This is a genomic window from Meridianimarinicoccus aquatilis (assembly GCF_004358675.1).
GTDB lineage: Bacteria > Pseudomonadota > Alphaproteobacteria > Rhodobacterales > Rhodobacteraceae > Meridianimarinicoccus > Meridianimarinicoccus aquatilis.
Map to the genome: position 1 here is coordinate 55414 of NZ_SMZO01000001.1, position 57671 is coordinate 113084.

A 57671-nucleotide genomic window follows, 5' to 3' on the forward strand; every position below is an offset into this window, starting at 1 on the left:
CTGCTGCCAATCGCCACTCACCTGACGCCAAACCTGCCAGAAGCCGCCGTGCTGCTTGGCGCGACCGAGGCGACAGATCGCGACATGATGCAAGTACAGGCTGCGGCCCTTACCGCGCTTGGCCCCCCTGCCGTTCTGCTCAAGGGCGGGCATCTGTCAGGCGATGACAGCCCCGATGTTCTGGTGATCGAAGACGATGCCTTTTGGTTTACAGGCCCGCGCCACGCCACCACCAACACCCATGGCACCGGCTGCACCTTGTCTGCCGCCCTTGCGGCCGAGTTGGCCAAAGGCCTGTCCGACACAGACGCCGTTGCCGCCGCCAAGACCTATGTCGCCGGCGCCGTTGCTGCAGCCGACGAACTTTCGGTTGGTCATGGCCACGGCCCGACACACCATTTTCACGCGCTTTGGCGCGACGCCTGACAAAGGATGCCCTTCATGAAACCTTCTGCTCTTGTTCTATCACTCGTGTCGTTGCTGGCTGGCCCTGCCGCCGCGCAGGATGAAATGACCCTCATCCTTGATTGGTTCGTGAACCCCGATCACGCACCGATCATCGTTGCGCAGGAACGTGGCTATTTCGCGGATCAAGGCTTGGAGGTGGCGATCATTCCACCCGCCGATCCCGCCGACCCGCCCAAGATGGTCGCCGCAGGTCGCGCCGATCTTGCCGTGTCTTATCAGCCGCAACTGCATCTTCAGGTGGCCGAAGGGCTTCCGCTGGTACGAGTCGGCACGCTCGTCGCAACGCCGCTGAACTGCCTGCTGGTTCTAGAAGATGGCCCGATCAAAACACTGGCCGACCTGAAAGGGCGCAAAGTGGGCTTCTCGGTCGCCGGGGTTGAAGAGGCGCTTCTTTCCGCTCTCTTGGCTCAGGAAGGGTTGACGATGAACGACATCACGCTGGTAAACGTCAACTGGTCGCTGTCGCCTGCGCTGATGGCAGGGCAGGTTGATGCCGTGCTGGGCGCATTTCGGAACTTTGAGCTGAACCAGATGGACATCGAAAATGTGCCCGGCACCTGCTTCTACCTCGAAGAAAACGGCATCCCGGCCTATGATGAACTGATCTATGTCGCCAACCCCGACACCATGGACGCAGACAAAATCCGGCGGTTTCTGGCGGCCACGGAACTGGCCACACAATACATTGTCAACAACCCGGACGCCGCATGGGAGGTGTTTTCCGGCACAGCCCGTGAACTGCAGGACGAGTTGAACACGCGGGCGTGGGCCGATACTTGGCCGCGCCTTTCGCTGACCCCAGCCGGGCTGGATTCAGGCCGCTATGCCAAGTTCGAAGCATTCCTGCATGAGGCAGGTCTAATCAATAATATCCGCCCGGTCAGTGATCTCGCCATTGATCTTGGCGCCCAATGATCCCCGACTATGGACGCGCCTTTGCCCTCTGGCGCAGCGCGGCGGGCCAAGAATGGGATGCATATGTCGCGCATCCCTTTGTGGATGGGTTGGGTGACGGCACCCTTCCCCGTTCCGCCTTTTTGCACTACCTGGCGCAGGATTATGTGTTCCTGATCCATTTTGCGCGCGCTTGGGCGTTGGCTGTGGTCAAATCTGAGACTCTGGCCGAAATGAATGCAGCCTCAGCGACCGTTCAAGCCCTTTTGGGCGAAGAAATGGCCCTGCACCGCCAAATCTGCGCGCGCGAAGGGATCGATGCGACCGCGCTTGAGGCAATCGTCGAAGCGCCCGAGAACCTGGCCTATACGCGCTATGTGATTGAAGCTGGGCTTGCCGGCGATTTGTGCGACCTTCTGGCAGCACTGGCACCCTGCGTGCTCGGCTATGGCGAGATCGGCGCACGGCTCAAGGTCGCAGGGCCCGCCGCACCTTATTTGGAGTGGGTCGAAACCTATGGCGGCGAAGAGTATCAGGAGCTGTGCCGGGATGTCGGCGCATTGATCGATGGGGCGCTTGACCGGCGGATTGGCACAGATCACGCGGCCTCCCCCCGGTGGGGCCGCTTGTCGGAACGGTTCACGACAGCCGTGCGGCTTGAGGCAGGGTTCTGGCAGATGGGCTGGGCCGCCAAGTGACCTACGGCGCGGCAGAGACCAAGCGCGCACGCGGGTCTGCGCCGGGGCTTACTCTGACCGGTGATGTACGATTTGGCACCGTGCCTTTGCTGGAAGAGGTCACACTTGACTTGGTTCCCGGCGGGTGGACTTGCCTGCTTGGTCCCTCCGGCGCTGGAAAATCGACGTTGTTGCGCCTGATTGCAGGGCTGGACACAGGATCCCAATTCGATGGGTCGATCGCGGCCAGTGACGGCCAAGACGTGGAGGGGCGCGTGGCGTATATGGCGCAGGATGATCTTTTGCTGCCATGGCTCGATCTGCGCGGCAACGTCGCGGTGGGCGCACGGCTGCGCGGCGAGCGCCCTGATCAGGTACGCATCGACCGATTGATCGACCGGTTGGGTTTGGCCCAGCACGCCACCAAACGGCCATCCAAATTGTCAGGCGGACAACGGCAACGCGCCGCGATTGCCCGAACCCTCATGGAAGACAAAGACTACGTTCTGCTCGACGAACCGTTTTCGGCGCTCGACGCACGCAACCGGGCCGACATGCAAGACCTTGCCGCAGCACAACTGGCCGGGCGCACTGTGTTACTTGTAACCCACGACCCTATGGAAGCCGCACGCCTGGGTCACAAAGTATACCTTATGGAAGGCACGCGCCTTCACCTGCTGCCCAAACCGAGTGGCCCGCCACCAATCCGCCCGGCCGATGATCCTGACACATTGGCCTATGGCGCAGCGCTTCTGGCGCGGCTGAGGGCACCGGAATGATGACACGTATCGGAACGGGGGCGGTGGTGACGTGCGTCTTGCTCGGTTTGTGGCAGGCGCTGGTGACATTCGCGGGACTGCCGCCTTTCATCCTGCCCGGCCCCCTGCGTGTGGCCGGCGCGCTGTGGGACAATGCCGCGCTTATCGGCTGGCACGCCGCCGTAACCTTCACCGAGGTGATCGCAGGGCTTATTCTGGGCGCAATTCTCGGCGCGGCGACGGCCCTGCACATGGCGACATCGCCCTTTGCGCGCCATTTCCTGCGCCCGGTGCTGGTTTTGACACAGGCACTGCCGGTGTTTGCGCTCGCGCCTATTCTGACGCTGTGGCTTGGGTATGGGATCGGCTCCAAGATACTGATGGCGGTCCTGATCATCTATTTCCCCGTCGCATCGGCCTTTTATGATGGGCTGATGGGCACACCGCGCGGGTGGCTTGACCTTGCCAAATCGATGCAGGCCACACCGCGTCAGGTGCTGTGGCGCGTGCGTATGCCTGCCGCCCTGCCCTCGCTTGCGTCAGGGTTGCGACTCGCGGCTGTCTATGCGCCCATCGGGGCGATCATTGGGGAATGGGTCGGAGCAAGCCAAGGGCTTGGCTACCTGATGCTTCTTGCAAACGGGCGGGCCAAGATAGACCTGATGTTCGCCGCGCTCGCGGTTCTGGCTGTGCTCACTTTGATTTTGCACCGTGTTGTAGGTGCTGGGTGTGATCGGCTTACAGCGCGGATCACATAAAGGGGAAACCGGGCGCCAAAGCGCCCGGCCCCAACATTCGATCAGTCGCGCCCGTCGCCGCTGTCGGCATCGGCGCCGTCATCCCCGGTACCAAAGTCAGGCGCGCCCTTGGGGCGACCAATCCCATCACCGCTGGCCTCTGGACCAGTCAGGGTCGCTGCCGCAGCAGCGTTACGCACATGCAGGTGCATGTCGGTCTGAGGATACGGGATGGAGATGCCGGCCGCGTCAAATGCTTCTTTTACCTGCCGGGTCAGATCCCAATAGATCGACCAGTAATCCGCGCTACGGGCCCATGGGCGGCAGATGAAGTCGACCGAACTTGCACCAAGAGCGTTGACCCGAATGACCGGTTCTGGATCAGAAAGAACCAAAGGATGGGCATGCACGACCTCTTCAAGGATGCGCTGCGCATCCGCGATGCTGTCTTCATAGCTGATGCCAAACACCAAATCGACGCGCCGCGTGGTGGATGCAGTCACGTTGGTGATCACGTCGCCCCAAACCTTGGAGTTCGGAATCACGATGACTTGGTTGTCCGGGGTGGTGACCGTCGTCGACACGACAGAAACCGATTTGACCGTACCGCCCGTACCAGCGACTGTCACATAGTCGCCTTCGTCAAATGGTCGGTTGAACATGATCATCAGGCCGGCCGCAAGATTGCCAAGTGTGTCTTGGAACGCGAAGGCGACAATGAAGGACAAACCACCGACAAGAGCGAAGACCGGGGTGATGTCGATGCCCAGCATGGACAAAACAATCATCAGACCAAAAGCCATGGTGATCCAGTACACGACCAGCGACAGAAATGCCTGCAACAGCTTGGAGAGGTTGCGCACTTTGCCAAACCCGCGGCGTGCAAAACCGCGCACTGTCTTCGCTACGATCAGCAACCCGAGGAACGCTGCCACGACTGTTCCGACTTGAATACCCAGTTGAATACCGCCGTCCCGCTGTGTGGCCCAGCGAAGGGCTTGCGTGGCCAGGGTTTGAAGGTCGGCGTTTTGCTTTTCTTCGACGATAATGGCCGTACGGTAGGCGCGGAACTGATCGACCGTCGCTTCATCGCCACCCTTTTTTTGGTAGCCATCCACGACCAACGAATACCGCGCAAATCCGCGTTGGCGTTCATCGGACAATTCCTCCACACGCGTACGCAGCGCATCGGGAGCATTGTCACCTGCGTTCAAAACCGCGATCTGCGCATCCGCAACGGCTTGTGTCTGGGTTTGAACAATTCCAAGCCACTCCTGCGCGAGGGCTTCAAGTTGATCCACCGTGAGCGGGATCAAACGCAGTTTCATTTCTTCGATAGACAGCCCTGTGTCTGTCAAAACAGCCGGAAATGTCGGCCCTTCTTCTGCAGCGGGTTCTGCCGCGTCCTGAGCCTGCAGGGGCATTGCAAGGACAAGCCCCAACACCAGCAGCAAAGCAGTTACAATGTTCTTCATGAATGTGCTTCCTTGGTTAGATGCGGTCCATCTTCAGATGCGCTGATACTATTTGGCCAAAAAAAACCCTCGCCCTGTGAGGGGCAAGGGAATTTTTCGAAAGATGCGCCCGAAGGCACGGTTTTACTGCATGTGGTCGAGAAGATGAACCAGATCGGCGACAAATTTGTCTGCCGTATCCTTATGTTCGCCAGCGACTTCTGACGCGGCCTTACGCGCCTCTTCAAGATGTGCCTCAATCGCGGCGCGATGATCAGCGTGCCGTTCATAAGCGCCTTCGGCCAGAACGGTCAGCCCTTCTGGCGTGATCTCGGCAAAGCCGCCAGTGACGGCATACTCTGATTTGCCGTCCGGTCCGGTTACCGTGAGGATACCGGGCCGCAGCGTTGTAAGAACCGGTGCATGGTTGGGCATCGCGGTCATGTCGCCTTCGGCGGCCGGGATCTGCACCGCCGTCGCCGGGTGCGAAGCCAGGCTCCGCTCCGGCGACACGAGGTCGAATTGCATTGTATCGGCCATCAAAGTTCCCCTTAGGCGGCTTCAGCGGCCAGTTTTTCGGCCTTTGCGATCACGTCCTCGATACCGCCAACCATGTAGAAGGCTGCCTCGGGAAGGTGGTCATACTCACCGTTCACCACGGCCTTGAAGGACGCGATGGTGACTTCGATCGGCACCTGAATGCCGTCAGAGCCGGTGAACACTTTCGCAACGTCGAACGGTTGGGACAGGAAGCGCTGGATTTTCCGTGCACGGGAAACGGTCAGCTTATCTTCTTCCGACAATTCGTCCATCCCGAGGATCGCGATGATATCCTGCAGCGACTTGTAGCGCTGAAGAACACCCTGCACTTCACGGGCCACGTCATAGTGTTCCTGACCGATCACGGCCGGGTCAAGCAGACGCGACGAGCTGTCAAGCGGGTCAACCGCAGGATAGATGCCGAGTTCCGAAATCGCACGCGACAGAACAGTTGTCGCATCAAGGTGCGCAAACGACGTCGCAGGCGCAGGGTCGGTCAAGTCATCCGCAGGAACATAGATCGCCTGCACCGACGTGATCGAGCCAGCTTTGGTCGACGTGATACGCTCTTGCAGAGCACCCATGTCGGTCGCCAGCGTTGGCTGATAGCCCACAGCAGAAGGAATACGGCCAAGAAGAGCCGAAACTTCGGAACCCGCCTGCGTGAAGCGGAAGATGTTATCGACGAAGAACAGAACGTCGGTCCCGGATTGGTCGCGGAACTGCTCGGCCAGGGTCAGACCTGTCAAAGCAACACGCGCACGGGCTCCTGGCGGCTCGTTCATCTGGCCGTAGACCAGGGCCACCTGGCTCGACGCCAGATCGTCTGGGTTGATAACGTTGGATTCGATCATTTCGTGGTAAAGGTCGTTCCCTTCACGTGTCCGTTCCCCAACACCTGCGAACACCGAGTAACCCGAGTGCACTTTCGCGATGTTGTTGATCAGTTCCATGATCAGAACCGTCTTGCCCACGCCGGCACCGCCGAACAGGCCAATCTTACCACCCTTGGCGTAAGGTGCCAGCAGATCGATAACCTTGATGCCTGTAACCAGGATCTCAGAGGTTGTTGCCTGAGCTTCGAAAGAAGGGGCCGGCTGGTGGATTGCGCGTGTTTCCGACGCCTCAACCGGGCCTTTTTCGTCGATGGGCTCGCCGATCACGTTCAGAATGCGACCCAGTGTGCCGTCGCCGACAGGGATCGAGATAGGGGCGCCCGTGTCTTCGACTTTCGCGCCACGAACCAATCCTTCGGTCGCGTCCATCGCGATTGTGCGAACCGTATTTTCGCCGAGGTGCTGGGCAACTTCGAGAACCAGTTTCTTACCGTTGTTCTCTGTGTTGAGCGCGTTCAGAATTGCCGGCAGTTCGTCGTCGAACTGCACGTCGACAACGGCGCCGATGACCTGGGCCACTTTGCCTTGTGCGTTAGCCATTGTGGTTTCTCCGGTTTCTTTAGAGCGCCTCGGCGCCCGAGATGATTTCGATAAGCTCGTTGGTGATGACAGCCTGACGCGAGCGGTTATACTCGATTGTCAGATCTTCGATCATGTCACCGGCGTTACGGGTTGCGTTGTCCATTGCGGACATCCGCGCACCTTGCTCAGATGCTGCGTTCTCCAACAGGGCTGCAAAGATCTGAACGGCGACGCCCCGTGGCAGAAGATCGGCAAGGATGCCTTCTTCGCTCGGTTCGTAGTCGGACAGTTTTCCGCTTTCTGTGGTCTCAGCATCAAAAGTAGCCGGGATGATCTGCTGTGCCGTCGGCACCTGCGATATCACGGATTCGAAGCGCGAGAAGAAGATCGTGCATACGTCGAATTCCCCGCCATCGAAGCGTGCAAGTACGTCGCGCGCAATGTCCTGCGCGTTGACGTAACCGACCCGCTTGATGTCGGAAAGGTCGACGTGGCCGACCGAATACTGGCCGAAATCACGACGCAGTTGTTCGCGACCCTTCTTGCCGACAGTCAAAATCTTAACTGTCTTGCCCTTGCCAACAAGCTCCGCTGCCTGAAGTTTGGCCAGCTTCACGATCGACGAGTTGAAGCCGCCACACAAACCGCGTTCCGCAGTAATGACAACAAGAAGATGCGTATCTTCCGACCCTGTCCCGCGAAGCAGCGCAGGTGCGCTGGGGCTATTCCCGACGGATGCCGCAAGTGTCGACATGACATCGGTGAACTTCTCGGTATAGGGGCGCGCCATTTCGGCTGCCTCTTCGGCGCGGCGGAGCTTTGCCGCCGCGACCATCTGCATAGCCTTCGTGATCTTGCGAGTGCTTTTGACACTCGCGATCCGATTTTTGAGATCCTTGAGATTTGGCATTCAGCGTTCCCCCGGCCCCGCTTACGCGAAGCTCTCGGCGAACTCTGAAATAGCAGCCTTCACACGATCCGCGTTATCACCCTTGATTTTGGGATCTTCGTTCGTGAGCCAATCCAGGAGATCTTTGTTGTTGCTGCGCAGATGCGCCAGCAGGCCCGCTTCGAAGCGACCAACATCCTTGACAGCAACTTTGTCAAGGAAACCGGTTGTACCGGCAAAGATCACGCAGACGATTTCTGCGTTGGTCAACGGCGAATACTGGTTCTGCTTCATCAGTTCGGTCAGACGCGCACCGCGGTTCAAAAGCCGCTGCGTCGACGCATCAAGGTCAGACCCGAACTGCGCAAATGCTGCCATCTCACGATACTGGGCAAGTTCCAGTTTGACCGGACCCGCGACAGATTTCATCGCGTTCGTCTGAGCGGAGGAGCCCACGCGCGAAACCGACAGACCGGTGTTCACCGCAGGACGGATGCCCTGGTAGAACAGTTCGGTTTCAAGGAAGATCTGACCGTCGGTGATCGAAATCACGTTGGTTGGAATAAACGCCGAAACGTCGCCGCCTTGGGTTTCGATGATCGGCAGAGCCGTCAGCGAGCCGTTGCCATGATCGTCGCCCAGCTTTGCCGAACGCTCCAGCAGGCGGGAGTGAAGGTAGAAAACGTCACCGGGGTAGGCTTCACGGCCGGGTGGGCGACGCAGAAGCAGGGACATTTGGCGATACGCCACAGCCTGCTTGGAAAGGTCATCATACACGATCAACGCGTGACGGCCATTATCGCGGAAGAATTCGGCCATAGCCGTCGCAGCGTAAGGCGCCAAGAACTGCATGGGCGCAGGGTCGGAAGCCGTTGCAGCAACAACGATCGTGTAGTCAATCGCACCGGTTTCTTCGAGCTTCTTCACCAACTGCGCAACAGTTGACCGCTTCTGGCCGATCGCGACGTAGATGCAGTAGAGCTTCTTGCTTTCGTCGTCGCCAGCCGCCTCGTTATAGGACTTCTGGTTCAGAATGGTGTCGAGCGCGACAGCCGTTTTACCGGTCTGGCGGTCACCAATGATCAACTCGCGCTGACCACGGCCAATCGGGATCATCGCGTCCACGGACTTGAGGCCAGTCGCCATCGGCTCGTGAACCGATTTACGCGGGATGATGCCCGGCGCCTTCACGTCCGCCACGCGGCGTTCGCTGGTGTCCAATGGGCCCTTGCCGTCGATTGGGTTACCCAGACCGTCCAGAACGCGGCCGAGCAGACCGTTGCCTGCTGGTACGTCCACGATCGAGTTGGTCCGCTTTACGACATCGCCTTCTTTGATGTCTTGGTCCGAACCGAAGATCACGACACCGACGTTGTCGGTTTCGAGGTTCAGAGCCATCCCGCGGATACCACCGGGGAATTCGACCATTTCACCGGCCTGAACATTGTCGAGGCCATAAACCCGTGCGATCCCGTCACCGACGCTCAGCACGCGGCCGACTTCGGCGACTTCTGCTTCTTGTCCGAAGTTCTTGATCTGCTCCTTGAGGATAGCAGAGATTTCGGCTGCCTGGATTCCCATGTTATCCGACCTCTTTCATTGCATGCTGGAGGTTCGCAAGCTTGGCGGCGACCGACAGGTCGATCATCCGCGAGCCCACTTTAACGACAAGACCACCGATGAGGCTTTCATCGACGATCGTTTTAATTTTTACATCTTTACCGATGTTTGCTTTCAGCGTGTCGGCAAGTTTCTGAGTCTGCTCTTCGGTCAGCGCCGTTGCGGCGGAGACTTCGGCAGTGACGATGCCCTTTTCATCGGCAATCATGTCGCGCAAGACGCGGACAAGTTGCGGCAGAACGAAAAGGCGACGCTTGGACGCCATCAGAGCAAGCGTGTTGGTCATCAGAGTCGACAACCCCATGCCGCCGGAAAGCGCGGTCATGGCATCCTGCTGCACCTGGCGGGAATAGAGCGGCGAATGAACCATCGCGGCGAATTCCGTGCTTTCGTGCAAAGCAGCATCTAGCGTGTCGACATCGGATTCGAGCACGTCGACCTGATTGTCGGACTGGGCCAATTCAAACATGGCCTTGGCATAGCGCGCAGCTATGCCTGTGGAGATCGAAGCTGGTTCGGACACGTCCACCCTTTCGATGTCTTGGCCCAAACCTGAACATACAGGCCGGGCGAGGTCTGCGGCCCGCATGTTCACGATGCCGTCAAAATCAGCGTGGGTGTAGCAAAGCCCATCTACGCAGGCAACCGCTCAACTGCCGCACAATGGCTTACGATAGCCAATGAATAGGGGTTTTTCGCCGGGTGCGACCCTATGCGCAACACCGGACGAACAATTTATCTCAGTCCAAAGCTGCCGGACGATGATTCCCTGCCACGCAGGGGCCCTCTTCGGGCGCAGCAAAACTGACGCTAGCAGGCCGCCTCATGCCATCAAGAACGCGCAACGGGTCCGGCATCCCGTCTCGCACAGGGGTCCCGCTGGCCTGGGCGCTTTCCTTGACCGCTTCAACAATCAACACCCCGCCCGCGTATGTATTTGACAGTCGATGGCCGACGCTTTCGCAAAACGGACCGCTCTTGAGCCAGAATTTTCGATGCGATGGTGGCTGAAAGAGCGCGACCTCATGACCTTCTGCGCGAAATCCGTGCCGCTTCAGCTGGGCCTCTAATTGTCCAAGACTGTAAGGGCGACCATAGCCAAAGGGCGTCTGGTCACTTCGCGCCCACAGACCGGCCCGATTGGGGACAATCAACAACACGCGACCGCCTGGGCCAAGAACACGGCTCGCTTCGTCGAGCAAAGCCGACGGATTTTCCGAGGTCTCAAGTCCGTGCATGATGACAAGCCGATCAACGAGCCCCGTTGGAAGCGGCCAGACGGCGTCTTCGCAAAGAACAGATACGTTTTCCATACCGACGGGCCAGGCCATAACCCCTTGCGGTGCCGGCATAAGGCCAATCACGCGGCGCGCAGACACCAAAAAAGGCCGCAACAGCGGGACCGCAAAGCCAAAGCCCACAACCGTATGGCCTTTGGTATTCGGCCAACGGGTGACGACACGATCTCGGATCACCCGTTGCGCCGCACGCCCAAGCCGCGTGCGGTAATAGAAAGTTTTCAGGTCCTGAACGTCGAGATGCATTGCGAAGCCCTTGCTTGCCGACGTAGCGTCGAACGACAGTACCCAAAGCGGAGCGAAATACCATGCCCCTCACTCTGGTCACCGTTGCCTGTCTTTCAGACAACTATGCCTTTATAGTCCACGATCAAACCAGCGGCGCAACCGCCGTTGTTGATGTGCCAGAGGTCGCCCCGATCAAATCCGCGCTGGATGCGCGCGGCTGGACGTTGAGTGACATATTGTTGACACACCACCACCACGACCACGTCGGTGGAGTTGCGGAACTCAAGCGCCTGACGGGCGCCCGTGTGTGGGGCGCAGCTCAAGATGCAAGCCGCCTGCCCCCCCTGGACCGAGCTGTGACACCCGGTCATGAAGAAAGTTTTGGCGGCGAAAGCGTGCAAATCATCAACGTTCCCGGGCACACCATTGGGCATATTGCCTATTTTATGAGCGCATCCAAAATTCTGTTTTCCGGTGACAGCCTTATGGCAATGGGATGCGGGCGCTTGTTCGAGGGCACACCAGAACAGATGTGGCAAACCCTCAAAACTTTGTCCGCACTACCGGATGAAACTGTTGTTTGTTCGGGTCATGAATACACGAAATCCAATGCGGCCTTTGCTCTTAGCCTTGGCCATGAAAACGACGCGCTCAAGGCGCGCGCCATTGAAATCAATGCCGCGCGGTCAAAAGGGCTTGCCACTGTTCCGTCTGAACTTGGCCTTGAGAAAGCCACAAATCCATTTCTGCAAGCTTCAGAACCCGCGCTCAAGGCCGCGCTTGGGTTGCCAAATGCAAGCGACGCAGATGTGTTTGCAAAGGTCAGAGCCCTAAAAGATGCTTTTTGATTAAATTTTAAGCACTCCTTGCGACGCCTGCGCAGAAGAGCAATTCGACCACCAATCAAAGCCCAATGCCGACACGGTGAGGAAAAAAGACTTGAAGACTGCGCAGGAAAACCAAACTTTAAGATCATGAGCCCACGGTTGTGACGTGCATCGTCACCGCCCCGTCTGAAAGGAGCACGCCTCGTGCCGTCATTTTCGAACACGCTTGAACAAGCAATTCATGCGGCTCTGGCCTTGGCGAATTCCCGCCGCCATGAATTGGCCACGCTTGAACACCTCTTGCTCGCCTTGGCAGACGAGCCGAACGCTGCGAAGGTAATGCAAGCCTGCGGTGTGGACCTGCAAACGTTGAAAACCACACTGGTGGAATTCATCGACGAAGAACTCTCGACACTGGAAACAGATGTTGAGGGGTCCGAAGCCGTTCCAACGGCTGCGTTCCAGCGAGTTATCCAGCGCGCTGCAATTCACGTCCAGTCATCGGGCCGTACAGAAGTCACAGGCGCAAATGTGTTGGTGGCTATTTTCGCTGAACGCGAAAGCAACGCGGCGTTCTTTCTGCAAGAGCAGGAAATGACCCGCTACGACGCCGTGAATTTCATTGCCCATGGTGTCGCAAAAGACCCAAGCTTTGGTGAAAGCCGTCCGGTAAAGGGCGCGACCGACTACGAAGAGGAAACAACGCAGACGGCTGAGCCCGAAGCCAAGGAATCCGCTCTTGGAAAGTACTGCGTGGATCTGAACGCCAAGTCCGTAAAGGGGGAAGTTGATCCCTTGATCGGTCGCGAGTCTGAAGTGGAACGGTGCATTCAGGTATTGTGTCGTCGCCGCAAGAACAATCCGCTATTGGTTGGGGATCCCGGTGTCGGGAAAACTGCGATAGCCGAAGGGTTAGCGCGTAAAATCGTACAGGGTGAAACGCCCGAAGTGTTGGCCGGGGCCACGATCTATTCCCTCGACCTTGGTGCATTGCTTGCTGGAACGCGATATCGCGGCGATTTCGAAGAGCGTTTGAAAGCTGTGGTATCCGAGTTGGAAGAACACCCGGATGCGATCTTGTTCATCGACGAAATTCACACCGTTATCGGTGCAGGAGCGACGTCCGGTGGTGCAATGGACGCGTCGAACTTGCTCAAGCCCGCACTGCAGGGCGGGAAACTTCGGTGCATGGGATCGACCACGTACAAAGAATTTCGTCAGCATTTCGAAAAGGACCGCGCCCTGAGTCGCAGGTTCCAAAAGATCGATGTGTCCGAGCCTTCGGTCGACGACACTGTGAAAATCCTGAAGGGCCTCAAGCCCTATTTCGAAACGCATCATGATATACGCTACACCTCAGAGGCGATCAAAACGGCAGTTGAATTGTCGGCGCGGTACATCAACGACCGTAAACTTCCCGATAAAGCGATTGATGTGATCGACGAAGCAGGGGCGGCCCAGCACCTTCTGTCGGAGAGCCGTCGTCGTAAAACCATTGGTGCGAAAGAGATCGAAGCGGTTATTGCCAAAATCGCCCGAATTCCAGCCAAGAACGTATCGAAGGACGATGCTGAAATCCTGCGCGACCTTGAGAACACCCTTAAACGTGTTGTGTTTGGTCAGGATGACGCCATCGTCGCGCTCTCATCAGCAATCAAATTGTCCCGCGCTGGCTTGCGTGATGCCGGCAAGCCGATCGGCAACTACCTTTTCGCTGGGCCGACAGGCGTTGGCAAAACCGAGGTAGCCAAACAGTTGTCCGACTCCCTTGGTGTTGAACTGCTTCGGTTCGACATGTCTGAGTACATGGAGAAGCACGCGGTTTCACGGCTGATCGGTGCTCCTCCGGGGTATGTGGGCTTTGATCAGGGCGGAATGCTGACGGACGGAATTGACCAGCATCCGCACTGCGTTCTGCTACTCGATGAAATCGAGAAAGCGCACCCGGATGTGTACAACATCCTGCTGCAAGTAATGGATCACGGCAAACTAACCGATCACAATGGTCGTCAGGTCGATTTTTCCAACGTCATTCTGATCATGACTTCGAATGCGGGCGCAGCCGAGCAAGCCAAGGCTGCAATCGGATTCGGTCGTGATCGGCGCGAAGGAGAAGACACTGCTGCAATCGAGCGGATATTCACACCAGAATTCCGGAATCGCCTTGATGCTGTGATCAGCTTCCGTCCGCTGCCACAGGAAGTCATCATGCAGGTGGTCGAGAAGTTTGTTCTACAACTGGAAGCGCAGCTGATGGATCGCAACGTGTCGATCGAGCTTTCGCCAGAAGCCGCCGAATGGCTAGGCGTCAAAGGATATGACGACAAAATGGGGGCTCGCCCACTTGGCCGCGTGATCCAAGAGTACATCAAAAAGCCATTGGCTGAAGAGTTGCTTTTCGGGAACCTTGCGAAGGGTGGCATCGTCCGCGTGGAAGTACGCGATGGAGAGATTCATCTTCAGACACTGCCACCGGAAAAGGCGCGCCTGTCCAGCAAGAAACCGCCCTTGCTGACAGCGGACTAGTCGACTTTCTGGCCTGACCAAAACAATAAAACCCGCAACAGCTTTGTTCTGTTGCGGGTTTTCTCATACAAATTCGCTGCGACCAAGCACCTTTGCTTTTGAAGCAGGTGACTAATCCTGCCCTAAGTCGCGCGACCCGGCACCGAAGGGCTGCCCTCTCCATAGCTGAAAACAAGGCGCGCTGAGTGTGCAATTTGCCCTAACCCGTCTGATACCGACGAACGGCCTTAAAGTTACAAAACCCCAATCTCAGCCAATGCCGTTTCCAGCGAGGGTGGCAACGTATCTTCCGACGAACGCCCCGCTCGTAGATCAGGTGGCGCATCCTCAGGGCGCAAATATCGCCATCCCTGGAAGGGCTTTCGGGGACTGGGAGCGGTGCGAACCGCTTCCGGGTCAAGAACGATCCCGCATCGTTTGATCCCGTCCTCCCCCATGACCGCATCAAGACGCAGTATTGTCTGACGAGCCAGAATCACCCCCTTGAATACCCAGTACAAGGAACCGCCATTCAGCAGTTCGGCGTCCCGCTTTGGCCACATTCGGGTAACGTGCCGAGGCACGCCCAGACCGTTCTGCGCCGCGCGTTGTGCCTGCCAGGCCAAAAGGTCCTCGACCTTTTCCGCGCCAACGCAAAGCTTTACCAGATTTATGTGGTCAGACATTTGTGCACCCCTTCATCTGGTGGAAAATAGTTGAATTCGGCAGGCTGGCAAGCTACCTTGCAAGGCCTTCCCGCTGAACAAAGAGAGCCGCCATGAGCCGTTTTTCCGCCCCCATCGCCGAAGCCATCTGGGACATGAAATACCGCCTCAAGTCGGCGGAAGGCAACGCCCTTGATGCGTCTGTCGAAGACACCTGGGCGCGGATCGCAAAAGCGCTCGCCGCCGTGGAAAATGACCCCAAAGCTTGGGAGCCTAAATTCCGTGACGCTTTGGACGATTTCAAATTCTTGCCTGCGGGCCGGATCATTGCGGGGGCTGGAACCGGCCGCAGCGTGACACTGTTCAACTGCTTTGTGATGGGAACGATCCCCGACAGCATGGGCGGCATCTTTGAAATGCTGCGCGAGGCCGCACTGACAATGCAGCAAGGCGGCGGCATCGGGTACGACTTTTCGACCATCCGCCCCAAGGGCGCCCCCGTACAGGGCGTTGCGGCCGACGCATCGGGCCCATTGTCTTTCATGGATGTGTGGGATGCGATGTGCCGGACGATCATGTCAGCCGGCTCGCGCCGCGGTGCCATGATGGCAACGATGCGCTGCGATCACCCAGATGTCGAAGCCTTCATCACCGCCAAGTCGGATGGCGCACGTCTTCGGATGTTCAACCTTTCGGTCTTGATCACGGACGACTTCATGGCTGCCGTCAAGGCAGACAAATCTTGGGATCTCGTGTTCGAAGGCGCAACGTACAAGACCGTCCGCGCACGCGATCTTTGGGATGCAATCATGCAATCGACATTTGATTTCGCCGAGCCCGGTGTCATCTTCATCGATCGGATCAACACCGCGAACAACTTGAACTATTGCGAGCAAATCGCGGCGACCAATCCCTGCGGTGAGCAGCCCCTGCCCCCTTACGGGGCGTGCTTGCTAGGATCCATTAACTTGGCAAAACTTGTTGCGGACCCGTTTAGCGACACGGCGTGTGTTGATGAAGCTGCGCTTGATGATCTGGTGCGCACCGCTGTGCGCATGATGGACAACGTGGTGGATGCCAGCCGGTTCCCGCTGGAAGCGCAAGCACAAGAAGCACAGGCAAAGCGGCGGATCGGGCTGGGTGTGACAGGCCTTGCAGACGCTTTGCTGATGGTGGGCCTGCGCTACGGGTCAGAGGAAGCGGCGCGGCAAACGGACCGCTGGTTGCACGCTATCGCCCGCGCCGCCTATCTGGCATCAAGCGATTTGGCAGCCGAAAAGGGCGCCTTTCCCTTGTTTGATGCCGAACCATACTTGGCCAGCGGCACCATGTCACAAATGGATGAGGATGTGCGCGCGGCAATCGCCAAGAACGGCATCCGAAACGCTCTTTTGACGTCCATCGCGCCGACCGGGACAATCAGCCTTTATGCTGGCAACGTGTCATCCGGGATCGAGCCTGTGTTCGCCTATAGTTACACACGCAAGGTTCTTCAAAAAGATGGATCCAAGACAGAAGAAGAAGTGGTCGACTACGCGGTTCAAATGTGGCGCGAGAAATATGGCGATCGCCCGCTGCCAGAGTACTTTGTGAACGCGCAGACGCTGCCACCGCTTGACCATGTGCGCATGCAGGCTGCTGCTCAGAAATGGGTCGACAGTTCGATTTCGAAGACCATCAACTGCCCCGAAGACATCAGCTTTGAAGCCTTCAAGGATGTCTACATGGCGGCATGGGACCAGGGCTGCAAAGGATGTACGACCTATCGCCCGAATGCCGTCACCGGAAGTGTTCTAAGCGTATCTGAGGAGGCCAAGCCAGAGGCCGCCGTTGCAGACGGACTGCAAGTTGAAGGCGACGTCGTCTATATGACAGAACCGCTTGATCGCCCGGCAGAATTGACCGGTGCAACATACAAGCTGAAATGGCCGGATAGCGAGCATGCGATCTACATCACGATAAACGATATAGACGCCAATGGCCGCCGTCAGCCCTTTGAAATTTTCATCAACTCCAAGAACATGGAGCATTTCAGCTGGACCGTCGCCCTTACGCGCATGATATCGGCCGTGTTCCGGAGAGGCGGCGACGTATCTTTCGTGGTCGAAGAACTGAAGGCCGTTTTCGATCCGCGCGGCGGAGCGTGGATTGAGGGACGCTACATTCCATCGATCCTTGCCGCTATTGGCGGTGTGATCGAGCAGCATATGGTCGAGATCGGGTTCATCGGTGGCGAAGGGCTTGGTCTCAAATCGGATCCCAAAGCGCAAGTTGCAGTGGTCGGACAGAAGAGAGGAAAGTCGTGTTCCAGCTGCGGAAGCTTCGAGATGCGTATGGTTGAAGGGTGCATGACCTGTGCCAATTGCGGCTTTTCTAAGTGCGGCTAGGGTCGGGTACTTCGGTTGCTGTTTGAAAGGACAGGCAATTCAGGGCCATTTTGACTGAATTGTCTGCCACTTTTCAGGTCTATTTTTTCCACCGACACCTAAGTCATTGAAGTCATTGCACGTGAAATGCACCGATCTGCAAAGGTCGGCGCATTCTTTTGGGGTGATACAAACCCCGGCCCCCACTTGACGCCATCGAGAAAAATGATGTTTGTCTTTGGCATGAAAACGCATCGCCATATCCGACTCATACGAATTTCTTGATCTGCTTCCCCATTGGAAGCGGCATCGTTCATGCGACCCTCTGATATTCTGTTCCTGTTTTCGCATGCAGCCGTTTCCCGCACTTCAAGTTGGATTTGGATGGCACACCATGAAACGGGCGTTGTTGCATTACCCCGGCCTGAGGCGTGACGTCCCCTTACCCCATTGACGTCATGCCACGCGGACGATCTCGGCGGTGCCGAGGGCGTTGAAGCGGTTCATGAGGGCGATGCGGGGCTCACCTCGATTTCGGCGGTCTGTCGGTCGGGGTCTCGTGCCATGATGCCCTCGCCGAAGGATTTCACGCAGCGCATCTTCGCCTCGATCCGGCTGTGGGCGTGGTATCCGATCCAGCGTTTCCAGAACGCCCGCCCGTAGGATCGCGTCGCACGCAGGGTGTCGTTACGGGCGCGTGCAGCCGGGCAGTCTTCTTTCCGAGGGCGCCCGTTCTTGCGGATTGGGATGATCGGAACGGCGTCGCGTTCGATGATGGCCTTGTGGCAGCGGCGTGTGTCATAGGCGCCGTCCATTGCCCGACAGGCGATGCCTGCATCGCCGAGAGGGAGCGGTGACCGTGCCTATCTGCTCGCCTGCCGGGATCTGGCCGAGCAGGTCGGGCAGCACGGGGCTGTCGCCGTCGCGGCTGGGGTGAATTCCACCGCTCGGATGTCTGATGTGGTCGGGTCCATGGCCAGATGGACCGCTGCCGCTATTGGCGTCGGCCTTGCACCCCGTGCTTGCGAGCCTGCCATTCGCCATCGCCGAGGAACTTGATCCCTGTGCTGTCGACCAGCAGGTTGAGCGGCCGTTCGCGCGGCGATAGGGGATTTGCACGGCAAGCGTCTTTTGCCTGCGGCACAGCGTGGAGAAGTCCGGCACGGGCCAGTCCAGTCCGGCCAGGCGCAGCAGGCTGGCCACCATTCCGGCGGTCTGGCGCGACGGCAACTTGAACAGAACTTTGACCGATAAGCAGAACTGTATGGCCGCATCGGAAAGAATCGGAGGGCGTCCCGGCCGCCCGTCACGCGGCGCGCGCCAAGTCATGTCCTTGTCGACCCAGATCAGCAGCGATCCTCGCTTCCGCAGTGATGCGTTGTAGCTGGACCAGTTCGTGGTGCGGTAGCGGGCGGGTGATGGTTTGCTCATGAGCCGCGCCTAACGACCTGGATTCACAAAGTGAATCCGTTGTGGGCAGACTTTTACAACAACGCCTTGCCGGGCTTGCGATGAGACCGCTCGATGATCCGCGCATGCTCGCAAACCGTTTGCCCTTCGGCGACGATCACCAAGCGTTCCGGGTAGACATGCAGGCTCACCCGGCGGTTCGCAAAGCTGGCAGGCACGCTGTAGCGATTGCGCTCGAAGGTGATCAGGCATGTGGGTGACACAGGCTTACTGTGCTTTATAAAGCCATCAATGTCGGCGGCAGTGCCATCAGCGTAGGCTCTCGGCCTCCCACACGTCAGCGATGGACCCCGGCAAAGCCTTGTGCGGTGTCTCTGCCCAAAGGGCGATACAGCGATCTTCAAGCCATTGGTTTAACTCGCCCAGATCAGTAAAAACCGGCATGACCTGCCACATCCGGTTGCGGGCGTCTTGCACGTTCTTCTCAACCTGCCCCTTCTCCCAACCCGCTGCCGGATTGCAGAACTCAGGCTCAAAAACGTAGTGGCTGGCCATAGCCTTGAAGCGTGCGTTGATGTCGCGCTGTTTGCCTTTGCCGACACGATCCACGGCGGTCTTCGCGTCCATTGTCCTTGAACCAATGGCGTACCTTTCTCGCTATCATAGATGCCGCGTCCGGGGACACCACCAAAGATACGGAACGCATGCCAATGGGCATCGAACAGCATCTCGTGCGTTTGGAGTTGATACGCGCGCACCAAGAATGCCCGACTGTGCGACAGCTAAATATGGGCGACCTGCAGCTTGACCCGCTCGCCGCCGATATTGGCCCAGTCCTCCCTTCAATCGAACTGGAAGGCTTCACCCGGCTGGAACACCAAAGGCACAAAAGTGCCGCGCCCTGTTGTTTGTTCCGCGCGGTGTCGATCCGCCCGCCATGCCCGAGCAAAAGCCGCGACACGTTCATAGGAACCGTCGTATCCCAGCTTCACCAGATCAGCATGCATTTGCTTGACCGTCCGCCGCTCTTTACGCGACTTGCGGGTTTGGATCAGAAGCCATGCAGACAGCCGATCCGCATAGGGATTCAGCTTGCTTGGACGCTTGGGCGTCTTGAACTTCGGCTCTACAGCGCCTTCGCGCAGATACTTCTTAATGGTGCTCCGAGACAGCCCGTCCGCCGTGCAATTTCCCTGATTGGCATCTTGCCACGCAATGCCCCGCGTCTGATAACACTCAAAAATCCCATGTCGATCACTCCAAATCCCCCGGCCGAATCCGTCGGAGCAACGTGTTCGCATGGGTCAATTCTCAGTGACGATTTGGCGGGCATACCGGGTCAGTTCTCAGTGACAATCAACAGCCAGGCTCTCGCGCCATGTTCTGGCGTCGGCATTCTGCGCTCGCGAACGGGTGTTTTTCTACGGAATCGGCGGCAAACGGAAGTTTGCGGCATTTGCGAGCCAAGTGTTCATCAAGGGTCGGAGGCGACATCAAAACAGACGCTGTTCCAGTTTTTTTCTGCAGCGCCCAAGGTTGCGCCGAGCCCAATGCAGCCGAAGCGAAATGGTGTATTTCGCGTTTAGCAGGGTGTGACCCACGAAACGACACTGTAGGTCATCATTCCATTTCAAAAAAACTTGTTTTGTTGCCGCAGAGGATCGGGCAATCTTTTGCCAACGCATAATGTACTATTGCACTGGGCTCTATGGCTTTTTTGAATTTCCTAAGAACAAAGGCCGACAATGAAGGGCCACTGCTCGAGCGGTGTGTGTCGGTTGATCTCGAGGTAAATCCTAAAACTGCCGAGATTTTCGACTTGGCTGCGGTGCGGTTCGGGGACGGGCCTGCGATTGTGTCGGCTAAGGGCAAGATCGAACAGGGGCTCGACCAACTTGAAAAAGCCCTTGCGAAAACACCGCATGTGATCGGCCACAATATCTTGCGCCATGATATCGAGCATCTTCTGGCAGCGCGCCCGCGGCTGGCCGCGAATATGGCTGCGCCCATCGATACGCTATGGCTTAATCCGCTGTCGTTTCCACGTAACCCTTACCACCATCTTGTGAAACACTATCATGACGGGCGCTTGCAAGCGGGGCATGTGAACGATCCCGAGCGTGATGCGCGAATGGTTTTCGAGGTGCTGCAAAATCAGATTGATGCGCTGACCGAACTTGGGACGCAATCGCCTGATACCTTGCTGGCTTATCATTATCTCGCGACCCGCATGGACCGATCTGGAGGTTTCGACGCGGTCTTTAGAAGCGTCCGCAAATCGCCTCAGCCGGATCGCGCCACAGCGCTCTCAGCAATCAACTTGATACTTGCGGGCAAAGCCTGCGGCGTACAAGTGGCGCAGGTTCTTGGGAAACTGTCAGACCCGAGGGTCGGCTGGCCGATGGCCTTTGCGCTTGCATGGATATCTGTTTCAGGCGGCGAGTCTGTCATGCCGCCGTGGGTGCGGGCCAGCTTCCCTGAAGCCGCGCTAATCGTGCGTGAGTTACGTGACACCAATTGTAACGATAGCGCGTGCAACTGGTGCTCCGAGATGAACAGCCCAGTTGGCGCCCTTCGGAAATGGTTCGGTTTTGAAGGCTTTCGCCCTCAACCCGAAGACGCCGACGGAAAGCCGCTGCAGGAGGCCATCGTGGCGCAAGCCATGCTCCACGAGAATGTGCTTGGTATCTTGCCAACGGGCACCGGTAAGTCAGTTTGCTATCAGGTGCCTGCCCTAAGCCTATATGATAAGGTTGGGGCGCTAACGGTTGTGATCTCGCCACTGGTAGCGCTCATGGCCGATCAAGTGCAAGGGATGGAGCGTGCTGGGGTTTCGTCTGCCGTGACCATTAATGGCATGCTCTCAATGCCAGAACGTCAGGATGCTCTCAACCGGGTGCGGATGGGCCAGGCAGCGATCTTGCTGATCTCGCCAGAACAGCTGCGCAGTGTCTCGGTCCGTTCTGTGCTAGCGCAGCGTGAAATAGGTTTCTGGGTGCTGGACGAAGCGCATTGCGTCTCGAAATGGGGGCACGACTTTCGCCCTGATTACCGTTATATTGGTCGCTTCATACGTGAATTTTCTGGTGACGCGAAACCGGCGCCGGTTATGTGTCTCACGGCCACTGCAAAACCCGAGGTCGTGGGTGACATAACGGAGCATTTCCGCAAGCGTCTTGATGTCGAGCTGGGCCTCTTCGACGGCGGCGCTACGCGCACAAACTTGACGTTCTCTGTGCTGGCGACAACCAATGAAAGCAAACTTGGAGATATCTTGACGGTTGTCTCTGAGCACCTGCCCAAGGGTGATAAATCAGGGGCTGTCGTTTATTGTGCGACCCGAAAAAAGACTGAACGTGTCGCAGAATTCCTGAAAAGCCAAAAGCTTGCTGCCGAGCATTTTCACGCCGGGCTGACACCCGACGACAAGCAGAATGTTCAAGAACGATTCCGCGTGGGCGATTTGCGTGTGATTGCGGCGACAAACGCATTCGGCATGGGGATCGACAAGCCCGATATCCGTCTCGTGGTCCATGCGGACATCCCCGGATCGCTGGAAAACTATTTACAGGAGGCGGGCCGGGCCGGGCGCGACCGGGCGCCTGCCGAATGTGTGCTCCTCTATCAATCCGACGATGTCGAGCGGCAGTTTTCACTCACCGCGCGCTCGCGCCTAGAACGCCACGAGATCGCCGCCATTCTCAAGGCGCTGCGCCGAATGGACGAGCATACGCGCAACAGTGGCAAGGTTGTGGCAACGCCCGGCGAGATTGTGCGAGAGGAGAAGGATCGAGAGTTTATCCGTGATAGCGCCAGCGATGATACCCGCGTTAAGACCGCCATTGCATGGCTCGAAGAAGCTGCGTTGGTTTCCCGCGAGGAAAACCGAGTACAGGTGTTTCCGTCTTCTCTTCTGGTGCGTACGCTGGCAGAAGCCGAAGCCCGATTGAATGGGGTCGAGATCACTCAGGCCAGACGCACGCAACTTTTGACCATCGTGCGCCACGTGATAAACAGGCCCGCAGATCAGGGCATTTCGACGGATGAACTTACTGATATCAGTGGGCTTTCACATCGGGCGCTGAGCAAAGCAATGGCGGATTTGGAAACCCTCGGTATTGCGCGAAACGATATCGCAATCACGGTCGCGGTTCATATCGGCTTTGAAAATCAATCAAGCCAGCGCTTGATGCGGGCAATGCGTCTGGAAAAGGCGCTGATTGATCAGATGCGCAAACTGGCACCCGAGGCTGACATCGGCGATCGCAGTCCGCTTGATATGGCGGCAGCAAGCCAGTTTTTGCGCGGTGAGGGGCATGCAGATGCGAGTCCACATGTCCTTGATCGCTTGTTGCGAAGCATCGAGCGAGATGGGCGCGACAGCGACGGCGGGCGCGGCAATATCCGCCTACGCAGATTGTCTAGCAAGACAGTCGAAGTGGTGTTGCAACGCTCATGGCGAGTTGTGGATCAGACGGCATCAGTGCGTTTGATGGCAGCCGAAAGACTTCTGAGTTTTTTGATAAGTAAGGCTCCCGCAGGCATCCGAGGTAAAGATGTTCAGGTGGAGACGACCATTGGCGATCTGCTTGGCGCACTGACAGGGGATGTGTCTCTAAAGGCTTTTGGCGTAAGGGACATGACCAAGCTCATGGAGCGCGCACTTCTTTGGCTACACGAACAGCAAGTATTGACGCTGGGCAAAGGTCTGACAGTGTTCCGCTCTGCCATGACCATCTACCTGAAAGCGGGGCGTACAGTCTTCACCAAAAAAGACTTCCTTCCCCTTGAGGAGCATTACCGCGAGCAGACCGTTCAAACACATGTGATGGCCGCATATGCAGAAAAAGGATTGAATCATATCGATGAGGCAATGCGCCTCTCCGAGGATTACTTTACACTCAATCAAGATAGTTTCTTGCGAAGTTGGATGCCGGGTCGCAACGTGGAGCTTCGTCGCCAGACGACTGGCAAGGCGTGGAAGCAGATTGTTGAAGATTTGCAAAATCCGGTTCAACAAGAGATCGTCGCGGATGACCGCGAAGCGACCAACGTACTTGTTTTGGCAGGGCCTGGTTCGGGCAAGACTCGGGTGCTTGTACATCGTATCGCCTATCTGCTTCGCGTGAAGCGTGAAGACCCATACGGCATACTCGTGCTGACCTATAACCGCCATGCAGCGGCTGAAATCCGCGCCCGGCTGCGCCATCTTGTCGGCGAAGATGCCGCGCGCGTCACCGTCTCTACCTGTCATGCACTTGCAATGCGGTTGGTCGGCGCGAGCTTTGTAGGCGCAGCTACCGAACAGCGAGATTTCGACGGCATCGTGAAGGAAGCCGTGCGCCAGATCAATGGTGAGGGGCTGAGCAAATCCGAGGCTGAAGCACAGCGTGAGACCCTTATTCAGGGCTATCGTTGGATCTTGGTGGACGAGTATCAAGACATTGGTCCCGAGGAATATGCCCTGATTGCCGCTGTGGCCGGGCGTTCTCTGGAAGACCCAGATCAGCGGATCAGCCTTTTTGCCGTGGGCGACGACGACCAGAATATCTATGCGTTTGCCGGGGCCTCGATTTCGTTCATACGCCAGTTTGAGGAGGACTACCGCGCCAAACCCAAGTTCCTGACCGAAAATTACCGCTCGACCCGCTATATCATTGACGCCGCCAATCAGGTTATCGAACCTGCGCGCGGCCGAATGAAGGCCGGACACGACATTACCGTCGATAAGATGCGGAGCCTTCATCCGGGTGGCGGTGTGATGGTGGGCTATGATCCGGTCGGTCAAGGACGGGTGCAGTTCTTGGATATAGCGGGCGATGACGTGGCACAAGCGATGGCAGCAGTGGATGAATTGGTGCGGATCTCGCAGCTCGATCCCGACTTCAGCTGGGCACGTTGCGCGATCATATCGCGGGACTGGCGGCGACTTGATCCGGTCCGCGCCTATGCCGAAAAGCTTGGCCTGCCTGTCGAAATGGCAAACGAAAAGCTCCCGAGCATCTGGCGCCTGCGAGAAATGCAGCATCTTGTTGCAGGCTTGCGCAAGCGCATGTCCGGGATACTTACAATCCAAGAGATTCTTAACGTCCTCAATGAGCAGCCATCAAGCCGTTGGGTTGATCTCATTGCAACAGGGGTTGCGGACCTTGCGCGCGACTTGGGAAAGAAAACCATTCCCGTTCCGGATACCATCGAGTGGCTTGCGGAATGGGCGCAAGAAATTCGCGATGTTCAAAAGGGGTTACTACTGCTGACCGCGCATCGCTCCAAGGGGCTCGAGTTCGACCACGTGTTGATCTTAAACGGTGGCTGGAGAGCGCTCTCGCAGGGCGAAGACGGCGAAGCCCCGCGCCGCCTGTTTTACGTCGCCATGACGCGCGCGCGTCGCAGTCTCGCGGTGGTGACAAGTGGCGCGCATGACTTCGTGTTGGCGGACAGCGAAAGCGAACTGCTGCGCACAGTCGAAACACCGCGACGGATCGATCTTCCTGAACCTGACCAGTATCAGCTCCCTGACCTGACTTCGGTTGATCTGTCTTATGCTGGTCGGCTGCCCGGGACGAGCCCAACACATTCAGCAATCGTCGCGGCGATGGTTGACGACCCAGTGGCGCTTGAACAGAGGGAGGGAAAATGGATTATCTTTGATCGCGACCGCCGCCCGCTTGGCCGTATGGCTGGAAGATGGGCACCTCCCGCGGGAACCGCCCTAGTTTCAGGCAAGGTAGGGGCAATCGTGCGCTGGCGCAAATCCGACAACGATGAGCGTTTCCAGACCTATATTAAGCATGATGAATGGGAGACAGTCCTGCCCGAGTTTGTGTTTCGCTCGCGCGAGCGAAAGTGAAGCGATGAGCAGTAGCAACCTCTTCAATGCTGACTTCGTTACCTCTGTCCGCTAACCGACGATAAAGCCGTAAGCGCTGCTTTGACCCCACCTTCCCGTCGGTTGCCTGATCTGCGAGTCCTTTGCCGAGAGTGGTTTTGCAATGGAGGCGGTTATGGGAGGCTATATAAAGCACCATATTGAGGAGATTTGCCGGATGGAGGTCATGGTTGGCCCTTCGGCAAGCGGCGTTGGTCGGATGGGTTCAAGGGCCGGGTTGTCGCAGAGACCCTTCTGCCGGGGGTTACGGTGACCGAAGTTGCGCGGCGGCACGATTTGCGACCGAACCATCTGTCATCATGGCGGCGGTTGGCGAAGGAGGGCAAGCTGCCGGTGCCTGATCTGGAGGGTGCGGAGTTCGCGACGGTGGTGATCGAACCTCCTGTACCCGAACCCCAAGATGCCACCACGCCACCAATTGAGATCGTATCTGGTGACGGTGTCACTGGCGGCACTGGTTGAGAACGAGCTGAGGAAGGACCCGTTCACCGGCACGGTGTTCGTCTTCCGGGCCAAGCGGGCGGATCAGCTGAAGCTTTTGTACTGGGATGGCACCGGTTTGGTGATGACCTTTAAGCGGCTGGAGGAAACGACCATCACCTGACCTGCGATGCGGGGTAAGCGGTGCGCGGCCCCCACACTTTGGAGCTGACGTCTGATCTGCGATTCAGAGGCTTCTTTGGTTTGTGGGGAGTTTCTCGATGGGAGCTACAAGCGAGTTTCTGGCAAGTGTTCCGCGTCGGGCTGATGGCAAGCGGAATTGGCCGCCTGAGTTGAAGGCACGGATCGTGGCGGAGACGTTGATTGAGGGCGAGACGGTCAACGCGGTCGCGTAGCGATATGAGCTGATCCCCAGCACAGTGTCTGATTGGCGTCGGATGGCGCGACAGGGCAAGCTGGTCCTGCCGAATTTGGATGGCATGGATTTTGTGCCTGTCGAGATTGCGGCACCTGCGCCTTTAGCCCAGCCTTTGTCCGTCACATCTTCTGGAACGCTCGATGTGATCAAAGGCGATGTCATTGTTCGTCTTGATGCGGCAACGCCTGCAACACGGGTCGCCGAGATCGCCCGGGCTTTGGCCCCTTGATCGCGCCGTCCCACAAGGTTCGGATCTTTGTAGCCAGTGATCCGGTCGACGTCCGCAAGGGTCATGACGGGCTGGCCGCTCTGGTGCAGGGTCATTTGCGACATAAGCCCTTTGATGGGTCGGTCTATGTCTTCCTCGCCAAGCGAGCAGATCGGCTGAAGCTGATCTACTGGGACGGCAGCGGGCTGGTGATGGCTTATAAGCGGCTTGAGGATCACAGCTTCAAATGGTCCGCGATCAGGAGCGGGGTGATGCGTCTGGAACCAGCCCAGTTTGAAGCCCTGTTCGCGGGTTTGGATTGGCGGCGCGTGCAGCCCTTGGAGGTCGCGGCACCTTCTGCGGCGGAGTGACTCGCAGGAGCCTTTGCAGGGGTCATTCTGCCCTTGTTTTGTTATGGTATCGGGCATGACCCCACCTGCTGAATTGCCCGACGACATTGCCGAACTGAAGGCAATTATCCGTGCGCAGCAGGATCAGAATGCGCGGCTCGAGACCCTCGTCGCCTCCTTCAAGAAGGCGCTCTTCGGTGCCAAATCCGGGAAGATTGACCCGGCTCAGTATGAACTGGAACTCGCGGATATCGAGGCGGCCATCGCGCAGGTGAAAGCCGAGATTGATGCTGATCCGCGCACTGCGCCCGTGCGACCGCCAAAGCCGCGCCAGACCAACCCGGGGGACACTGCCCAGGCATCTGGAGCGGGTCGAGGTGATCATTGAGCCCGAAGCCTCCTGCGCCTGCGGGGCCGAACGCCATGTCATCGGCGAAGATGTCAGCGAACGGCTGGACATCATCCCCGCGCAGGTCCGGGTGATCGTCACCCGTCGCCCCCAATATGCCTGCCGGTCTTGCAAGAGCGGGATTGCTCAGGCGGCTGCACCCGCCCACATCCTCGCAGGCGGCATGCCAACCGAGGCCACGCTGGCCCATGTGCTCGTCTCAAAATATGCGGATCACCTGCCGCTCTATAGGCAGGCGCAAATCTACAGCCGCCAGGGCCTTGATCTGGATCGCTCCACCTTGGCCGCGTGGGTCGGCAAGTCGGCCTTTGAATTGACCCCGGTCTATGATGCCCTGATGGCCGACCTGAAGCGCGCCACCAAGCTCTTCATGGACGAAACACCCGCGCCGGTTCTGGCCCCAGGGCGCAAAAGCACCAAAACAGGTTACTTTTGGGCCTTAGCCCGTGATGACAGGCCGTGGGGCGGCGATGACCCACCTGGAGTGGCGTTCACTTACGCGCCCGGGCGCTCCAGCCAGCATGCGGACAAGATTTTGAAAGGCTTCAGCGGCACTCTGCAGGTGGACGGCTATGCAGGTTATAACTGATTGCTCAAACGTACCGCGCAGGACGCAAAACTGGCGTATTGCTGGGCCCATGCCCGCCGCAAACTGCATGACGTGACCCAGTCCAGCACGGCCCCGATTGCGCAGGAAGGTCTGGCCCAAATCCAGGCGCTCTATCGCATCGAAAAAGACCTGCGCGGCCTGCCTGCCGACCAACGGCTCGCTGCTCGGCAAGAGCGCTCAAAACTCATCATCGACGCATTCGCGCTTTGGCTTGCCCGACACCGCGCCCACGTCTCAATGAAATCACCAACCTCAGAAGCCCTGAAATACATCGCCAAGTACTGGGATGGGCTGATCCTATTCCTCGACGACGGTCGCATCGAGATGGATTCCAATGCAGTCGAGCGGGCGATCCGTCCAATTGCGCTTAACCGAAAAAATGCACTCTTCGCCGGTCACGATTCTGACGCACAAAACTGGGTGGTCATGGCGTCCCTGATCGAGACCTGCAAACTCAACGGGATCGAACCTCATGGCTATCTGTCCGGCGTCCTGAAAGCCATTGCAGGTGGGCACAAACAGACCGACATCAACGAACTACCGACCTGGAACCACGCCAAACCCGTGTGACCGGCGCACCGCTTACGATACGGGATGGGCTGATGTCGCTCAATCACGCTCAGTTTGAGGCACTGTTTGCCGGACTGGACTGTCGGAAGGTGAAGGCTCTCGCGCCAGGTCCTCCGACCGCGGCAGAGTGAATCAGGCCGTTGATTGGACGGCATCAGATGCCCGGATTTGGGAGATCAGCACCATGAATGCGACGGCCGATCTTCCTGACGATATCGATGCTTTGAAGGCCATCATTCGTGCGCAGCAGGAGCATAATGCTGTTCAGGCGGCTGTGATCGACCGCAAGCAAACCTGCATTCTCCAGCTGGAAAAGCTGGTTGCGGATTACAAGCGCGCCATGTTCGGTGCGCGATCCGACAAGGCCTTTCCAGAACAGTATAAGCTGGCGCTTGAGGATATCGAGGCCGTTCAGGAAGCCGTGCATGCCGAAGTCGAGGCAGATGACCGACAGATCAGCGGCAAACCACGTCCGCACAAGACCAATCGAGGATCGCTGCCGAAACATCTGCCGCGCACCGAAGAGATCATCGCGCCTGAAAGCGTTACCTGCGCTTGTGGCCACGAACGCCACATCATCGGCGAGGATGTGAGCAAACGGCTTGATATCGTGCCTGAGCCGTTCCGCGTGATTGTCACGCGCCGCCCGCGCTATGCCTGCCGGCCCTGCGAAAATGGCATTGTCCAAGCGCCCGCACCGGCCCATCTGAACCCCGGCGGCATACCGACCGAAGCGACACTGACCGCCATCGCGCAAGGCCGCAAGCAATCCGATATCGACGCCCTCCTGCCTTGGAATTCAAAAGGCCTGATCGGGGGACCGGGCTATGAGCATCATCGAATTGAAAATCACGCTTGACTACATCGAGGCTGTCGTCACGCGCACCCTGCAGGTGCCAGCCGATATCCGCCTTGATGTTCTCAAGCTCGCCAAGCGCTGGAAGCCAAAAGACACACGCCTCAGCTGATCAAGGTGGGGTCAGCGCAACGATTACATAGAGCCGCTGAAACAACTTTTTTGCGAATTGTTTCTTCCACGACCATGGTTTGTTTTTCGATGGAATGACTGGCCGTTGGTCCATTTATTAAAAACCCTACGTGTTCGTTTTGTCTGAAAAGCGCAGGGGCAAAACAATAGGTAACCTCGTTCATGAACAGCATTGAAACTTCGCTCGATTTTTTCCCCAAGCTGAACGGCTGCTCCGCCGAGAGCAATCAAGCCGACCATTGCGACCATTTCGCAGCCCGGCGCACCCATGCCGAGCAGGCGCACTAGTCGTGCCCCACCATGCCTCGCATATCGCAGCTGCTCCGAAGCAGGTTGTTGTCAGGGACGCGATGCCGTCCGACTGCTCGTGGGGACGCAAATTAAAGAACAGGGCCCACAGAATGACACCGAGGAAAGAGAGCCCATAGCCGAAAGCTTCCGACGACCGTAGTGTCAGGCCATCCTTGCCGGTGAGAATACCAACGCCAAAAAGCCCAAGCGCGGCACCTGCATCCCCCTTCCCTCAACTGTGCAGCCGGAAGAACAGATTGCCGCGAATGATCAGACAGGCAGGCCATAGGTAATTGATCAACGACGCAGGAATTGGAGCAGCGTGATGGTACGCTTCGAGATAGACCGGATGATAAGCAGCAAGAAGCATGGCAATCATCGCTCCCCTTCGGCCCAGAAGCGACACCAGAGTGCGGCCGGTCACAAGGCAAAATACCCACCCCATTCCTGCTGCCATGGCAAAGCAAAAGGTCGGCACCAGTTGTGACGGCAGGGACGCTGAAAGCGCTCCGAAAGCGCCAAGCCCCCATGACAGGATAGCAAGCTTGCCCAAACCCGTGTGCCGTGCTGTCATCAGACCTTCGCTGTCAACGCCGTGTCATCCGTAAGCGTCATGCGTCGCCCCAAGCCCTGCAAGCCGTCGAAATCGGCTACTTTCCCGTCGATGACAGACGGAAAGGGCATCCAACATCGCGCCCCAGCAACTGAATCGCTCAGAAGACCCGCCTGGGAAATGGCCTAGGTCAGCACGCCCAAACGATCCATCAAAACGCTGAGCGTTTCGCGGTCGCGTCCAACCCAATCGGCCTTGCGCGATTTGAACAATGTCGCCTGACTCCGATGGATCACCCCATCCGACAGCACCTTTAGGTGATTGGCACGCAACGTATCACCAGTTGAGGTGATATCCGCGATCGCCTCGGCAGTGCCATTCTTGACTGTGCCTTCGGTGGCTCCCTGACTATCCACAAGTTGGTAGTCAGCGACGCCCTCGCGCTTCAGGAATTCTCGCACCAAGCGGTGATACTTCGTTGCGATGCGAAGGCGGAATCCATGGCAGGCCCGGAATGCTGCGGCCGCACTGTCCAGATCAGCAACGCAATCCACGTCAACCCAAACCTGTGGCACGGCGATCACCAGATCCGCATGACCGAATCCCATGAGATCAATCTCTTTGACCTGATCATCCCATGCCGCCAGCGTGTCGCGGACAAGATCGGACCCGGTCACGCCCAGATGAACGCGCCCCGCCGCCAGTTCGCGCGGAATTTCCGACGCTGACAGCAATACAAGGTCGACACCGTCGATCCCGGTGACAACCCCTGCATATTCGCGATCCGACCCCGTGCGTTGCAAATTCAAACCGCGCGCGCCAAACCAATCGAATGTCTTTTCCATCAGCCGTCCCTTGGACGGAACCCCGAGTTTCAGCGTCATGCTGCACCCTCCTTTTCGCGCAGGTGCAACGCAACTTCGGCCCGGATGATGCCGCCAACGGCAGGTATTTCGGCACCGCGCCCCAACACCTTTGTCAGCGCGTCATAGCGGCCACCAATGGCAACCGCGGGTAAATCAGGGCGGCCAATTGCCGAAAAGCCAAAGACGAACCCGTCATAGTATTCCAGCGTGGTGCGGCCAAAACTGGTTTCAAACGGCAACGAATCTACATCAATGCCGCGCGCGGCCATTGCTTCAAACCGCCGCTCCAGTCGGGCCACGGCGGGGGAAAGCGTCGGAAGATCGACCGCCACATCGCGCAACCGTTCCAGCGCAACAGGGGCCACATCTTTCAGACCCGTCACCTGATCGAGCAAGTCCACTTCTGACGCTGGCAGGGGCGGTTGCACTGCGTCTTTCGCCAGCCGGTCCAGCCGGGCGCGAATTTCTGTCTCGCTGCGCAGACCAATCCTGATGCCGCTGCCCTGCATCGGGTCACCGCCCTGTGCCATTATAGCAAGAACGGCTTTGCGGTGTGTGGGAACCGGTTTGCGGCCTGCAAACTGGTCGATCAAGGCGCGGAAACGGCGAGGCCGCCACAAATGGCGCATCAAGGCGGCACGCCGATCGTCAGACAAGGTCAACCCGGCCAACGTCGCGCTTGTGATCCCAATATCGCCAGTGGCGGGTTTCACGGGCAAGCCTTGCAATGCCTCAGCGATACTGGCGAAGACGTCCGCATCGGCCGCTTCCGGATCGCGCCCGTCAAACAATTCGAGGCCAACCTGAAAATACTCGTTTGGCCGGGTTTCGTCGTTTTCCTGTTTGCGGAATACCTCGCCAGAATAGGTATAGCGGGCAGGCTCGGCGCCACCATCCATATGTTCCTGAACCACAGGCACCGTAAAATCCGGGCGCAACATCTGCTCACCGCGCAGAGGGTCGGCGGTGACATAGGCACGGGCGCGGATATCTTCGCCGTACAGATCCAGAAGCGTCGCCGCCGGTTGCAGGATCGCAGGATCAACCGGCGCTGCACCAGTGGCTTCGAACATGGCGCGCAGACGCAGTGCCTCGTCCCTTACGGCGGCTTTAGGCAGACGGCTCATGCGTCCCCCAGCATCCGGCGCACAGTTGCGACCAGATCGCCGCGCGGCACTTCGGTTTGGGCCGGGTTGGCCTTCCATTCCTCAAGGCTTGCGCTTTGGGCGATTTCCGCCCCAAGGATCAGGTCCTTGATCTGCACGACATCGCGGGCGGCTTCGTCTTCGCCCTGAATGATGGCCAGTGGGCTTTCGCGCTTATCAGCGTATTTCATCTGGTTCCCAAAGTTCTTGGGATTGCCCAGATACACCTCTGCCCGAATACCGGCATCGCGCAATTCGGTCGCCATTTTTTGGTAATCAGCCATGCGCGTGCGGTCCATGACGGTAACAACAACCGGCCCTTTGCCGCGATGCGCCACACGCCCTTTGGCGATCAGCGCGGCCAACAGACGGTCAACGCCGATGGACACGCCTGTCGCGGGCACGGCCTGCCCGGTAAAGCGTTTGACCAGATCGTCATAGCGCCCGCCCCCGGCAACAGACCCGAACTGACGCGGCCTGCCCTTTTCATCCATGATCTCGAAGGTGAGTTCCGCCTCATACACCGGACCGGTGTAATAGCCGAGGCCGCGCACGACAGAGGGGTCTATCAGGATGCGGTCAGGGCCATACCCTTGAGCGGCAAGCAAACCTGCAATCGTCGCAAGTTCGTCAACGCCTTCGGTCCCGATCACAGATGCACCAACCAACGCCCGCAATTGGGCCAGCGTTTCTTCGGCTGTGTCGCGGGTCGCTTGCATGAAGCCCATGACGACGTCTGCTTGGGCGTCGCCCAAACCGGCCCCTTTGGTGAAATCGCCCGAGGCATCCTTGCGCCCCTCGCCCAGCAAGGCGCGCACGCCATCCGGGCCAAGCCTGTCCAGCTTGTCGATGGCGCGCAGAACGATGCCGCGCTCGGCCTCGTGGGCTTGCGGGTCAGCCGGGTCAAGCAACCCTGCGACCTCAAGCACGCCGTTCAGCACTTTGCGATTGTTCACCCGCACCACGTAATCGCCGCGCTCAATTCCAACCGCTTCCAATGTGTCGGAAAGCATGGCGCAAATCTCGGCATCCGCAGCAACGGACGGCGCACCAACAGTATCAGCATCACACTGATAGAACTGACGGAACCGGCCCGGCCCAGGCTTCTCATTTCGCCATACCGGCCCCATCGCATAACGACGATAGGGCGTCGGCAGGTCATTGCGGTGCTGGGCATAGACACGCGCCAGCGGTGCCGTCAGATCATAGCGAAGGGCGACCCAGCCGCTGTCTTCTTCCTGCCAGGCAAAAACACCCTCATTGGGGCGGTCCACATCCGGCAAGAATTTGCCAAGCGCTTCCACCGTTTCCACGGCAGAACTTTCCAGCGGGTCAAAGCCATAGCGTTCATAAACCTGCCCGATTGCATCAAGCATAGCCTTGCGTTCGCTGACCTCAGCCCCGAAATAGTCGCGAAAGCCCTTGGGCGTTTCGGCCTTTGGGCGGGCTGGGCGTTTGTCCTTCTTGGCCATGGGGCCCTCGCGTGTAATGGTCGCGCGTGCCTTAGCCGATGGGGCGATAAGGGGCAACCACGTCGCCCGTGAATCGAGCAGGAGAACCGGGATGAACTTGGAAGAAATCAGCGCACTGCAAGAGCGGCTCGCACATCTGGAACGGGCACTTGGCGATGTGTCCGACGTGGTGGCGCGCCAAGACAAGGACATCGCGCGCCTGACCCACCGGCTAGAGATGCTGATGCAACGCGAGGCTGAACGCGAATATGCGTCGGGCGGCAGCGTCCCTGTGGCCGACCGCCCCCCCCCACACTGGTGAGCGCCGTTCAGCCCGCAAGCATCGGCCGCATCGTCACGCCAAGCACCCAGGACGGGCGCGCAAGCTCGTCTTGGGTCAACGGGCGCAATCCACCCGATGGCGGATAGGGATCGCGCACCATGACACCTTCGCGCCACGGATTGCCGGGTTGCGGGCTGCGGGTAGTGATTTCGGTGATGACCGTGGTGTGACCGGCAGACCCGCACAACAGAGGTTGCCGTGTCAGCCGATCCAGCAAACGCGGAAAGTCATCCGTGGCAGGGTGCGTTTCATGTAACGAACCAAGCGGTGCCAAACCCAGCAAGAAACCGCGCCCTTCCCGGTCTTTCCAATGGCCAGACATGGCGTGAAGTCGGGAAATTTCCGTCTCAGGATCATGGGGTTCACACCCCTGCCCGCCAGCACGCACCAGCAGATCGCCCACCGTCACATCCGCACCGAACCCTTGAATGAGATACGCAAGGCACGCGGCCCATGCTTGGCTTCGACACGGCTGGGTCGGCAAATCTGGCGTCGTGACAAAGCCGGTGGTGCAACGCACCCCGCCCTGCCCAATCCGATAGCACCCTTTTCCCACCTGCCCGGCAATCGCCAAGCCAGTAGGCAACCCAGCAGCCATAACGCCGACCCCCGCCAGCGCCGCAAACATATCACGCCGTCGCATAAAATACCCCATCTTCACCCACTCCAAGGCTTACGGCGCGGATGCTAACGGCGGCTTCAGATTTGCCCGGGCAGAAAGGGTTTTGGAAAGGACAGTTAACAAATTGCGCACGCGTTGGAGCCGTCCCAAAGACCCGGCGTTGCACGACACGTCCCAGAAGGAATATACATCTGGTGTGGATATCGGCCACGCGTGCACCGCCTTTCCAAGCAAAGGAACCCCATGAGCCCTGAAACGATGCACAAATGGCAAGGTGCTGGTGTCGCACTGATTTGCGGGGCTTTGATCCTTCTTGTCTCGCTTGGGGTGCGCCATGGGTTTGGCTTGTTCCTTCAGCCCATCAGCATGGATCAGGGATGGGGGCGCGGCACCTTTGCCTTTGCCATTGCGCTTCAGAATCTGGTCTGGGGGGCAAGCCAGCCATTCACCGGAATATTGGCAGACAGGTACGGTGCCAAACCGATCATCATAGGCGGCGCCGTCCTTTACGCGTCGGGACTGTGGATCATGAGCGTCGTCGCCGGTCAGGGACTGTTCATTCTGGGCGCCGGCGTGCTGATCGGGCTGGGCCTGTCTGGCACGACTTTCCCCGTCATATTCGGCGCGATCAGCCGCCTTGTCCAACCGGCACAACGATCCCTTGCAATGGGAATTACAATGGCCGTGGGATCATTCGGGCAATTCGCGATGCTGCCAATCAGTCTCGGGTTGATCATGGAATTCGACTGGCAAGGCGCGCTGATCGTGTTGTCAGGCCTTGCTTTAGCCATGATTCCCTTGGCCTTCGGCATCCGCTTCGCCCCCGCGCCTGTTGCAAACGCGCAAGAGGATGTGAGCTTTGGCCAAGCCCTGCGCGATGCCTTCCGCGAGCGGGATTTCTGGCTGCTGTCATTGGGCTTTTTTGCCTGCGGCTTTCAAGTCGTTTTCATCGCTGTCCACCTGCCTGCCTATCTGGCCGACAAGGGCATCGACAGCGGTGTTGCCACCACCGTTCTGGCGCTGATCGGTTTGGTGAACATCGCAGGGGCCTATCTTGCCGGACTTTGGGGCGGACGGCTGCGCAAGCCCATGCTGCTAAGTTGGATTTACCTGGCCCGCGCGGTGGTTATCGCCGCCTTTCTTCTGATACCGATCAGCGCCGCCTCGGCCTATGGATTTGGGGCTTTGATGGGGCTCTTTTGGCTATCAACCGTTCCGCTGACCAACGGGACGGTCGCGGCCGTATTCGGGGTCAAACACATGTCGATGCTCGGCGGCATCGTGTTCTTCGCCCATCAACTTGGGTCGTTCGCAGGGGGGTGGCTTGGCGGGTGGCTCTATGACCTCACCGGCAGCTATGATCTGGCATGGTCCATCGCCATCGCCCTAAGCCTGGTCGCGGCCGTGTTGAACTGGCCCATCACGGAACGGTCACTTGCACAAAGGCGGACGTCAGCATGACCGCAGCGCACCTTCTTCGCGGGCTGTTGGCGGCGGCAGTTTTGTTGGTACTGGCGTTGATCTTTTCACTCTACCAGCAAATGCCTTTGACGATCTATCTGGAACGTTGGGGCTTGTGCTGAGTGTCGGCGCCCTTTCAGTCAAAGCGGTCGGTGGCGTAAGGAAATAGCGCTCTGGGTACATTGCGACCGCGTCAGCGGTCACATGTCTTCGACCATCACCACACCCTGCAACGACTTTACAGCGCTGCGAACTTGCGGGGTGATGGCGCACGGGTCTGGCAAAGGAATGTCGACTTCAGCCAGATCGCCATCATTGACCAAAAGGCACAGGCTGACAGGCGCACGGGCGCGGCGCGGACTGTCTTTGGTGACTTTGTCGAGCAGCGAAATCACCGGCGCAACGTCTGCTTGCGGATCGAAGTAGATCTTTAGCCCGGCCACACCGGCCCCTGCGACGACGTCATCCACCGGCGATGCGCCTTTGCACAGCAACTTCAACTGGTCGCTTTCCATCGTCGCCTCGACGGTTAGCACGACATTGCAGCCCGGCTCCAGATACTCGCGCGCCGCTTCCAGCGTTTCAGAAAACACGGTCACCTCGTACAAGCCCGATGGATCGGACAACCCCACGAACGCATAGCGATTGCCACGCGCAGACTTACGTTCCTGTCGCGCGGCAACCGCCCCGGCCATTTTCGCGACCAGCGGCCCGCGGCGGGCGGCTTCTTCAACCTCGGCCAACGTTTTGATGCCCGAGCGTTTGAGCGGGCCCATGTAATCGTCCAGCGGGTGCCCCGAGAGGTAAAACCCGATCGCGGTATGTTCTTCTCCCAGCCGTTCCATGGGCAGCCAATCATCCACCGGGGACAGGCGTGGCTCTGGCAGATCATCCCCCGCCTCGCCAAACAGCGAAACCTGCGAGGATGCCCGCTGTTCATGAATCGCGGCAGAATAGGCCATCAATGCATCCATCGCGCCGAACACCCGGCGGCGATTGCGATCAAGCATGTCGAACGCTCCGGCACGGGCCAGCATCTCCAGCGGGCGCTTGCCGATCTTTTTCAAATCCACCCGGCGGGCAAAGTCAAACAAGGTGACAAAGGGTGCCTCGGTGCCATTTTCGACGCGCGCAGTTTCGATCAGACGCATCGCCTCCAGCCCGACATTCTTCAGCGCGCCAAGCCCGTAAACCAACCGCCCCTCTGACACAGTGAACCGCGCGGCAGATCGGTTGACGCAGGGCGGGATAACTTCGATCCCCAGACCGCGCCGGACCTCTTCGGCAAAGACAGCCAACTTGTCGGTCAGATGAATATCGCAGTTCATCACGCCGGCCATAAACTCGACCGGGTGGTTCGCTTTCAACCATGCGGTTTGATAGCTGACCACTGCATAGGCTGCCGCATGGGATTTGTTGAACCCGTAATTCGCGAACTTGTCGAGAAGGTTCCAAACCTCAAGCGCCTTATCCGCATCGACGCCGTTCTTCTTGGCCCCTGCCAGAAATTTGGGCCGCTCGGCATCCATCGCCTCTTGGATTTTCTTACCCATGGCGCGGCGCAAAAGATCGGCCCCGCCCAGCGTATAACCCGCCATTTCCTGGGCAATCTGCATCACCTGTTCCTGATAGACGATGATGCCCATCGTCTCATCAAGAATGTGATCCACGGTCTTGTGCAAGCCAGCCCGTTTACGCAGGCCGTTCTTCACCTCGCAGAAGGTCGGAATATTCTCCATCGGGCCGGGACGATACAGCGCCACCAGGGCGATAATGTCTTCGATGCAGGTCGGTTTCATGCGCCGGAGCGCATCCATCATCCCCGAACTTTCCACCTGAAACACCGCCACCGTCTTGGCCGAGGCATAAAGCTGATAGGTCTTTTCATCCTCCAACGGGATCTGGCCAATGTCGTTTTCGGCCCCGTCCGCCGGTTCGTAAATCACCGACCCATCCGGCGCGACATGAAGGTCACGGCCCGCCGCGTGGATCAATTCCATCGCGTTCTGGATGACAGTCAGTGTTTTCAGCCCCAGAAAGTCGAATTTCACGAGACCGGCTTGTTCCACCCATTTCATGTTGAACTGGGTCGCAGGCATATCGGACCGTGGATCCTGATAAAGCGGCACCAGCTCGTCAATGGGCCGATCGCCGATCACCACACCGGCGGCGTGCGTGGACGCATTGCGCAACAGCCCCTCGACCTGCTGACCATAGGTGAGCAGCCGGTCCACGACCTCTTCGCGGCGGGCCTCTTCGCGCAAGCGCGGCTCGTCAGTCAGCGCCTTGGCGATGGACACCGGCTTGACCCCCTCGACAGGGATCATCTTGGACAGGCGGTCCACCTGCCCATATGGCATTTGCAGCACGCGCCCGATGTCGCGCACCGCCGCCTTGGACAATAGCGCCCCAAAGGTGATGATCTGCCCCACCCGATCACGGCCGTATTTTTGCTGGACATAGCTGATCACTTCTTCCCGGCGATCCATGCAGAAATCGATGTCGAAATCCGGCATCGAAACCCGGTCAGGGTTCAGGAACCGTTCGAACAACAGGCTATAACGCAGCGGGTCAAGGTCCGTGATGGTCAGCGCATAGGCAACAAGACTGCCCGCGCCCGACCCGCGCCCCGGCCCCACCGGAATGTCATGATCCTTGGCCCATTTGATGAAATCCGCAACGATCAGGAAATAGCCCGGAAACCCCATCCGCTCGATGATTTCCAGCTCGAATTCCAGCCGCTTTTCATACTCTTCCACGGGGGCCGCATGCGGGATCACGGCCAGCCGCGCGGCAAGGCCTTCGCGGGATTGGCGGCGCAACTCTTCCACCTCGTTCTCGGCAAAGCGCGGCAGAATCGGATCGTGCAATTCGGCCTTGAAGGCGCAGCGACGCGCGATCTCGACGGTATTTTCCAACGCCTCAGGCAGATCCGCAAACAGAGTTGCCATTTCTTCAGGCGATTTCAGGTAATGTTGCGGGGTTAGACGCCGACGCGGTCCGGCCTGATCGACATAAGCACCATCGGCAATGCAGATCAGCGCGTCATGAGCTTCGTACATCTTGGCTTCAGGGAAATAGACATCGTTTGTCGCAACCAACGGCAGCCCCATCGCATAGGCCATTTCCAGATGCCCGCGTTCGGTTGCCGCTTCTGCTTCGGGCGCACCGTCTTCGCCCGGATGACGCTGCAATTCCACGTAAAGCCGGTCCGGGTAAATCGTTGCCAGCCACTGCATCAGCGCCTCGGCCTTGGGGCGTTGTCCGGCCCGTAACAAACGCCCGACCGGACCATCCGGCCCACCTGACAGCGCGATCAAGCCGTCGCTGTGCGCTGCCAGATCTTCAACCGTGACGCTTGGAAGTTCCCCGCCCTTGCCAAGATACAGAGCCGAATTCAGTTTCAGCAAATTGCGATACCCGGCTTCGTTCTGAACCAGAAGCACAAGCGGCGCAGGCGCCGACGCTTTTTCCCCCGGCGCTGGCGGCGCATAGGCAAGGTCAACCTGACACCCAAGGATCGGCTGCACACCTGCCTTGGCGGCTCCGACTGAAAACTCCAACGCGGAGAACATGTTGTTGGTGTCAGTCACGGCAACCGCAGGCATCCCCATACCTGCCACAAGGCCAGGCAGAGACTTCAGTCTCACCGCGCCTTCCAGAAGCGAGTATTCAGTATGCAGGCGAAGGTGGATGAATCGCGGATCGGTCATGGGCTGACGATAGATAGTCCGCCGCCGGGCGAAAAGCCCATAAGACGGCCGCTATCGGTTCAGTAAGCATGGTTCTCTCCAAAATTCGTAAAAAGAGAGTGTGACTCAGGATGTGGATTGCGGTTCATTGAGATGCCCCTGCGTAATCTTGGGGTGATGCGGAAAATGGCCTGACTCACTTATGGAACGCAGCACTAGGCCCCAAGACTCGTCCACTTTGGCACAGCGACAATGCCCAAAAGGAAAGCAATAGCCTTAAACATGCCAACAATACGTGCGCCTTCCCCTTGCCAAATTCGAAATTCGCCGCTCTTGTAGAGCCAAGAACAGGGTTGGGATGGTCTACGCCGCATCGACTGCCCCCCAATAGCGCATACGAAATGGTAACGCGGCGAGAATTCTAAACCATGGTGGAGTTTACTCTGAACGGGGCACACGTGCGCATCGACGGCGAACCGCCGACGCGTACCTTGCTAGATTGGCTGCGAGAAACACGCGGGCTGACCGGAACCAAAGAAGGCTGCAACGAAGGCGACTGCGGGGCCTGCACTGTAATGGTCACGGATGATCTGGGCGCGCGGGCGCTGAATGCGTGCATCCTGTTCTTGCCGCAACTCTCAGGCAAAACCGTGCGCACGGTCGAAGGCCTCGCAGCACCAGATGGAACATTACATCCTGTTCAACAGGCGATGATCGACCATCACGGCGCACAATGCGGATTTTGCACGCCCGGCTTTGTGATGTCGATGGCGACAGCGCATGCCAACGGGGCACAAGACTATGACACGCAGCTTGCCGGTAACCTGTGCCGTTGCACCGGGTACGCGCCGATCCACCGCGCCGCAGAAGCCGCTGCGCAGGCCCCGGTTCCGCAGCACATTGCGTCAGAATTGGCCAGCGCTGCGTCGGCCGCACCTACCAACCTCTCATCGCGGGGCGCGGCAGCAAACAGCGCTGAGGGTGGCCAACCGGCGGCGCGCAATCCGGCCGCCACGTGCGGAACAACAGACGCCGCCGTCTTTCAGCCGAACACCTCAGATGCGCTCGCCGCATGGTACTTGGATAATCCGGGGGCGACCTTGATCGCGGGCGCAACCGATGTCGGGCTTTGGGTCACGAAGCAATTCCGCGACCTCGGCCCGGTTGCCTTCTTGAACGCATGCGCCGATTTGCGCGGCATCGACATAACGGACGACACCGTCACTATCGGCGCGATGACCACACTAACCGAGCTACTGCCCGCGATGCAAAAGCTCCACCCAAGTTTCGCGGACATGATCCGCCGTTATGGATCCGTACAGGTCCGCAACGCGGCCACGGTCGGCGGCAATGTCGCCAACGGATCGCCGATCGGCGACAGTCCCCCTGCACTGATCGCCCTTGGCGCCACGCTGCACCTTCGCAAAGGGGACTCCCGCCGCGCTCTGCTGCTGGAAGATTTTTTCCTTGAGTACGGCAAACAGGACCGCTCGCCCGGCGAATTTGTCGAAGCCATCAGCATTCCGCGCCAAACCGACCGGTTGCGCTGCTACAAAATCTCAAAGCGTTTTGACCAAGACATCTCAGCCCTCTGCGGGTGCTTGAATATCACAGTTGAGAGCGGAACCGTCACCGCGGCGCGGATCGCGTTTGGCGGCATGGCCGGCATTCCAAAACGCGCATCGGCCGTAGAGACCGCGTTGATCGGTCAGCCATGGACAGACGCTTCAGTCACAGCAGCCCTCCCCGCATTCGCGCAGGATTTCAGCCCCCTGAGCGACATGCGGGCAAGCGCCCAGTACCGCCTTGCCAGCGCGCGCAACCTGCTGCGACGATACCTCGCCGAAGATCTCGGCGTGAACGTTTCCGCGCTCGAGGTGACGCCATGAATGTGGGCACAAGACGTCCTGCGATGGCGCGCGGCGTTGGCACGGGCATGCCTCACGATGCAGCCCGCCTTCATGTTACGGGCCAAGCTCGCTATGTCGACGACATCCCCTTGCCCCAAGGCGCACTCCATTTGGCCTTCGGGCTCAGCGATATCGCTGCGGGGCGGCTCACATCCATTGATCTGACCGCCGTGCGCACTGCCCCCGGTGTCGTTGGCGCATGGGGCGCGGCTGATCTTGGCATCAACCCGGATTGCTCGCCTTCCAATCATGACGAACCTTTGCTCAGCGATGGAACCATCCATTATCTGGGCCAGCCCTTGTTCCTTGTCGCCGCAGACAGTCACCTTGCCGCCCGACAGGCTGTACGCTGTGCCGCGATCACCACCAAAGCCGACACTCCGATCCTGACCATTGATGACGCCATTGCAGCGGACACCCGATTTGAAGACGGTCCGCGCATGTATGGACGCGGCGACCCGGATGCAGCCATCGATGCCGCAGCCCATCAAGTCAGTGGCCGACTGGAAATGGGCGGACAAGAACACTTCTACCTTGAAGGCCAAGCCGCTGCAGCGATCCCGCAAGAAGGCGGCGACATGCTTGTGCATTCCTCAACGCAGCACCCGACCGAAATTCAGCACAAGGTCGCCCATGCACTTGGCGTCCCGATGCATGCTGTGCGGGTAGAAACCAGGCGCATGGGCGGCGGGTTTGGCGGAAAGGAAAGTCAGGGCAACGCGCTGGCCATCGCCTGCGCCCTCGTGGCCGCGCAGACAGGCCGCCCGGTCAAAATGCGCTATGACCGCGACGACGACATGATGATCACAGGCAAACGGCACGATTTCCGCATCGACTACCGCGCCGGTATCGACGATGCGGGCCGGATCACCGGCATCGATTTTACGCAATATGCGCGATGCGGCTGGGCGATGGATCTGTCGCTGCCGGTGGCCGATCGCGCCATGCTGCATGCCGACAACGCCTATTGGCTGCCTGCGGTGCGCATTACGTCGCATCGGCTGCGCACCAACACCCAAAGCGCCACCGCTTATCGGGGCTTCGGCGGCCCGCAAGGGATGCTTGGCATCGAACGGGTCATGGACCATATCGCCCATCAGTTGGGGCGCGACCCGCTCGAAATCCGCCGGGCGAATTACTATCCTGAAGCGGGCGAAAGAAACGTTCCTGCTTCACCCGCAGCCGGAACCACGACGCCTTACGGGCAAGAGGTTTCAGACTTCGTTCTGCACGATCTGACAACCCAACTGGAACAGAGCGCAGACTATGAGTCCAGGCGCGCCAATATCGCAAACTGGAACGCAAAGAACACGGTCCTGAAGCGCGGGCTTTCGTTGACGCCAGTGAAATTTGGGATCTCGTTCACCCTGACACATCTGAACCAAGCTGGCGCATTGGTTCATGTCTATCAGGATGGGTCCATCGCCATGAACCATGGCGGCACCGAGATGGGGCAAGGTTTGTTCCAGAAGGTTGCGCAGGTCGCCGCCTCCCGCTTCGGGGTCGATGTCACCGCTGTCAAGATCACGGCAACCGACACGGCAAAGGTGCCCAACACCTCGGCCACCGCTGCGTCAAGCGGGTCAGACCTGAATGGCATGGCGGTCGCTGCCGCCTGCGACACAATCCGCTCGCGGATGGCTGCGCATCTGGCCCGGGTCCGTCAGGCCGACCCTGCCGATGTCTGCTTTGCGGGCGGCGCTGTGCATGTAGGTCAAGATGTTCTCAGCTTCGAAGATGCCGCCGCCGAATGCTACATGGCTCGCATCAGCCTAAGCGCCACAGGGTTCTACAGCACACCAGAGATCACTTGGGACCGGATCAAGGGACACGGGCGCCCATTCTATTACTTTGCTTATGGCGCGGCCTGCACCGAAGTTATTCTGGACACGCTGACAGGTGAAAATCGCATTTTGCGGACTGACATCCTGCACGATGCTGGGGCATCGTTGAACCCCGCGCTGGATATCGGCCAGATTGAAGGGGGCTATGTGCAGGGCGCGGGTTGGCTGACCATGGAAGAACTTGTTTGGGACGATAAGGGCCGCCTGCGAACGCACGCGCCCTCAACCTACAAGATCCCGGCGATGGGCGACCGCCCCCGGATCTTTAACGTCTCGCTTTACGATGCAGAAAATCGCGAAGATACGATCTATCGATCCAAGGCGGTCGGCGAGCCGCCTTTCATGCTCGGTATCTCGGCCCTGATGGCGCTGTCGGATGCAGTGGCGGCCTGCGGCGATGGAAGCATCTATCCCGCGCTTGACGCGCCTGCCACGCCAGAGCGGTTGCTGGCGGCAATCGCGCGCATGCAGGACGCCGCCACATGAGCTTCGATCTTGAAACCCTAAAAGCCGCCGTCGCTGCCCACGGGCGGGTTGCCCGCGTCGTCGTTGCCTCAGCCCAAGGGTCAGCCCCGCGCGAAGCGGGCGCATCCATGCTGGTCTGGGACACGGGACAGAGCGGCACCATCGGCGGCGGGGCACTTGAATACGACGCAGCCCGGCTGGCACGTGAAACGTTGGCCAATGCTGGCCGCGACCACGTGCACCGTTATCCGCTGGGCCCAGCGTTGGGCCAATGTTGTGGCGGCGCGGTCACTTTGGTCACCGAAACCTATGATGCGGCTAGAGCCAACGCAATTGATCCCCGCGCACCGTTCTTGCGCCGCTTTGGCGGGCCAGAGACAGCGCCGCTTCCCCTGCAACGCGCTTTGCGCCTTGCCCGCGGTGAAGGCGTCGCCCCTCGTCCGCAATTGACACAAAACTGGTTCCTCGAACCGCTGGTAACCCCGACACGGCCCGTGTGGATCTGGGGGGCGGGGCATGTGGGACGCGCGTTGGTCCATGTTCTGGCCCCGGTCCCTGAACTGGCCATCACGTGGCTCGACACATCGCGCGACCGCTTTCCGGACAGGATCCCTGAGAATGTGACCGTACTGCCAACTGAGGCACTCGCCACAGTTCTGCACCGCGCGCCGAAAGACGCAGATCATCTGATCCTGACCTACTCCCACGCGCTGGATCTTGACCTGTGCCATGCCGCTTTGACCCATGGCTTCGCCAGCGTCGGCGTGATCGGATCAGCCACGAAACGGGTGCGGTTTCGCAACCGGCTGACGGCGCTTGGCCATGCTCCCGAACAGATCGACCGTATCATCTGCCCGATCGGAAACACCGCACTTGGCAAGCACCCGCATGCCATCGCGCTTGGCGTGGCAACAGCGCTGTTGGCAGGTCAGGCGCGCCCCATTTTGGCGAAAGGACGCGAGGCATGAGCGACACACTTCTGGCTCTGGATGGCCTGACCAAGGCCTATCCCGGCGTAATCGCCAATGACGACGTAAGTTTCAGCATCGGCGTCGGTGAGGTCCATGCGCTTCTTGGCGAGAACGGTGCTGGCAAATCGACCTTGGTCAAGATGATCTATGGTCTGGTGAAACCAGATGCAGGCAAAATGACGCTGCATGGCGATGCCTACGCACCCGGCCGCCCGTCCGAGGCGCGCAGCCTTGGCGTTGCGATGGTCTTTCAGCACTTTTCCCTGTTCGAAGCGCTGGACGTGGCCGAAAACATCGCACTGGGAATGGAAAACCCGCCCAAACGCCGCGAACTGGCCGCCCGAATCCGGGAGGTCAGCAATGCCTATGGCCTGCCGCTTGATCCGGGTCGCTTGGTTGGCGAATTATCTGCCGGTGAGCGCCAGCGTGTCGAAATCATTCGCTGCCTTTTACAAAACCCGCGCCTTTTGATCATGGACGAACCGACCAGCGTTCTGACCCCGCAAGAAGTCGACATCCTGTTCGGTACGCTGCGCAAACTGTCCGCCGAAGGCACCGCGATCCTCTATATTTCGCACAAGCTGGATGAAATCCGTGCACTATGCGACGCGGCAACCGTGTTGCGCCGGGGCAAAGTCGTCGGCACCTGTGTGCCCCGCGAAACGACCGCACGTGACATGGCAGAATTGATGGTGGGAAGCACGCTGCACACGCCTGAGCGCCGATCGACGGCCAGCGAAGATGTGCTTTTGGAACTGCGCAAGGTCTCGTTGCCTGCCGCGACGCCCTTTGGCACAAGCCTGCACGACATTTCGCTGTCGGTCCATGCCGGTGAGGTAATGGGCATCGGTGGAGTCGCGGGCAACGGGCAGGATGAATTCCTGTCGGTCCTGTCGGGCGAGAGCCTGCTTGCACCGGGGCATATATGGGTTGCGGGCGACGATATTGGTGCACAGCCCCCGCAAACCCGGCGCGGTATCGGGGTGCTGGCTGCGCCCGAAGAACGGCTGGGCCATGCGGCAGCGCCGGATATGAGTTTGGTGGAAAATGCGCTTTTGACCGGAAGCGTCCGGCAAAAGCTGGCCCCGAACGGGTTCGTGAACTGGTCCGCAACGCGGGTCTTCGCGGAAAAAGTCATCGCCGATTATGACGTCCGCACCCCCAATGCGGATGTGGCGGCCCGCGCCTTGTCGGGCGGGAACCTGCAAAAATTCGTCATTGGACGCGAAATCCTTCAGGCCCCGCGCGTTCTGGTGGTCAATCAGCCCACATGGGGCGTGGACGCAGCGGCGGCAGCATCGATCAGGCAAGCCCTTTTGGACCTTGCCGAACAGGGCGCTGCGGTAATCGTCATAAGCCAGGATCTGGACGAATTGATGGAAATTGCCGACCGCTTTGCGGCGCTGAACGGCGGACGTTTGACAGACCCGCGCCCGACACAGGGACTGACAATCGACGAGATCGGCCTGATGATGGGCGGCGCTCATGACATGGAGGTGGCCCATGCCGCGCAGTAATCGGTCGCCACATCACACAACAGCAGGAACCACCCCATGATCCGGCTTGAAAAGCGCCCTATGCCCTCGCGGCTCTGGACCGTCCTGACGCCGATCGTTGCGGTTCTGGGGACCATGGTTGCAGGCGGATTGATGTTTGCCCTGCTGGGCAAAGACCCGTTTGAGGCGATCCGCACGATTTTCTATGATCCGCTCTTCAACGACCAATTCGCCGCTTATTCGCGACCACAACTTCTGGTCAAAGCCGGACCTTTGATCCTGATCGCCATCGGGCTAAGCCTTGGGTTCAGAGCGGGCGTGTGGAATATCGGTGCGGAAGGTCAGTACATCATCGGTGCGCTGTGCGGGGCCGGTGTGGGCCTTGCACTTTACCCGTCAGAGAGCTTTTTGGTCCTGCCGCTGATGGTTGCTGTCGGCGCGCTTGGTGGTTGGGCTTGGGCAATGATCCCTGCGGTCCTGAAGACCCGGTTCAACACGAACGAAATCCTCGTGTCGCTACTCTTGGTGTATGTCGCTGAACAGTTGCTTGCCTCGGCCTCGCTGGGGCTGCTGCGCAACCCGGACGGGGGCGGCTTTCCTGGTTCGCGGAACTTCCAGCAATGGGAGGCGGCTGCAAACCCAGAACTGATTTCTGGCACGGGCATGCACTGGGGCGTGGTTGCCGCCTTCATCGCGGTGATCGGTGCCTACACCATGCTGTCCAAGCATATGCTGGGCTTTCAGATCAGATTGACCGGCTCGGCCCCACGCGCGGCACGGTTCGCAGGGGTCAACCCTGTACGGCTAGTGCTAATCTGCCTTGGCTTGTCCGGGGCGCTGGCCGGTATGGCGGGCTTGTTCGAGGTGACCGGTCCTGCGGGCCAGATCAGCATTGATTTCGGGTCTGGCTATGGATTTACCGCGATCATTGTGGCGTTCCTTGGCCGGTTGCATCCTATAGGTATTCTGCTGGCCGGGCTGTTGATGGCGCTGACGTATATCGGCGGTGAGTTATCGCAATTCATGCTGGGCGTTCCGGCGGCAGCCATTCAGGCATTTCAGGGAATGCTGCTGTTTTTCCTGCTCGCGGTGGATGTTTTGTCCAACTACCGCGTGCGCATTGGCAAGCCGGGAGTCGCATGATGGCGGGTATTTCGATCGAGCTTTTGCTGGCCTCGCTTATGGTCGCGGCGACCCCTATCCTGTTCGCCGCGCTCGGCGAGATGGTGGTGGAAAAATCCGGGGTGCTGAACCTTGGTGTAGAAGGGATGATGATCACCGGGGCGATTTGCGGTTTTGCCGTCGCAGTCGAAACGGGAAGTCCCACGCTGGGATTTATTGGCGCGGCACTTGGCGGCGCGGGTCTGTCGCTTATCTTCGCGTTCCTCACACAAGTGTTGTTGTCGAACCAGGTTGCAACCGGTCTGGCCCTTACGCTTTTCGGGTTGGGGTTTTCGGCCCTGATCGGACAAGGCTATGTGGGAATCAAACCGCCCGCGACGCCCGATATCAATTTCGGCGCGGTTTCTGACATTCCGTTTATTGGACCAGTGCTGCTGTCACATGATGTTCTGGTCTATCTGGCCATTGCGATGACGGCAGGTGTCTGGGCCTTTTTGAAATTCACCCGCGCCGGGCTTATCCTGCGGGCCGTCGGCGAAAGCCACGATGCGGCGCACGCCCTTGGCTATAAAGTGGTTCTGATCCGCAGCGCCGCCATTGTCTTTGGCGGGGCCTTGGCCGGTCTGGGCGGGGCCTATGTAAGCCTTGTGCGCGTGCCACAATGGACCGAAGGAATGACCGCCGGGGCCGGCTGGATCGCGCTTGCCCTTGTGGTGTTCGGCGCATGGCGTCCTTGGCGCGTTCTGTTGGGGGCTTACCTGTTCGGTGGCATTACCGTTCTTCAACTGAATCTTCAGGCGGCTGGCGTGCGGGTGCCCGTAGAACTCTTGTCCATTTCGCCCTATCTGGTAACCATTCTGGTGCTGGTCATCATGTCATCAGACCGGCGAAGGGTCGCTATGAACGCCCCTGCCGCTCTGGGCCGGGTCTTTCACGCAAGCTCATGACCCGGAAAGGACAACAGCGGCGTGAAGCGCACGGACATACCGAAGATCCTCGATGGGACGCACCCAACCGCAGGGCGCGGAGTCGCGCTGGCGCACCAGGCCCTCATCTTTGCATCCGGGTTGGCGATCTCGATCGAAACGGTACCGAACCTGCCGGAATGGACCAATCACGGCCTGCGCGTGTTCGAACTGACGGTCCTTGTTGTCTTCGTGCTGGAATACCTGACGCGCCTGATCTGCGCCCCGCGCCCGGTGCGCTACGCGCTCAGTTTCTGGGGCGTGGTGGACCTGCTCGCCTGCCTGCCACTGCTGGTCTTCGTGGCCCCCGAACTGGCGGCGGTGCGTATGCTGCGGCTGATGCGGCTTGCTGCGCTGCTCAAGTTGCTGCACACCAATCGCGCTATGCTGCGGCTCGAAACAGCACTGCACCAGATCCGGGGCGAGTTGGCAGTGTTCGCCTTTCTGGCAATGATCATTCTCTATATCGCAGCGGTGGGCATCTATATCTTCGAACATGGTGCCCAGCCCGAGGCGTTCTCGTCCATTCCCATGAGCCTGTGGTGGGCCGTCGTCAGTTTCACCACGGTGGGGTACGGCGATATTTATCCAATCACACCAGAGGGGCGGATTTTCACCACCGTTCTGTTGTTCATCGGCCTTGGGGTGATCGCCGTTCCAACCGCCTTGATCACATCGGCCTTGATCCACAGCGATGTGGTGTCGAGGGTCGAACACGATGTCGAAGAAGACCTCCGCGATGAGATAAAGCGCGAGGTCCAAAGCGAACTTTTTCCCATGAAAAGAAAACCTACACGGAGACGCTGATATGAAATCACTTACAACATTGCTGACAGGCGCATTGGTTGCGGCCGGGTTGGCCCTTCCTGCCGCGGCCCAAGACCCCGTCAAGGTTGGCTTCGTGTTCGTTGGCCCAGTCGGAGATGGCGGCTGGACCTATGAGCACAATCAAGGCCGCCTCGCCGTTGAGCAGCGCTTTGGCGATCAGGTCGAAACGATCTATCAGGAAAGCGTGCCAGAAGGCGCCGATGCGGAACGCGTTCTGACACAGATGGCTCTGTCCGGCGCTGACCTGATCTTTACGACATCGTTCGGATACATGGACCCGACAATCAACGTCGCCGCCAAATTCCCCGATGTCAAATTTGAGCATGCGACCGGCTACAAGACATCCGACAATGTGTCGACCTACTCTGCACGCTTCTATGAAGGCCGTGCAATTCAGGGGCACATTGCCGGTAAAATGACCAAGAGCAACATCATCGGGTACATCGGGTCGTTCCCGATCCCCGAAGTGATCCGGGGTATCAACTCGGCGTTCATTCACGCCCAGAAAGCGAATCCCGACGTCGAGTTTAAGGTCGTTTGGGCAAACACGTGGTTTGATCCCGCCAAAGAAGCCGACGCGGCGACCGCGCTGATTGAACAGGGCGCAGACGTGATCTTGCAGCACACCGACAGTACCGCCCCGCTCGCTGCCGCCGAAAAAGCCGACGGCGTGATCGGATTTGGCCAAGCGTCTGATATGGCTGAATACAAGCCGAGCCCGCGCGTCAGCTCGATCATCGACAATTGGTCCCCCTACTATATTGACCGTGTGCAGGCTGTGATCGACGGCACATGGGAAAGCCAGCAGGTATGGCATGGTATCGACAAGGGTATGGTTCAGATCGGTGAAATCACCGATGCGGTTCCCGCTGATGTCGCGGCAGAGGCGCGCGACATGATCGATGCGATTGCCAACGGCACTTACGCACCGTTCACCGGGCCGCTCAACAAGCAAGATGGATCTGCTTGGTTGGCCGACGGTGAAACTGCGGATGACGGCACCCTCGCCGGCATGAACTTTTATGTCGAAGGCCTGACAGGCGCGATCCCGAACTGATCGAGGCTGTAAAAGCTAGAAACAAATTGCGCCGCCAAGGTTTCTTTGGCGGCGTTTTCGTGTCTAACGGACCCCGCCCGCCTCGCTTTTGCGCATAGGCACTGTGAATGCACTCGCCCAACCATTGAAAAGCGCGCCATGCAATAACGGTCCGTCAGGAGGGGAGGGTCCATTGGGGGGAAGCCGATCAAGGCGGTCACCCACCTTGATCAGCAACACTGTGATACTCGGAAAAAACAAACCGCCAAAACAATGACGGCTCAATCAGTCTTCTAGTGCGCCGCCGCACACTACTGAGCGAAGAGGACTTGCGCCCGCGTGTCACCTTGCCGTTGTGAGGGGGAATTGGCCAAGTATGCAAATCCTGACCTAGACAGGAGCATCGAAAGGAAATGACATGAGTTGGGCAGACAAAATCAAGGAAATGCGTGGCGAGTTGCGCTCTCTCAATTCTTTGCAGCCGGAGACGGCCAAAGGGTTTGGCGCGCTGAGCAAAGCCGCGAAAGAGACCAGTGCCCTTGACGGGAAAACCGTGGAATTCGTCGCATTGGGCATCGCGGTGGCAGACCGCTGCGAGCCGTGCATCGCGTTTCACATGGATGCGCTGATCCGCCTTGGCGCGACGCGGGATGAAATCGGCGAAGTCTTGTCCATGTGCATTCAGATGGGCGGCGGTCCATCGCTGATGTATGCCGCCAAGGCACTGGATTGCTTTGATGAATTGTCAGGAAGCGCACAAACCTGAGCTGCGATTGCAAAGAACTGCCCCCGCAAGACACATCAGCGGGGCCAGTGCTTTTCGATGCTATTCTGCGGCGGCCTTTGCAGCCGCGACCGACGCAGGATCATTGGCCCGAATGCGCACATTCTGCGGATCATAGGGGCTGTCGTCGGTCACTGTTGCTGTCCATAATTGGTCGAACATCTTGACCTGCAACACGGTTCCCGTCGCGGCCAAGTCAGGACGAACATAGCCCATCCCGATGGACGTCTCAAAGCCTGCCGACCAGCCACCCGAAGTCAAACGGCCTATATGTGCACCCTCATGATACAGCGCCTCACGGCCCCATGGATCGGCACCTTCGGGCCCTTTGATCAGTACAGTGACGCATTTTGACCTAATGCCATGAGAAAGCATCGCCTCTTTGCCGTGAAACGCCTTGTCCAGATCGACGAACCGGTCCAGCCCCGCCTCAAGCGGGGTTGCGTCGCGCCCCAGTTCATTGCCGAACGCGCGATAGGATTTTTCCTGCCGCAACCAGTTTTGCGCCCGCGCGCCAACCAGTTTCATATCGTACGCCGCCCCCGCTTTTTCCAGCAGGTCAAAGAGATACGCCTGCATTTCAATCGGGTGGTGCAATTCCCAACCCAATTCTCCGGTATAGGCCACGCGGATCGCCTTGACCGGGCACATACCCAATTCAATCTCGCGCATGCTGAGCCATGAAAAGCGCTTGTTGCTCAATGCCGTGCCGGGTTCAGCATCTTTGATGACGGCCTTCAGAACGTCACGTGACTTTGGCCCAGCAATGGCGAAGACGCCCCATTGGCTGGTCACATCTGACAGGTTGATGCGACCAAACTCCGGCTCTTTATCCTCAATCGCCTTGCGCAGATAGTCGCTGTCATAGGCTGTCCATGCGCCTGCGGAGACAAGGTAATAGTCATCCTCCCCCTCGCGCACGATGGTGTATTCCGTGCGGGTCGTGCCAGCGCTTGTCAGGGCATATGTCAGGTTGATCCGCCCGACCTTGGGCAACCGGTTGGTGGTGAACCAATCAAGGAACGCCGTCGCCCCCGGCCCGCTGACGCGATGCTTGGTAAAGGCGGTCGCGTCGATCAGGCCGACACCCTCGCGGATGGCTTTCGCCTCGGATGCGGCATACTCCCACCACCCCCCGCGCCGGAAACTGCGCGAGTCATGGTCAAAGTCAGATGGCGCACCTACTGGACCGAAATAGTTTGGCCGCTCCCACCCATTCACACACCCAAATTGCGCTCCACGTGCCTTTTGCCGGTCATAAGCGGGCGCGGTCCGCAATGGGCGGCACGCGGGGCGTTCTTCGTCGGGGTGATGAAGGATATAGACGTGCTCGTACGCCTCTTCGTTCTTGCGCGCCGCGTATTCCGTCGTCATCCAACTGCCGTAGCGTTTTGGGTCAAGGCTGGCCATGTCGATCTCGGCCTCACCTTCAACCATCAATTGGGCCAGATAATGGCCCGTTCCGCCCGCTGCCGTGATGCCAAAGCTGAACCCTTCGGCAAGCCACATATTGCGCAGTCCCGGCGCGGGGCCGACCAACGGGTTGCCATCGGGTGTGTAGCAGATCGGACCGTTGAAATCGTCTTTCAAGCCAACCGTTTCCGACGTCGGAATCCGGTGGATCATGCTCATGTATTCTTCTTCGATCCGGTCGAGATCCAGCGGGAACAGATCAGCGCGGAAGCTGTCTGGTACGCCGTATTCAAAGCGCGCTGGGGCATTCCGCTCGTAGGGGCCAAGAATCCATCCGCCGCGTTCCTCGCGGACATACCACTTGGCATCCGCATCGCGCAGAACCGGATGCTCCCCATGCGTTTTGCGATACTCGACCAGTGCCGGGTCAGGTTCCGTCACAATGAACTGATGCTCCACCGGGATTGCGGGGATCTTTATGCCCAGCATCTGCGCTGTGCGCTGTGCATGATTTCCCGTGGCGGTCACGACATGCTCTGCCGTGATGACGGCCTGCTCATCCGAGGGCACAAGGTTGCCACCCTTCTCAATCATCTTCGTGCAGGTGACTTCCCACGCGGCGCCTGTCCAGCGATACGCGTCTACTTGCCACTTCCGTTCGATGACCACGCCACGTTGACGGGCCCCTTTGGCCATCGCCATGGTGACATCGGCCGGGTTTATGTAGCCGTCCGTGGGGTGATATATTGCGCCCTTGAGATCCTCAGTCCGCACCAGCGGCCAGCGCTCTGCGATCTGGGCCGGCGACAACCATTCATAGGGCACGCCGCAGGTCTCTGCCGTGGTGGCATAGACCATGTACTCGTCCATGCGCGCATCGGTCTGCGCCATCCGAAGGTTACCAACCACAGAAAACCCGGCGTTCAAGCCAGTTTCAGCCTCTAGCTTTTTGTAGAAATCGACCGAGTATTTGTGGATATGGGTCGTGGCAAAAGACATGTTGAACAGGGGCAAAAGCCCAGCCGCGTGCCAGGTGGAGCCGGACGTCAACTCGTCCCGCTCCAACAGCATGACATCATCCCAACCCGCCTTGGCCAGATGATAGGCGATCGACGTGCCAATCGCCCCGCCACCTACGATCAGTGCCCGCACCTGCGTCTTCATCTCATGTCACTCCAGTGTTCACGCTCAAGCAAAGCATGACCCGGCCCGCCGCCGTGCAGCCCCGCGCGCCCGACCAATCGCCACGTAAAAGCGACATCACCGCGCAAGTCTGTGGCGGAATATGAATCATGTCATGGTTAACCCCTTCCGCTTCGACGTATCATTTTCATGTAGCAGGATTTTAAGGGTTAGTTCACTTTCGACTGAAACAGTAGTGGTCAGCCACGGGAGGGCGGACACATGCGAAACTACTCGGAACAAGCCACACACGCACACCATACAGATGCGGTCCGGCACGATGCAAACCCGGTGGGTGTAATCGGGTTGGATGTTGTTTTGACATCAATCGCACTTCTGTTTTTGTTGGACACCAGCCTGCCTTTGCTTGCCTCACTGGGTGCCGCATGGATCGGTGGCGCGGTTGCAACCATTGGGTTGCTCACCGTCTTCGTCGTCTGTGAGCACATCACACAACGTGCAGGCCACGGCGCATAGAAATTAGGATCTGGGGCGCCGCGACAGCGGCGACCTTGTCACATGAACCATCGCGCACTACTCAGGGTTGGCGATCAACACCGGGGTTTCGATGGACATCTGCACAACAAAAGCCCAACTGCGCGACGCGCTGACGTCCATCAGGGCGAAAGATGCGACGCTTGGTCTTGTCCCAACCATGGGATACCTACACGATGGGCATCTGGCACTTGTCCGCGAAGCACGCGCGACCTGTGACCACGTCGTGGCAACGATTTTTGTGAACCCGACGCAATTCGGGCCAACCGAAGATCTGGCCACCTATCCTCGGAACGAAGCCCGCGATCTGGCTCTGCTCAAAGCAGAAGGCGTGGCGGCCGTGTTCGTCCCGTCGCCGGAAGAAATGTACCATCCGGATGCAGAAACCATCGTCGACACAACGCACTTATCCGAAATTCTTATCGGCGCTTTGCGCCCCGGGCATTTTCGCGGCGTCGCAACAGTTGTGTGCAAATTGTTCAACATCGTCCAGCCAACCCACGCCTTTTTCGGGCGAAAGGATTATCAGCAACTGGCCGTGATCCGTACAATGGTGCGTGATCTTGACATACCGGTGGCGGTTGTCGGCGTCCCGACACAGCGAGACCACGATGGGCTGGCGTTGTCGTCACGCAATGTGCGTTTGACCCCCGAGCATCGTGCCGCCGCTCCCGCCCTTGCCGCCGCTTTGAACTGGGCCGAAACCACCCTGCCCCGGCAGCCCATGACCGCCGAAGAAGTTCAGACTGCGGTGACAACACAGATCAGCTCCGCCCACGGCGCTCAAGTGCAATCGGTCGACGTACGAGATGCCGAAACCCTTGCCGCACTCAGCGGTCCGATTATCACTCCCGCAGTGATCCTGCTTGCCGTTCGCTTCGGCGATGTGCTGTTGATCGATCAGCGCGTCATCACCCCCTGACCCCAACCCACCGGATTATCATCATGAGCACCCAGACAAAGATCCGCCGCACCACTGTGCCCCAGATCGCGGCCCGCAAGGGGGGCGAGCCGATTGTTTCGCTCACATCCTACCATGCGCACACTGCAGCCATCGTGGACCAGCATGCCGATTTCATCCTTGTGGGCGACAGTCTGGGGATGGTGATGCACGGTATGGACAGCACAGTGGGTGTGCCACTGGATTTGATGATCATGCATGGCCGGGCCGTCGTGCGTGGCACCCAAAAGGCGCTGATCGTTGTGGATATGCCTTTTGGCACCTATGAAGAAAGCCCCAACATCGCCTTTCGCAACGCGGCGAAGATCATGAAAGAAACGGGCTGCGGGGCAGTCAAACTTGAGGGCGGCGCGCGGATGGCTGACACCATCAAGTTCCTGACCGAACGCGGCATTCCGGTCATGGCGCATACCGGGCTGACCCCACAAAGCAGCCATGTCATGGGCGGCTTCAAGACCCAAGGCCGCAACGAAGACACATGGCCCGCGCATGAGGCGGATGCAAAGGCCGTGGCAGATGCAGGCGCTTTTGCAGTTGTGCTGGAAGGTATGGTTGAACCGCTCGCAGCCAAGATCACCAAGCAGATCGACATTCCGACCATCGGCATCGGGGCCAGCGCAGACTGCGATGGCCAAATCCTCGTTCTAGAAGACATGCTGGGGATGAACCCTTGGACGCCGAAATTCGTCAAGGTATATGGCCAGCTTGGTCCAATGATCGAGCAAGCAGTCAGTGACTATGCAGCGGACGTGAAGGCCCGTGCCTTCCCAACCGAAGACGAAGTGTATCGCTAGTTCGTCAGGAGCCGTCGGGTCAGCACGAAAACAACCCACAATAACACGGCCGGAAGAACCAAGAGCCGGAAAACGTAGATCGCAATCAGCGTGAGAGAGCTTTCGACAATCTCGCCCCCGCGCTGCTGTAGCGAATCCATATCTGGCACCGCATCGCTGATGGCGCCCGCCGCACCCGCTGCGGCATCACCGGCGCTGCCGAACCGGTCCTTCAGCCGTGACATGAAGGATGGGTCGGCCATTTCAGTGTCCGCAGCAGCTTGAGCCGGTTCATCGGGTGGCGACGTGGCTTCTTCAACGGCAGAAACCAATTGGTCGGCTTGTCCGCTCAAACGCGTTTGCGCCGCGTCCCACGCGTCGTCTGTCCACCACGAACCAAGGCTTCCCCCAACACCGTAACCGAGGGGAAGCGCAAGAGCGAGAACCAAGCCAAGCCCCGCCAGCGCCCGGCCAGTCCGATGAAGCGCGGCGACGGCGACCGGGGGCACCAAGGGTAAATTCGCCCCGGACGTCCACAAAGCCACAAAACCCAGACAAGCCAAAAAGGCCCCCATCTGCGCCAATGGATTCAACGCGACCGAAAGAACCCCCGAGGCCGCCGCAAGGGCAAAAACAGCATCCGCAACACGGCCTACGGTTTCATCGATGGGATCAAGGACCATGGCTGGCTGCGTCGTCACCGAGCCAACAAATTGCACGCCAACTTCGGTTTCCTTGGCAACAGACACAGCCGCATTGATCCCGCGCAAAACCGCATAGACCCGCAACGAGCTGGTAAGGACTTCTGCATTGAACTGTTGCGCAGGTGCCGTGAAGACCGGCTGCCAAGCAAGCACGCCACAAAGCAATGCCGCAACCAATGCCCAATGCCGCGCAAGCCCTGTCACAAATCGAACCGGCCTGCTTCAACGTTCTTGTCGAGTCGCGCCGCTTCGATCACACGGCCGTTCATCACGCCATAAATGCCATCGGGCAGGACTTGCGCCGCAACGACCGCACCGCCAAGGTTGAAAGACCCGTCCGACGCGCTGATGGAGTGGGGGCGCATGGCCCCTGTCAAAACGATCGTCTTTCCGCCCACTTTCCCCGCAAGATACCGCGCCGTCTGGCCCATGGTTCCCGTGCCGTGGGTGATCACAATGGCCTGTTCCGGCGCGGCCTGCACAGCCGCCAAGATCGCCTCACGATCCGAGTCGTCAAAGTCCAGACTGTCTTTCAGCATCACGATCTGCACACTCGGGAAATGACAGCGCCCGGTGGCAAGAACTTCTGGGATCAGGGTTGCCCCATCACGAGAAAAAGTCAGTGCCTCAAGACGCGGGTCGTGAACCTTGTCGATCGTAC

At 58.9% G+C, this 57671-nt stretch carries 48 protein-coding genes and 4 pseudogenes (2 of these 52 only partly in view); 33 read left to right on the forward strand and 19 right to left on the reverse strand.

From position 1 onward, the window contains the following. The 5 genes in view from thiD to E2L05_RS00315 are tightly spaced (at most 15 nt apart) and all read left to right on the forward strand, a layout consistent with a single transcriptional unit that may run on beyond the window. A protein-coding gene (thiD, locus tag E2L05_RS00295; RefSeq protein WP_133340894.1) for a bifunctional hydroxymethylpyrimidine kinase/phosphomethylpyrimidine kinase crosses the window boundary here: on the forward strand, positions 1–426 show its 3' portion. Its footprint begins 381 nt before the window's first position; 426 of the gene's 807 nt are visible here — the last part of the coding sequence; its start codon lies off the left edge, out of view; it ends in the stop codon at positions 424–426. A gap of 15 nt (positions 427–441) precedes the next feature. After that, a complete protein-coding gene (locus E2L05_RS00300) occupies positions 442–1383 on the forward strand; it encodes an ABC transporter substrate-binding protein (protein ID WP_133340895.1) in 942 nt (313 codons plus the stop codon). Continuing rightward, positions 1380–2060, forward strand: coding sequence for a thiaminase II (gene tenA / locus E2L05_RS00305; RefSeq protein ID WP_133340896.1), 681 nt, complete (start codon positions 1380–1382; stop codon positions 2058–2060). The genes E2L05_RS00300 and tenA overlap by 4 nt, the downstream gene beginning before the upstream one ends. Further along, positions 2057–2818, forward strand: a complete 762-nt coding sequence (locus E2L05_RS00310; RefSeq protein ID WP_133340897.1) for an ABC transporter ATP-binding protein — start codon at positions 2057–2059, stop codon at positions 2816–2818. The genes tenA and E2L05_RS00310 overlap by 4 nt, the downstream gene beginning before the upstream one ends. Further along, a complete protein-coding gene (locus E2L05_RS00315) occupies positions 2818–3555 on the forward strand; it encodes an ABC transporter permease (RefSeq protein ID WP_133341001.1) in 738 nt (245 codons plus the stop codon). The genes E2L05_RS00310 and E2L05_RS00315 overlap by 1 nt, the downstream gene beginning before the upstream one ends. 41 nt (positions 3556–3596) lie before the next feature. Here the strand turns inward: E2L05_RS00315 and E2L05_RS00320 are convergent, their stop codons facing one another. The 7 genes from E2L05_RS00320 to E2L05_RS00350 all read right to left on the reverse strand — a co-directional run bounded on the left by E2L05_RS00320 (position 3597) and on the right by E2L05_RS00350 (position 10999). After that, a complete protein-coding gene (locus tag E2L05_RS00320) occupies positions 3597–5009 on the reverse strand; it encodes a mechanosensitive ion channel family protein (RefSeq protein WP_133340898.1) in 1413 nt (470 codons plus the stop codon). Between the two features lie 123 nt (positions 5010–5132). After that, the gene (locus tag E2L05_RS00325) at positions 5133–5528 is read right to left on the reverse strand and encodes a F0F1 ATP synthase subunit epsilon (RefSeq protein WP_133340899.1); all 396 of its coding nucleotides are present in this window, start codon (positions 5526–5528) and stop codon (positions 5133–5135) included. A gap of 11 nt (positions 5529–5539) precedes the next feature. After that, a complete protein-coding gene (gene atpD, locus E2L05_RS00330) occupies positions 5540–6964 on the reverse strand; it encodes a F0F1 ATP synthase subunit beta (RefSeq protein ID WP_133340900.1) in 1425 nt (474 codons plus the stop codon). A gap of 19 nt (positions 6965–6983) precedes the next feature. Beyond that, the gene (locus E2L05_RS00335) at positions 6984–7856 is read right to left on the reverse strand and encodes a F0F1 ATP synthase subunit gamma (protein WP_133340901.1); all 873 of its coding nucleotides are present in this window, start codon (positions 7854–7856) and stop codon (positions 6984–6986) included. Between the two features lie 21 nt (positions 7857–7877). After that, entirely contained in the window at positions 7878–9416 is a 1539-nt protein-coding gene (gene atpA / locus E2L05_RS00340; protein WP_133340902.1) for a F0F1 ATP synthase subunit alpha, read from the reverse strand. A gap of 1 nt (position 9417) precedes the next feature. After that, the gene (locus E2L05_RS00345) at positions 9418–9978 is read right to left on the reverse strand and encodes a F0F1 ATP synthase subunit delta (RefSeq protein ID WP_133341002.1); all 561 of its coding nucleotides are present in this window, start codon (positions 9976–9978) and stop codon (positions 9418–9420) included. Between the two features lie 217 nt (positions 9979–10195). After that, a complete protein-coding gene (locus E2L05_RS00350; protein WP_133340903.1) occupies positions 10196–10999 on the reverse strand; it encodes a class I SAM-dependent methyltransferase in 804 nt (267 codons plus the stop codon). Positions 11000–11061: 62 nt separating this feature from the next. Between E2L05_RS00350 and gloB the strand changes: the two genes are divergently transcribed. Further along, positions 11062–11829 carry a hydroxyacylglutathione hydrolase gene (gene gloB / locus E2L05_RS00355; protein ID WP_133340904.1) on the forward strand — a complete coding sequence of 256 codons (768 nt, stop codon included), beginning with the start codon at positions 11062–11064 and terminating at the stop codon, positions 11827–11829. Between the two features lie 183 nt (positions 11830–12012). Beyond that, positions 12013–14334 (forward strand): ATP-dependent Clp protease ATP-binding subunit ClpA, encoded by a 2322-nt coding sequence (clpA, locus tag E2L05_RS00360; RefSeq protein ID WP_133340905.1) that lies wholly within the window; start codon positions 12013–12015, stop codon positions 14332–14334. A 233-nt stretch (positions 14335–14567) separates the two neighbouring features. Here the strand turns inward: clpA and E2L05_RS00365 are convergent, their stop codons facing one another. Further along, the gene (locus tag E2L05_RS00365) at positions 14568–14999 is read right to left on the reverse strand and encodes a DUF1489 family protein (protein ID WP_133340906.1); all 432 of its coding nucleotides are present in this window, start codon (positions 14997–14999) and stop codon (positions 14568–14570) included. A gap of 92 nt (positions 15000–15091) precedes the next feature. On the opposite strand from E2L05_RS00365, the gene E2L05_RS00370 reads away from it, so the two are divergent. After that, complete coding sequence (locus E2L05_RS00370) at positions 15092–17365, forward strand: adenosylcobalamin-dependent ribonucleoside-diphosphate reductase (protein ID WP_133340907.1); 2274 nt, start codon at positions 15092–15094, stop codon at positions 17363–17365. A 435-nt stretch (positions 17366–17800) separates the two neighbouring features. On the opposite strand, the pseudogene E2L05_RS00375 reads toward E2L05_RS00370, so the two are convergent. Together E2L05_RS00375 and istA are read right to left on the reverse strand one after the other, a co-directional pair. Next, a pseudogene (locus E2L05_RS00375) lies at positions 17801–18775 on the reverse strand (IS5 family transposase). A 59-nt stretch (positions 18776–18834) separates the two neighbouring features. Then, positions 18835–20003: pseudogene (istA, locus tag E2L05_RS00380) on the reverse strand (IS21 family transposase); the annotation flags it as partial. Between the two features lie 570 nt (positions 20004–20573). Here istA and E2L05_RS00385 point away from each other — a divergent pair. From E2L05_RS00385 to E2L05_RS21225, 10 genes and pseudogenes are all read left to right on the forward strand, one after another. Next, positions 20574–25604: a RecQ family ATP-dependent DNA helicase gene (locus E2L05_RS00385; RefSeq protein WP_165971660.1), complete on the forward strand. Its 5031-nt coding sequence runs from the start codon at positions 20574–20576 to the stop codon at positions 25602–25604. A gap of 189 nt (positions 25605–25793) precedes the next feature. Further along, complete coding sequence (locus E2L05_RS00390) at positions 25794–26105, forward strand: transposase (protein WP_133340909.1); 312 nt, start codon at positions 25794–25796, stop codon at positions 26103–26105. Further along, the gene (gene tnpB, locus E2L05_RS00395; RefSeq protein WP_165971654.1) at positions 26077–26247 is read left to right on the forward strand and encodes an IS66 family insertion sequence element accessory protein TnpB; all 171 of its coding nucleotides are present in this window, start codon (positions 26077–26079) and stop codon (positions 26245–26247) included. Before E2L05_RS00390 ends, tnpB (E2L05_RS00395) begins: the two co-directional genes overlap by 29 nt. A gap of 97 nt (positions 26248–26344) precedes the next feature. Continuing rightward, a complete protein-coding gene (locus tag E2L05_RS21220) occupies positions 26345–26479 on the forward strand; it encodes a transposase (RefSeq protein ID WP_165971655.1) in 135 nt (44 codons plus the stop codon). A gap of 42 nt (positions 26480–26521) precedes the next feature. Further along, complete coding sequence (locus E2L05_RS00400) at positions 26522–26731, forward strand: hypothetical protein (protein WP_165971656.1); 210 nt, start codon at positions 26522–26524, stop codon at positions 26729–26731. Next, a complete protein-coding gene (gene tnpB / locus E2L05_RS00405; protein ID WP_133340912.1) occupies positions 26728–27081 on the forward strand; it encodes an IS66 family insertion sequence element accessory protein TnpB in 354 nt (117 codons plus the stop codon). Before E2L05_RS00400 ends, tnpB (E2L05_RS00405) begins: the two co-directional genes overlap by 4 nt. A gap of 55 nt (positions 27082–27136) precedes the next feature. Next, positions 27137–28649, forward strand: a pseudogene (gene tnpC / locus E2L05_RS00410) (IS66 family transposase). A gap of 184 nt (positions 28650–28833) precedes the next feature. Further along, positions 28834–29400, forward strand: a pseudogene (locus tag E2L05_RS00415) (IS66 family transposase zinc-finger binding domain-containing protein); the annotation flags it as partial. 76 nt (positions 29401–29476) lie between these two features. Further along, on the forward strand, positions 29477–29617 hold the full coding sequence (locus tag E2L05_RS20650) for a plasmid pRiA4b ORF-3 family protein (protein ID WP_165971657.1): 141 nt from the start codon (positions 29477–29479) through the stop codon (positions 29615–29617). A 182-nt stretch (positions 29618–29799) separates the two neighbouring features. Then, on the forward strand, positions 29800–29925 hold the full coding sequence (locus tag E2L05_RS21225) for a hypothetical protein (RefSeq protein ID WP_279512618.1): 126 nt from the start codon (positions 29800–29802) through the stop codon (positions 29923–29925). A 235-nt stretch (positions 29926–30160) separates the two neighbouring features. Here E2L05_RS21225 and E2L05_RS00420 read toward each other — a convergent pair whose 3' ends face one another. The 4 genes from E2L05_RS00420 to hisS all read right to left on the reverse strand — a co-directional run bounded on the left by E2L05_RS00420 (position 30161) and on the right by hisS (position 33964). Then, positions 30161–30502 (reverse strand): hypothetical protein, encoded by a 342-nt coding sequence (locus E2L05_RS00420; protein WP_133340914.1) that lies wholly within the window; start codon positions 30500–30502, stop codon positions 30161–30163. A gap of 164 nt (positions 30503–30666) precedes the next feature. Next, positions 30667–31365, reverse strand: a complete 699-nt coding sequence (gene hisG / locus E2L05_RS00425; RefSeq protein ID WP_133340915.1) for an ATP phosphoribosyltransferase — start codon at positions 31363–31365, stop codon at positions 30667–30669. Next, positions 31362–32474 carry an ATP phosphoribosyltransferase regulatory subunit gene (locus tag E2L05_RS00430; RefSeq protein WP_133340916.1) on the reverse strand — a complete coding sequence of 371 codons (1113 nt, stop codon included), beginning with the start codon at positions 32472–32474 and terminating at the stop codon, positions 31362–31364. Before E2L05_RS00430 ends, hisG begins: the two co-directional genes overlap by 4 nt. Beyond that, on the reverse strand, positions 32471–33964 hold the full coding sequence (hisS, locus tag E2L05_RS00435; protein WP_133340917.1) for a histidine--tRNA ligase: 1494 nt from the start codon (positions 33962–33964) through the stop codon (positions 32471–32473). The genes E2L05_RS00430 and hisS overlap by 4 nt, the downstream gene beginning before the upstream one ends. Positions 33965–34055: 91 nt before the next feature. Between hisS and E2L05_RS00440 the strand changes: the two genes are divergently transcribed. Further along, positions 34056–34265: a SlyX family protein gene (locus tag E2L05_RS00440; protein ID WP_133340918.1), complete on the forward strand. Its 210-nt coding sequence runs from the start codon at positions 34056–34058 to the stop codon at positions 34263–34265. 7 nt (positions 34266–34272) lie between these two features. On the opposite strand, the gene E2L05_RS00445 is transcribed toward E2L05_RS00440, so the two are convergent. After that, positions 34273–34929, reverse strand: coding sequence for a hypothetical protein (locus E2L05_RS00445; RefSeq protein WP_133340919.1), 657 nt, complete (start codon positions 34927–34929; stop codon positions 34273–34275). Between the two features lie 222 nt (positions 34930–35151). On the opposite strand from E2L05_RS00445, the gene E2L05_RS00450 reads away from it, so the two are divergent. Both E2L05_RS00450 and E2L05_RS21230 read left to right on the forward strand, forming a co-directional pair. After that, positions 35152–36369: an MFS transporter gene (locus E2L05_RS00450; protein WP_243721816.1), complete on the forward strand. Its 1218-nt coding sequence runs from the start codon at positions 35152–35154 to the stop codon at positions 36367–36369. Beyond that, positions 36366–36491: a hypothetical protein gene (locus E2L05_RS21230; protein WP_279512619.1), complete on the forward strand. Its 126-nt coding sequence runs from the start codon at positions 36366–36368 to the stop codon at positions 36489–36491. The genes E2L05_RS00450 and E2L05_RS21230 overlap by 4 nt, the downstream gene beginning before the upstream one ends. A 78-nt stretch (positions 36492–36569) precedes the next feature. On the opposite strand, the gene dnaE is transcribed toward E2L05_RS21230, so the two are convergent. Beyond that, positions 36570–40082 carry a DNA polymerase III subunit alpha gene (gene dnaE, locus E2L05_RS00455; RefSeq protein ID WP_133340920.1) on the reverse strand — a complete coding sequence of 1171 codons (3513 nt, stop codon included), beginning with the start codon at positions 40080–40082 and terminating at the stop codon, positions 36570–36572. 407 nt (positions 40083–40489) lie between these two features. Between dnaE and xdhA the strand changes: the two genes are divergently transcribed. The 9 genes from xdhA (at position 40490) to E2L05_RS00500 (ending at position 51464) form a co-directional block, all read left to right on the forward strand. Next, a complete protein-coding gene (gene xdhA, locus E2L05_RS20955; protein ID WP_133340921.1) occupies positions 40490–41950 on the forward strand; it encodes a xanthine dehydrogenase small subunit in 1461 nt (486 codons plus the stop codon). After that, positions 41947–44301 (forward strand): xanthine dehydrogenase molybdopterin binding subunit, encoded by a 2355-nt coding sequence (gene xdhB / locus E2L05_RS00465; protein ID WP_243721817.1) that lies wholly within the window; start codon positions 41947–41949, stop codon positions 44299–44301. Before xdhA ends, xdhB begins: the two co-directional genes overlap by 4 nt. Further along, positions 44298–45248: a xanthine dehydrogenase accessory protein XdhC gene (gene xdhC / locus E2L05_RS00470; RefSeq protein ID WP_133340922.1), complete on the forward strand. Its 951-nt coding sequence runs from the start codon at positions 44298–44300 to the stop codon at positions 45246–45248. The genes xdhB and xdhC overlap by 4 nt, the downstream gene beginning before the upstream one ends. After that, positions 45245–46768: an ABC transporter ATP-binding protein gene (locus E2L05_RS00475; protein ID WP_133340923.1), complete on the forward strand. Its 1524-nt coding sequence runs from the start codon at positions 45245–45247 to the stop codon at positions 46766–46768. The genes xdhC and E2L05_RS00475 overlap by 4 nt, the downstream gene beginning before the upstream one ends. A gap of 36 nt (positions 46769–46804) precedes the next feature. After that, positions 46805–47890 (forward strand): ABC transporter permease, encoded by a 1086-nt coding sequence (locus tag E2L05_RS00480; protein ID WP_133340924.1) that lies wholly within the window; start codon positions 46805–46807, stop codon positions 47888–47890. After that, positions 47890–48816 carry an ABC transporter permease gene (locus tag E2L05_RS00485; protein ID WP_394346524.1) on the forward strand — a complete coding sequence of 309 codons (927 nt, stop codon included), beginning with the start codon at positions 47890–47892 and terminating at the stop codon, positions 48814–48816. The genes E2L05_RS00480 and E2L05_RS00485 overlap by 1 nt, the downstream gene beginning before the upstream one ends. A gap of 21 nt (positions 48817–48837) precedes the next feature. After that, on the forward strand, positions 48838–49641 hold the full coding sequence (locus E2L05_RS00490) for an ion transporter (RefSeq protein ID WP_133340926.1): 804 nt from the start codon (positions 48838–48840) through the stop codon (positions 49639–49641). Between the two features lies 1 nt (position 49642). After that, complete coding sequence (locus E2L05_RS00495) at positions 49643–50719, forward strand: BMP family ABC transporter substrate-binding protein (RefSeq protein WP_133340927.1); 1077 nt, start codon at positions 49643–49645, stop codon at positions 50717–50719. Positions 50720–51116: 397 nt separating this feature from the next. Continuing rightward, the gene (locus tag E2L05_RS00500; protein ID WP_133340928.1) at positions 51117–51464 is read left to right on the forward strand and encodes a carboxymuconolactone decarboxylase family protein; all 348 of its coding nucleotides are present in this window, start codon (positions 51117–51119) and stop codon (positions 51462–51464) included. 60 nt (positions 51465–51524) lie between these two features. Here the strand turns inward: E2L05_RS00500 and E2L05_RS00505 are convergent, their stop codons facing one another. Beyond that, entirely contained in the window at positions 51525–54059 is a 2535-nt protein-coding gene (locus E2L05_RS00505) for a GcvT family protein (RefSeq protein WP_133340929.1), read from the reverse strand. 240 nt (positions 54060–54299) lie between these two features. Between E2L05_RS00505 and E2L05_RS00510 the strand changes: the two genes are divergently transcribed. From E2L05_RS00510 to panB, 3 genes are all read left to right on the forward strand, one after another. Next, the gene (locus tag E2L05_RS00510) at positions 54300–54554 is read left to right on the forward strand and encodes a hypothetical protein (protein WP_133340930.1); all 255 of its coding nucleotides are present in this window, start codon (positions 54300–54302) and stop codon (positions 54552–54554) included. A 91-nt stretch (positions 54555–54645) separates the two neighbouring features. Continuing rightward, complete coding sequence (gene panC, locus E2L05_RS00515) at positions 54646–55494, forward strand: pantoate--beta-alanine ligase (protein WP_133340931.1); 849 nt, start codon at positions 54646–54648, stop codon at positions 55492–55494. Positions 55495–55517: 23 nt separating this feature from the next. Next, the gene (gene panB / locus E2L05_RS00520) at positions 55518–56327 is read left to right on the forward strand and encodes a 3-methyl-2-oxobutanoate hydroxymethyltransferase (RefSeq protein WP_133340932.1); all 810 of its coding nucleotides are present in this window, start codon (positions 55518–55520) and stop codon (positions 56325–56327) included. Here the strand turns inward: panB and E2L05_RS00525 are convergent. Together E2L05_RS00525 and E2L05_RS00530 are read right to left on the reverse strand one after the other, a co-directional pair. Beyond that, on the reverse strand, positions 56324–57214 hold the full coding sequence (locus E2L05_RS00525; protein WP_133340933.1) for a hypothetical protein: 891 nt from the start codon (positions 57212–57214) through the stop codon (positions 56324–56326). The two genes, panB and E2L05_RS00525, sit on opposite strands and share 4 nt — an antisense overlap. Continuing rightward, positions 57211–57671 carry the 3' portion of an asparaginase domain-containing protein gene (locus E2L05_RS00530; protein WP_243721818.1) on the reverse strand. 34 nt of this gene lie beyond the right edge of the window, so the window shows 461 of its 495 coding nt (coding positions 35–495); the start codon falls outside the window, past its right edge; it ends in the stop codon at positions 57211–57213. Before E2L05_RS00530 ends, E2L05_RS00525 begins: the two co-directional genes overlap by 4 nt.

Coding starts and splice junctions, on each gene's coding strand:
- E2L05_RS00300 (WP_133340895.1), top strand. CDS start 442: ATGAAACCTTCTGCTCTTGTTCTATCACTCGTGTCGTTGCTGGCTGGC.
- tenA (WP_133340896.1), top strand. CDS start 1,380: ATGATCCCCGACTATGGACGCGCCTTTGCCCTCTGGCGCAGCGCGGCG.
- E2L05_RS00315 (WP_133341001.1), top strand. CDS start 2,818: ATGACACGTATCGGAACGGGGGCGGTGGTGACGTGCGTCTTGCTCGGT.
- E2L05_RS00320 (WP_133340898.1), bottom strand. CDS start 5,009: ATGAAGAACATTGTAACTGCTTTGCTGCTGGTGTTGGGGCTTGTCCTT.
- E2L05_RS00325 (WP_133340899.1), bottom strand. CDS start 5,528: ATGGCCGATACAATGCAATTCGACCTCGTGTCGCCGGAGCGGAGCCTG.
- atpD (WP_133340900.1), bottom strand. CDS start 6,964: ATGGCTAACGCACAAGGCAAAGTGGCCCAGGTCATCGGCGCCGTTGTC.
- E2L05_RS00335 (WP_133340901.1), bottom strand. CDS start 7,856: ATGCCAAATCTCAAGGATCTCAAAAATCGGATCGCGAGTGTCAAAAGC.
- atpA (WP_133340902.1), bottom strand. CDS start 9,416: ATGGGAATCCAGGCAGCCGAAATCTCTGCTATCCTCAAGGAGCAGATC.
- E2L05_RS00350 (WP_133340903.1), bottom strand. CDS start 10,999: ATGCATCTCGACGTTCAGGACCTGAAAACTTTCTATTACCGCACGCGG.
- gloB (WP_133340904.1), top strand. CDS start 11,062: ATGCCCCTCACTCTGGTCACCGTTGCCTGTCTTTCAGACAACTATGCC.
- E2L05_RS00365 (WP_133340906.1), bottom strand. CDS start 14,999: ATGTCTGACCACATAAATCTGGTAAAGCTTTGCGTTGGCGCGGAAAAG.
- E2L05_RS00370 (WP_133340907.1), top strand. CDS start 15,092: ATGAGCCGTTTTTCCGCCCCCATCGCCGAAGCCATCTGGGACATGAAA.
- E2L05_RS21220 (WP_165971655.1), top strand. CDS start 26,345: ATGGGAGCTACAAGCGAGTTTCTGGCAAGTGTTCCGCGTCGGGCTGAT.
- E2L05_RS00400 (WP_165971656.1), top strand. CDS start 26,522: ATGGCGCGACAGGGCAAGCTGGTCCTGCCGAATTTGGATGGCATGGAT.
- E2L05_RS20650 (WP_165971657.1), top strand. CDS start 29,477: ATGAGCATCATCGAATTGAAAATCACGCTTGACTACATCGAGGCTGTC.
- E2L05_RS21225 (WP_279512618.1), top strand. CDS start 29,800: ATGAACAGCATTGAAACTTCGCTCGATTTTTTCCCCAAGCTGAACGGC.
- E2L05_RS00420 (WP_133340914.1), bottom strand. CDS start 30,502: ATGACAGCACGGCACACGGGTTTGGGCAAGCTTGCTATCCTGTCATGG.
- hisG (WP_133340915.1), bottom strand. CDS start 31,365: ATGACGCTGAAACTCGGGGTTCCGTCCAAGGGACGGCTGATGGAAAAG.
- E2L05_RS00430 (WP_133340916.1), bottom strand. CDS start 32,474: ATGAGCCGTCTGCCTAAAGCCGCCGTAAGGGACGAGGCACTGCGTCTG.
- hisS (WP_133340917.1), bottom strand. CDS start 33,964: ATGGCCAAGAAGGACAAACGCCCAGCCCGCCCAAAGGCCGAAACGCCC.
- E2L05_RS00440 (WP_133340918.1), top strand. CDS start 34,056: ATGAACTTGGAAGAAATCAGCGCACTGCAAGAGCGGCTCGCACATCTG.
- E2L05_RS00445 (WP_133340919.1), bottom strand. CDS start 34,929: ATGCGACGGCGTGATATGTTTGCGGCGCTGGCGGGGGTCGGCGTTATG.
- E2L05_RS00450 (WP_243721816.1), top strand. CDS start 35,152: ATGAGCCCTGAAACGATGCACAAATGGCAAGGTGCTGGTGTCGCACTG.
- E2L05_RS21230 (WP_279512619.1), top strand. CDS start 36,366: ATGACCGCAGCGCACCTTCTTCGCGGGCTGTTGGCGGCGGCAGTTTTG.
- dnaE (WP_133340920.1), bottom strand. CDS start 40,082: ATGACCGATCCGCGATTCATCCACCTTCGCCTGCATACTGAATACTCG.
- xdhA (WP_133340921.1), top strand. CDS start 40,490: ATGGTGGAGTTTACTCTGAACGGGGCACACGTGCGCATCGACGGCGAA.
- xdhB (WP_243721817.1), top strand. CDS start 41,947: ATGAATGTGGGCACAAGACGTCCTGCGATGGCGCGCGGCGTTGGCACG.
- xdhC (WP_133340922.1), top strand. CDS start 44,298: ATGAGCTTCGATCTTGAAACCCTAAAAGCCGCCGTCGCTGCCCACGGG.
- E2L05_RS00475 (WP_133340923.1), top strand. CDS start 45,245: ATGAGCGACACACTTCTGGCTCTGGATGGCCTGACCAAGGCCTATCCC.
- E2L05_RS00480 (WP_133340924.1), top strand. CDS start 46,805: ATGATCCGGCTTGAAAAGCGCCCTATGCCCTCGCGGCTCTGGACCGTC.
- E2L05_RS00485 (WP_394346524.1), top strand. CDS start 47,890: ATGGCGGGTATTTCGATCGAGCTTTTGCTGGCCTCGCTTATGGTCGCG.
- E2L05_RS00495 (WP_133340927.1), top strand. CDS start 49,643: ATGAAATCACTTACAACATTGCTGACAGGCGCATTGGTTGCGGCCGGG.
- E2L05_RS00500 (WP_133340928.1), top strand. CDS start 51,117: ATGAGTTGGGCAGACAAAATCAAGGAAATGCGTGGCGAGTTGCGCTCT.
- E2L05_RS00505 (WP_133340929.1), bottom strand. CDS start 54,059: ATGAAGACGCAGGTGCGGGCACTGATCGTAGGTGGCGGGGCGATTGGC.
- E2L05_RS00510 (WP_133340930.1), top strand. CDS start 54,300: ATGCGAAACTACTCGGAACAAGCCACACACGCACACCATACAGATGCG.
- panC (WP_133340931.1), top strand. CDS start 54,646: ATGGACATCTGCACAACAAAAGCCCAACTGCGCGACGCGCTGACGTCC.
- panB (WP_133340932.1), top strand. CDS start 55,518: ATGAGCACCCAGACAAAGATCCGCCGCACCACTGTGCCCCAGATCGCG.